This is a genomic window from Streptomyces sp. NPDC003379, assembly GCF_053589195.1.
On the sequence record NZ_JBSFRK010000017.1, the window covers coordinates 55236 to 110541 of the forward strand.

At 70.4% G+C, this 55306-nt stretch carries 52 protein-coding genes and 9 pseudogenes (2 of these 61 only partly in view); 30 read left to right on the plus strand and 31 right to left on the minus strand.

The genetic code is table 11. The features are described from left to right. Both ACWDVB_RS18700 and ACWDVB_RS18705 read left to right on the plus strand, forming a co-directional pair. On the plus strand, window positions 1–54 hold the 3' end of the coding sequence (locus ACWDVB_RS18700) for a helix-turn-helix transcriptional regulator (protein ID WP_451513786.1). The gene continues 909 nt to the left of window position 1, outside the view; 54 of the gene's 963 nt are visible here — the last part of the coding sequence; the start codon falls outside the window, past its left edge; the stop codon is at window positions 52–54. Between the two features lie 98 nt (window positions 55–152). After that, a complete protein-coding gene (locus tag ACWDVB_RS18705; RefSeq protein WP_451513785.1) occupies window positions 153–641 on the plus strand; it encodes a hypothetical protein in 489 nt (162 codons plus the stop codon). A 52-nt stretch (window positions 642–693) separates the two neighbouring features. Here the strand turns inward: ACWDVB_RS18705 and ACWDVB_RS18710 are convergent, their stop codons facing one another. Together ACWDVB_RS18710 and ACWDVB_RS18715 are read right to left on the minus strand one after the other, a co-directional pair. Beyond that, on the minus strand, window positions 694–1170 hold the full coding sequence (locus tag ACWDVB_RS18710) for a hypothetical protein (protein ID WP_451513784.1): 477 nt from the start codon (window positions 1168–1170) through the stop codon (window positions 694–696). Between the two features lie 141 nt (window positions 1171–1311). Next, on the minus strand, window positions 1312–1905 hold the full coding sequence (locus tag ACWDVB_RS18715; protein ID WP_451513783.1) for a TetR/AcrR family transcriptional regulator: 594 nt from the start codon (window positions 1903–1905) through the stop codon (window positions 1312–1314). A 146-nt stretch (window positions 1906–2051) separates the two neighbouring features. On the opposite strand from ACWDVB_RS18715, the gene ACWDVB_RS18720 reads away from it, so the two are divergent. Both ACWDVB_RS18720 and ACWDVB_RS18725 read left to right on the plus strand, forming a co-directional pair. After that, on the plus strand, window positions 2052–3296 hold the full coding sequence (locus tag ACWDVB_RS18720; RefSeq protein WP_451513782.1) for an FAD-dependent monooxygenase: 1245 nt from the start codon (window positions 2052–2054) through the stop codon (window positions 3294–3296). Between the two features lie 31 nt (window positions 3297–3327). Beyond that, window positions 3328–4233 carry a Gfo/Idh/MocA family protein gene (locus ACWDVB_RS18725; protein WP_451513781.1) on the plus strand — a complete coding sequence of 302 codons (906 nt, stop codon included), beginning with the start codon at window positions 3328–3330 and terminating at the stop codon, window positions 4231–4233. Here the strand turns inward: ACWDVB_RS18725 and lnt are convergent. The 4 genes from lnt to ACWDVB_RS18745 form a co-directional block, all read right to left on the minus strand. Further along, window positions 4215–6200 (minus strand): apolipoprotein N-acyltransferase, encoded by a 1986-nt coding sequence (gene lnt, locus ACWDVB_RS18730; RefSeq protein WP_451513780.1) that lies wholly within the window; start codon window positions 6198–6200, stop codon window positions 4215–4217. The genes ACWDVB_RS18725 and lnt overlap by 19 nt on opposite strands. 170 nt (window positions 6201–6370) lie before the next feature. Further along, a complete protein-coding gene (locus ACWDVB_RS18735) occupies window positions 6371–6868 on the minus strand; it encodes a nuclear transport factor 2 family protein (protein ID WP_451513779.1) in 498 nt (165 codons plus the stop codon). An 80-nt stretch (window positions 6869–6948) separates the two neighbouring features. After that, window positions 6949–7455 carry an NUDIX hydrolase gene (locus ACWDVB_RS18740; RefSeq protein ID WP_451513778.1) on the minus strand — a complete coding sequence of 169 codons (507 nt, stop codon included), beginning with the start codon at window positions 7453–7455 and terminating at the stop codon, window positions 6949–6951. A gap of 1 nt (window position 7456) precedes the next feature. Continuing rightward, complete coding sequence (locus ACWDVB_RS18745; protein WP_451513777.1) at window positions 7457–7606, minus strand: hypothetical protein; 150 nt, start codon at window positions 7604–7606, stop codon at window positions 7457–7459. A gap of 523 nt (window positions 7607–8129) precedes the next feature. On the opposite strand from ACWDVB_RS18745, the gene ACWDVB_RS18750 reads away from it, so the two are divergent. After that, window positions 8130–8777, plus strand: a complete 648-nt coding sequence (locus ACWDVB_RS18750) for a hypothetical protein (RefSeq protein ID WP_451513776.1) — start codon at window positions 8130–8132, stop codon at window positions 8775–8777. Between the two features lie 45 nt (window positions 8778–8822). Here the strand turns inward: ACWDVB_RS18750 and ACWDVB_RS18755 are convergent. Then, a pseudogene (locus ACWDVB_RS18755) lies at window positions 8823–8945 on the minus strand (undecaprenyl-diphosphatase); the annotation flags it as partial. Window positions 8946–9100: 155 nt separating this feature from the next. On the opposite strand from ACWDVB_RS18755, the pseudogene ACWDVB_RS18760 reads away from it, so the two are divergent. From ACWDVB_RS18760 to ACWDVB_RS18770, 3 genes and pseudogenes are all read left to right on the plus strand, one after another. Next, a pseudogene (locus ACWDVB_RS18760) lies at window positions 9101–9208 on the plus strand (transposase); the annotation flags it as partial. Between the two features lie 203 nt (window positions 9209–9411). Further along, window positions 9412–9876, plus strand: a complete 465-nt coding sequence (locus ACWDVB_RS18765; protein ID WP_451513775.1) for a prevent-host-death protein — start codon at window positions 9412–9414, stop codon at window positions 9874–9876. Window positions 9877–9878: 2 nt separating this feature from the next. Further along, window positions 9879–10229: a hypothetical protein gene (locus ACWDVB_RS18770; RefSeq protein WP_451513774.1), complete on the plus strand. Its 351-nt coding sequence runs from the start codon at window positions 9879–9881 to the stop codon at window positions 10227–10229. 99 nt (window positions 10230–10328) lie between these two features. Here ACWDVB_RS18770 and ACWDVB_RS18775 read toward each other — a convergent pair. Then, a pseudogene (locus ACWDVB_RS18775) lies at window positions 10329–10604 on the minus strand (transposase family protein); the annotation flags it as partial. An 83-nt stretch (window positions 10605–10687) separates the two neighbouring features. On the opposite strand from ACWDVB_RS18775, the pseudogene ACWDVB_RS18780 reads away from it, so the two are divergent. The 3 pseudogenes from ACWDVB_RS18780 to ACWDVB_RS18790 all read left to right on the plus strand — a co-directional run. Beyond that, window positions 10688–12092, plus strand: a pseudogene (locus tag ACWDVB_RS18780) (IS701 family transposase). 115 nt (window positions 12093–12207) lie between these two features. Continuing rightward, a pseudogene (locus tag ACWDVB_RS18785) lies at window positions 12208–12941 on the plus strand (IS110 family transposase). Window positions 12942–13190: 249 nt separating this feature from the next. Further along, a pseudogene (locus ACWDVB_RS18790) lies at window positions 13191–14039 on the plus strand (IS110 family transposase); the annotation flags it as partial. Between the two features lie 775 nt (window positions 14040–14814). Here the strand turns inward: ACWDVB_RS18790 and ACWDVB_RS18795 are convergent. Continuing rightward, window positions 14815–15291 (minus strand): MarR family winged helix-turn-helix transcriptional regulator, encoded by a 477-nt coding sequence (locus ACWDVB_RS18795; protein WP_451513836.1) that lies wholly within the window; start codon window positions 15289–15291, stop codon window positions 14815–14817. A gap of 159 nt (window positions 15292–15450) precedes the next feature. Here ACWDVB_RS18795 and ACWDVB_RS18800 point away from each other — a divergent pair, with 159 nt between their 5' ends. Next, window positions 15451–16953, plus strand: a complete 1503-nt coding sequence (locus ACWDVB_RS18800; RefSeq protein ID WP_451513773.1) for an MFS transporter — start codon at window positions 15451–15453, stop codon at window positions 16951–16953. A gap of 110 nt (window positions 16954–17063) precedes the next feature. Continuing rightward, the gene (locus ACWDVB_RS18805) at window positions 17064–18254 is read left to right on the plus strand and encodes an FAD-dependent monooxygenase (protein WP_451513772.1); all 1191 of its coding nucleotides are present in this window, start codon (window positions 17064–17066) and stop codon (window positions 18252–18254) included. Window positions 18255–18551: 297 nt separating this feature from the next. Here the strand turns inward: ACWDVB_RS18805 and ACWDVB_RS18810 are convergent. The 4 genes and pseudogenes from ACWDVB_RS18810 to ACWDVB_RS18825 form a co-directional block, all read right to left on the minus strand. Further along, window positions 18552–18770 (minus strand): annotated as a pseudogene (locus ACWDVB_RS18810) (hypothetical protein); the annotation flags it as partial. A 229-nt stretch (window positions 18771–18999) separates the two neighbouring features. Further along, window positions 19000–19464 carry a hypothetical protein gene (locus ACWDVB_RS18815; RefSeq protein ID WP_451513771.1) on the minus strand — a complete coding sequence of 155 codons (465 nt, stop codon included), beginning with the start codon at window positions 19462–19464 and terminating at the stop codon, window positions 19000–19002. Window positions 19465–19514: 50 nt separating this feature from the next. Beyond that, the gene (locus ACWDVB_RS18820) at window positions 19515–21227 is read right to left on the minus strand and encodes a hypothetical protein (protein WP_451513770.1); all 1713 of its coding nucleotides are present in this window, start codon (window positions 21225–21227) and stop codon (window positions 19515–19517) included. Between the two features lie 133 nt (window positions 21228–21360). Further along, entirely contained in the window at window positions 21361–22674 is a 1314-nt protein-coding gene (locus ACWDVB_RS18825) for a hypothetical protein (RefSeq protein ID WP_451513769.1), read from the minus strand. A 791-nt stretch (window positions 22675–23465) separates the two neighbouring features. Here ACWDVB_RS18825 and ACWDVB_RS18830 point away from each other — a divergent pair. The 3 genes and pseudogenes from ACWDVB_RS18830 to ACWDVB_RS18840 form a co-directional block, all read left to right on the plus strand. Then, a pseudogene (locus ACWDVB_RS18830) lies at window positions 23466–23708 on the plus strand (site-specific integrase); the annotation flags it as partial. A 157-nt stretch (window positions 23709–23865) separates the two neighbouring features. Beyond that, complete coding sequence (locus tag ACWDVB_RS18835; protein ID WP_451513840.1) at window positions 23866–24336, plus strand: hypothetical protein; 471 nt, start codon at window positions 23866–23868, stop codon at window positions 24334–24336. 133 nt (window positions 24337–24469) lie between these two features. Then, a complete protein-coding gene (locus tag ACWDVB_RS18840) occupies window positions 24470–25267 on the plus strand; it encodes a protein kinase domain-containing protein (protein ID WP_451513768.1) in 798 nt (265 codons plus the stop codon). Between the two features lie 191 nt (window positions 25268–25458). On the opposite strand, the pseudogene ACWDVB_RS18845 reads toward ACWDVB_RS18840, so the two are convergent. From ACWDVB_RS18845 to ACWDVB_RS18855, 3 genes and pseudogenes are all read right to left on the minus strand, one after another. Next, a pseudogene (locus tag ACWDVB_RS18845) lies at window positions 25459–25828 on the minus strand (FAD-dependent oxidoreductase); the annotation flags it as partial. A 75-nt stretch (window positions 25829–25903) separates the two neighbouring features. After that, a complete protein-coding gene (locus ACWDVB_RS18850; protein WP_451513767.1) occupies window positions 25904–26914 on the minus strand; it encodes a TauD/TfdA family dioxygenase in 1011 nt (336 codons plus the stop codon). A gap of 41 nt (window positions 26915–26955) precedes the next feature. Then, window positions 26956–27954 carry a hypothetical protein gene (locus ACWDVB_RS18855; protein ID WP_451513766.1) on the minus strand — a complete coding sequence of 333 codons (999 nt, stop codon included), beginning with the start codon at window positions 27952–27954 and terminating at the stop codon, window positions 26956–26958. A 288-nt stretch (window positions 27955–28242) separates the two neighbouring features. Between ACWDVB_RS18855 and ACWDVB_RS18860 the strand changes: the two genes are divergently transcribed. Next, window positions 28243–28923 carry a linear amide C-N hydrolase gene (locus ACWDVB_RS18860; RefSeq protein ID WP_451513765.1) on the plus strand — a complete coding sequence of 227 codons (681 nt, stop codon included), beginning with the start codon at window positions 28243–28245 and terminating at the stop codon, window positions 28921–28923. Here ACWDVB_RS18860 and ACWDVB_RS18865 read toward each other — a convergent pair. From ACWDVB_RS18865 to ACWDVB_RS18875, 3 genes are all read right to left on the minus strand, one after another. Next, entirely contained in the window at window positions 28836–29384 is a 549-nt protein-coding gene (locus ACWDVB_RS18865; protein WP_451513835.1) for a Uma2 family endonuclease, read from the minus strand. The genes ACWDVB_RS18860 and ACWDVB_RS18865 overlap by 88 nt on opposite strands. A gap of 817 nt (window positions 29385–30201) precedes the next feature. Then, window positions 30202–31077, minus strand: a complete 876-nt coding sequence (locus ACWDVB_RS18870; protein WP_451513764.1) for an undecaprenyl-diphosphate phosphatase — start codon at window positions 31075–31077, stop codon at window positions 30202–30204. A gap of 321 nt (window positions 31078–31398) precedes the next feature. Next, on the minus strand, window positions 31399–31860 hold the full coding sequence (locus tag ACWDVB_RS18875; protein ID WP_451513763.1) for a winged helix-turn-helix transcriptional regulator: 462 nt from the start codon (window positions 31858–31860) through the stop codon (window positions 31399–31401). A gap of 118 nt (window positions 31861–31978) precedes the next feature. Between ACWDVB_RS18875 and ACWDVB_RS18880 the strand changes: the two genes are divergently transcribed. Next, the gene (locus tag ACWDVB_RS18880; protein ID WP_451513762.1) at window positions 31979–33148 is read left to right on the plus strand and encodes a thiolase family protein; all 1170 of its coding nucleotides are present in this window, start codon (window positions 31979–31981) and stop codon (window positions 33146–33148) included. A 38-nt stretch (window positions 33149–33186) separates the two neighbouring features. Here ACWDVB_RS18880 and ACWDVB_RS18885 read toward each other — a convergent pair whose 3' ends face one another. Continuing rightward, window positions 33187–33897, minus strand: a complete 711-nt coding sequence (locus tag ACWDVB_RS18885) for a TVP38/TMEM64 family protein (RefSeq protein ID WP_451513761.1) — start codon at window positions 33895–33897, stop codon at window positions 33187–33189. Window positions 33898–33946: 49 nt separating this feature from the next. Between ACWDVB_RS18885 and ACWDVB_RS18890 the strand changes: the two genes are divergently transcribed. Beyond that, entirely contained in the window at window positions 33947–34654 is a 708-nt protein-coding gene (locus ACWDVB_RS18890; protein WP_451513760.1) for a DNA alkylation repair protein, read from the plus strand. 268 nt (window positions 34655–34922) lie between these two features. Further along, window positions 34923–36092 (plus strand): elongation factor Tu, encoded by a 1170-nt coding sequence (gene tuf, locus ACWDVB_RS18895; RefSeq protein ID WP_451513759.1) that lies wholly within the window; start codon window positions 34923–34925, stop codon window positions 36090–36092. 121 nt (window positions 36093–36213) lie between these two features. On the opposite strand, the gene ACWDVB_RS18900 is transcribed toward tuf, so the two are convergent. Next, a complete protein-coding gene (locus ACWDVB_RS18900; protein ID WP_451513758.1) occupies window positions 36214–37242 on the minus strand; it encodes a hypothetical protein in 1029 nt (342 codons plus the stop codon). 234 nt (window positions 37243–37476) lie between these two features. Continuing rightward, complete coding sequence (locus ACWDVB_RS18905; RefSeq protein ID WP_451513757.1) at window positions 37477–38004, minus strand: hypothetical protein; 528 nt, start codon at window positions 38002–38004, stop codon at window positions 37477–37479. Window positions 38005–38073: 69 nt separating this feature from the next. Here ACWDVB_RS18905 and ACWDVB_RS18910 point away from each other — a divergent pair, with 69 nt between their 5' ends. Continuing rightward, window positions 38074–38865: a spermidine synthase gene (locus ACWDVB_RS18910; RefSeq protein ID WP_451513756.1), complete on the plus strand. Its 792-nt coding sequence runs from the start codon at window positions 38074–38076 to the stop codon at window positions 38863–38865. Window positions 38866–39056: 191 nt separating this feature from the next. Here ACWDVB_RS18910 and ACWDVB_RS18915 read toward each other — a convergent pair whose 3' ends face one another. From ACWDVB_RS18915 to ACWDVB_RS18930, 4 genes are all read right to left on the minus strand, one after another. Continuing rightward, window positions 39057–40370: an MFS transporter gene (locus ACWDVB_RS18915; RefSeq protein WP_451513755.1), complete on the minus strand. Its 1314-nt coding sequence runs from the start codon at window positions 40368–40370 to the stop codon at window positions 39057–39059. Window positions 40371–40442: 72 nt separating this feature from the next. Then, complete coding sequence (locus tag ACWDVB_RS18920) at window positions 40443–41561, minus strand: hypothetical protein (protein ID WP_451513754.1); 1119 nt, start codon at window positions 41559–41561, stop codon at window positions 40443–40445. 85 nt (window positions 41562–41646) lie between these two features. After that, window positions 41647–42705: a hypothetical protein gene (locus tag ACWDVB_RS18925; RefSeq protein WP_451513753.1), complete on the minus strand. Its 1059-nt coding sequence runs from the start codon at window positions 42703–42705 to the stop codon at window positions 41647–41649. Window positions 42706–42736: 31 nt separating this feature from the next. Continuing rightward, entirely contained in the window at window positions 42737–43711 is a 975-nt protein-coding gene (locus tag ACWDVB_RS18930; protein ID WP_451513752.1) for a hypothetical protein, read from the minus strand. A 96-nt stretch (window positions 43712–43807) separates the two neighbouring features. Between ACWDVB_RS18930 and ACWDVB_RS18935 the strand changes: the two genes are divergently transcribed. Next, window positions 43808–44251, plus strand: a complete 444-nt coding sequence (locus tag ACWDVB_RS18935; RefSeq protein WP_451513834.1) for a DUF4442 domain-containing protein — start codon at window positions 43808–43810, stop codon at window positions 44249–44251. Between the two features lie 268 nt (window positions 44252–44519). Then, window positions 44520–45197 carry a DedA family protein gene (locus tag ACWDVB_RS18940; RefSeq protein ID WP_451513751.1) on the plus strand — a complete coding sequence of 226 codons (678 nt, stop codon included), beginning with the start codon at window positions 44520–44522 and terminating at the stop codon, window positions 45195–45197. 1 nt (window position 45198) lies between these two features. On the opposite strand, the gene ACWDVB_RS18945 is transcribed toward ACWDVB_RS18940, so the two are convergent. Then, window positions 45199–45732, minus strand: coding sequence for a gamma carbonic anhydrase family protein (locus ACWDVB_RS18945; protein WP_451513750.1), 534 nt, complete (start codon window positions 45730–45732; stop codon window positions 45199–45201). A gap of 142 nt (window positions 45733–45874) precedes the next feature. Between ACWDVB_RS18945 and ACWDVB_RS18950 the strand changes: the two genes are divergently transcribed. Continuing rightward, a complete protein-coding gene (locus tag ACWDVB_RS18950) occupies window positions 45875–46612 on the plus strand; it encodes an acyltransferase (RefSeq protein WP_451513749.1) in 738 nt (245 codons plus the stop codon). A 46-nt stretch (window positions 46613–46658) separates the two neighbouring features. Here the strand turns inward: ACWDVB_RS18950 and ACWDVB_RS18955 are convergent, their stop codons facing one another. Next, a complete protein-coding gene (locus ACWDVB_RS18955) occupies window positions 46659–47522 on the minus strand; it encodes an EamA family transporter (RefSeq protein ID WP_451513748.1) in 864 nt (287 codons plus the stop codon). 105 nt (window positions 47523–47627) lie between these two features. Here ACWDVB_RS18955 and ACWDVB_RS18960 point away from each other — a divergent pair, with 105 nt between their 5' ends. After that, a complete protein-coding gene (locus ACWDVB_RS18960; protein ID WP_451513747.1) occupies window positions 47628–48212 on the plus strand; it encodes a helix-turn-helix domain-containing protein in 585 nt (194 codons plus the stop codon). Between the two features lie 27 nt (window positions 48213–48239). Next, window positions 48240–48797: a YbaK/EbsC family protein gene (locus tag ACWDVB_RS18965; RefSeq protein ID WP_451513746.1), complete on the plus strand. Its 558-nt coding sequence runs from the start codon at window positions 48240–48242 to the stop codon at window positions 48795–48797. 23 nt (window positions 48798–48820) lie between these two features. Here the strand turns inward: ACWDVB_RS18965 and ACWDVB_RS18970 are convergent, their stop codons facing one another. The 3 genes from ACWDVB_RS18970 to ACWDVB_RS18980 all read right to left on the minus strand — a co-directional run bounded on the left by ACWDVB_RS18970 (window position 48821) and on the right by ACWDVB_RS18980 (window position 51960). Beyond that, entirely contained in the window at window positions 48821–49990 is a 1170-nt protein-coding gene (locus ACWDVB_RS18970) for an acyl-CoA dehydrogenase family protein (RefSeq protein WP_451513745.1), read from the minus strand. Beyond that, entirely contained in the window at window positions 49987–51183 is a 1197-nt protein-coding gene (locus ACWDVB_RS18975) for a CaiB/BaiF CoA transferase family protein (RefSeq protein ID WP_451513744.1), read from the minus strand. Before ACWDVB_RS18975 ends, ACWDVB_RS18970 begins: the two co-directional genes overlap by 4 nt. Before the next feature lie 372 nt (window positions 51184–51555). Further along, window positions 51556–51960 carry a RidA family protein gene (locus ACWDVB_RS18980; RefSeq protein WP_451513743.1) on the minus strand — a complete coding sequence of 135 codons (405 nt, stop codon included), beginning with the start codon at window positions 51958–51960 and terminating at the stop codon, window positions 51556–51558. A gap of 224 nt (window positions 51961–52184) precedes the next feature. Here ACWDVB_RS18980 and ACWDVB_RS18985 point away from each other — a divergent pair, with 224 nt between their 5' ends. The 4 genes in view from ACWDVB_RS18985 to ACWDVB_RS19000 are tightly spaced (each overlapping or abutting the next) and all read left to right on the plus strand, a layout consistent with a single transcriptional unit that may run on beyond the window. After that, window positions 52185–52955 (plus strand): GNAT family N-acetyltransferase, encoded by a 771-nt coding sequence (locus ACWDVB_RS18985; protein ID WP_451513742.1) that lies wholly within the window; start codon window positions 52185–52187, stop codon window positions 52953–52955. Continuing rightward, on the plus strand, window positions 52952–53884 hold the full coding sequence (locus ACWDVB_RS18990) for a lysophospholipid acyltransferase family protein (protein ID WP_451513741.1): 933 nt from the start codon (window positions 52952–52954) through the stop codon (window positions 53882–53884). Before ACWDVB_RS18985 ends, ACWDVB_RS18990 begins: the two co-directional genes overlap by 4 nt. Next, a complete protein-coding gene (locus ACWDVB_RS18995) occupies window positions 53871–54416 on the plus strand; it encodes a helix-turn-helix domain-containing protein (RefSeq protein WP_451513833.1) in 546 nt (181 codons plus the stop codon). The genes ACWDVB_RS18990 and ACWDVB_RS18995 overlap by 14 nt, the downstream gene beginning before the upstream one ends. After that, a protein-coding gene (locus tag ACWDVB_RS19000) for an MFS transporter (RefSeq protein ID WP_451513740.1) crosses the window boundary here: on the plus strand, window positions 54413–55306 show its 5' portion. Its footprint extends 402 nt past the window's final position; the window shows 894 of its 1296 coding nt (coding positions 1–894); its start codon is at window positions 54413–54415; the stop codon falls past the right edge of the window. Before ACWDVB_RS18995 ends, ACWDVB_RS19000 begins: the two co-directional genes overlap by 4 nt.

The window sequence follows — 55306 nt, forward strand, 5'->3', positions numbered from 1 at the left end:
CTGCGCGCCGCGGTGATCAGGAGCGTCACCGGGCTGGCCCAGCGGTACGCGTGAGCGCCGCCGCCTGTGAACGTGCCTGACCGCGATTGTCAGTGGTGGCGGCTAGCGTCGTGAGGGATGGGGGCGATGGCCGTACGACCATGGAGGACTCGGTGACGGAGCAGCAGGAGCAGACGGCGGAGGACGCGATGATGACGCGGATCGGGCAGGCGGTCATGCTCCATCACGGCGGAGACCGCGAGGAGGCGCAGGACCGCTTCCTCGGCCTGTGGGGGGAGATCGGCGAGGACGGTGACGCGCTGCACCGGTGCACGCTCGCGCACTACATGGCGGATACACAGGAGGACCCCTCGGCCGAACTGGCGTGGGACCTGCGGGCGTTGTCGGCGGCGGACGAGCTCACGGACGAGCGCCTGAACGCGCACCACCAGTCGCTCGCGGTGCGCGGCTTCTACCCCTCCCTGCATCTGAACCTCGCCGCTGACTACGTGAAGCTGGACCGCCCCGAAGCGGCCCGGAGCCATCTGCGCCGGGCCCGCGGCGCGGTGGACGCGCTGGAGGACGACGGATACGGCAACGGCATCAAGGAGGCCATCGCGAGGCTGGAGCGGGAGGTGGGGGAGGGGAGCGAGGAGGAGTGAGGAGGAGTGAGGAGGGGCGAGGGGTAGTGCTAGGTGACGGGGCGGGGGTCTTTCAACGGCCGTATGTCTCCCGGCAGATGGTCGACTGGGGGCTTCCCGGCTCCCAGCCTCCATACGCCTCGCCGAGCGCGCACACGTCGACGGTGGGGAGCTGCGAGGGCGGGGCGGGGCGGGTGGCCCCCGCGTCGGGTCGGGCCGCGGCGGGTCTGCGCACCGGCGGCGGCTTCGGTGGCTCGGAGCGGGGCCGAGGGACGGTGGGGCGGGCGTCGGCGACAGGGGTCCGCGGCGCGGGGCGACGGGGCGGGTCCATGCGCTGTAGCGCCTCCCGCCCGGGGGGCTGCTCGACCCGCGGCCGGCTTCTCCCCTCGGTGCGGGGCGCGGTCGGCGACGCGGTGGCCGAGGCGGGGGCGGGCCTGGCCGACCGCTCGACGCTCACGCACCCGGAGGCGGCGGCCGTGACGGCCAGGGAGGCGAGGAGCGCGGCGGCGGCAGTGGCGGTGGCGGTGGTGGTGGCGGGCGGTCGATGCATCCCCCCAACCCTCCAGGGCCCGGGGGCTTTTGGGGCTGAGATGTGGGGGAGGTTGCCCCGCATGGGTGACGGGGAGGCGGGTGGGCGGGGGTGGGCAGAGCGCGGCAGACGCACTGGTGACGTCATGGGGTCATGGCGACGTCACTCGGGAAGCATTCCGCGCAGCAGCTCCCTCGCGCTTGCCCGGAGGGCTTCCTCCGTCGGCGCCGTGGCGTGGTAGGAGCCCGCCACGCAGGAGAACATCATGCCGTCGCACCAGGCCACCAGGGAGAGCGTGTGGCGTTCCGGGGTGGGGGAGCCCGCTGACCTCAGCAGGGCCTCAAGAGGCTCCCTGAACTGGGCGCCGGCCGCGTCGTAGTAGGCGCGCAGCTCCGGTCGGCGCGTGGCTTCGAGGGCCAACTCATAGCGGGAAAGGAGGAGTTGACGGTGGTCGCCGGTCAGGTAGCGGTGCAGGGCCAGGGCGAGCCCGGCGGCGAGGTGGTCGCGGCCGGCCGCCGGGTCCGGCAGTTCGGCGGGGTCGAGCACCTCCGCCTCCCGCTCCGCCTGCCGCCGCACCGCCGCCTCCAGGAGGGCGAGGCGCGTGCGCGCGTGGTTGGACGTCGAGCCTTGCGGCAGCCCCGCCGCCTCGTCGACGGCCCGGTGTGTGAGGCCGCGCATGCCGCGTTCGGCGAGCAGGGTCAGGGCGGTGTCGGCGATCAGTTCGGTGCGGGGCGACCCCGTGCTGCGTACGGACATGACGGAAACCTTACCCGGCCGCACTACGGCTGTAGTACGGTCTACTCACCGCGTCACTACAGCTGTAGTGACGGGAGGGCGACGCGTACGCGGCCGCCGTGTGCGGTACAGCAGCCGCCGTGTGCGGTTACAGCAGAGGAGGAGCCATGAAGCAGCAGCCCCACGCAGTGGTCATCGGCGGTGGCATCGGCGGGCTCACCGCGGCCATCGGCCTGCACGAGTCCGGCTGGAGCGTCACCGTCCTGGAGCGCGCCGCCTCCCTTGAACCCGTCGGCTCCGGCATCGGGCTCGCCCCCAACTCCCAGCGCGCCCTGGACGTCCTCGGCCTCGGCGACCGCGTACGCGCCCTGTCCTCCTGGCAGGGCCAGATCGGCATGCGGACCCGGAACGGCCGCTGGCTGGTGCGTACGAGCGCGGCCGAGGCCGACAGGACGTACGGCGGAACGCTCGTGATGCTGCACCGCGCGACCCTCGTCGACCTGCTGGTCTCCGCGCTGCCCGACGACGCCCTGCGCACCGGCGTGCGCGCCCGCCTCTCCGACCCCGGCACCGCCGACCGCCGGGCCGTCGTCGCCACCGACGACGGGGACATCGAGGCGGACCTCGTCGTGGGCGCAGACGGCATCAACTCCGCCGTGCGTACGGCCCTTTTCCCGGCCCACCCCGGACCCGTGTACGCCGGTTTCACCGCATGGCGGTTCGTCATACCCGCGCCTGAGACGCCCTTCGCGCCGCACGAGACGTGGGGCCGCGGCGGCGTATGGGGCACGCAGCCGCTCAAGGACGGCCGGGTGTACGCGTACGGCACGGCCCGGCTGCCCGAAGGCGGCAAGGCGCCCGACGGTGAGAAGGCGGAGCTGCGGCGGCGCTTCGCCGACTGGCACGACCCGATCCCCGAGCTGATCGACGCCGTCAGGACCGAGGACATCCTGCGCAACGACGTCCGCCACCTTCCGGCACCGCTCGCCGCCTTCCACCGGGGCCGCGTCGCCCTCGTCGGGGACGCCGCGCACGCCATGACGCCGAGCCTCGGACAGGGCGGCAACCAGGCCATCGAGGACGGCGTCGTGCTGGCCCATCACGCGGCGCCCGGCGGCGACCTCGGGGCGGGCCTCGCCGCCTACAGCGCGGCGCGGGTCCCCCGTACCACGGAGATCGTCCGGCGGGCCGCGCGCGCCTCCCGCGTCACACACCTGACCAGCGCCCCGCTCGTCGCCGTACGCGACGCCCTGATCTCCACGGCGTCGCGGTTCGGCCCGAACCTCATCCTGCGCGGCTTCGCCTCCATCGCCGACTGGCGACCACCGCAGGCCCCGTATGCTGCGGGAACGGCGACCGAAGCGTCCGCGCGCACCGCGCGGGCGCCGGGGCGCGAGCCAGCACAGCGGTAGCAGTAGTGGTAGCGCTATTAGGGAGACAGTGGTGAAGGTCGGCTGCATCGGACTCGGTGACATCGCACAGAAGGCGTATCTGCCTGTCCTCACCACCCGGCCCGGCGTCGAGCTGCATCTGCAGACGCGCACGCCCGCGACGCTCGCCCGGGTCGCGGGCGTCCACCACATCCCGGACGCCCACTGCCACACCGACCTGGACGCGCTGCTCGCCCAGGGCCTCGACGCGGCCTTCGTGCACGCGCCGACCGCCGTGCACCCGGAGATCGTCACCCGGCTCGTCGAGGCGGGCGTGCCGACGTACGTCGACAAGCCGATCGCGTACGAACTCGCCGACTCCCAGCGCCTGGTGGAGCTCGCCGAGGAGCGCGGGGTCAGCCTCGCCGTCGGCTTCAACCGCCGCTACGCGCCCGGTTACGCCCAGTGCGTCGAACACCCGCGCGAGCTGATCCTGATGCAGAAGAACCGCGTCGGGCTGCCCGAGGACCCGCGCACGCTCGTTCTGGACGACTTCATCCATGTCGTGGACACGTTGCGTTTCCTGGCGCCGGGGCCGATCGATCACGTCGGCGTACGCGCGCGGGTCGTCGACGGGCTCATGGAGCATGTCGTGCTGCAGCTGGCCGGCGACGGCTTCACCGCGCTCGGCGTCATGAACCGGCTGAGCGGGTCCACCGAGGAGATCCTCGAAGTCTCCGGGCAGGACACCAAGCGGCAGGTGCTCAACCTCGCCGACGTCATCGACCACAAGGGCCAGCCGAGTGTGCGGCGGCGCGGCGACTGGGTGTCGGTGGCCCGGCAGCGCGGCATCGAACAGGTCGTCGTCGCCTTCCTCGACGCCGTGCGCGCGGGCAAGGTGCTCAGCGCCCGGGATGCGCTGGCGACTCATGAACTGTGCGAGCGCGTGGTCCTCGCGGCTCAGGGAGAGGGCGCCTGAGGCGTCCGAGGCTCCTGAGGCGTCCGAGCCGTCCGAGCCGTCCGAGCCGTCCGAGGCGTCCGACGCTCCTGAGGTGCCCGGGGGTTTCCGAGGCGCCCGGGGAGCCCGACGCGCTTAAGGCGTCCGGGGCGGCCGAGGTGCCCGAGGTGTCCGTCGCGCCCGAGGCGCTTGGTGGCCCGCGCGCCCTCGGCCGCGCAGAGCACCGCGAGCACCACGAGTGCGCCGTGCAGGGGCCAGTCACCCCACCTGACGTACGCCGTCACCCCCTCTCCGAGCGGAACGTCGTACACCGCGACGGCGCTCGCCGAGGTGCCGAGCGGGGTGCCGACGCGTGAGCCGTCCGGGGCGTAGACCGCGGAGACGCCGGTCAGGGTGGCGTGCACCATCGGGCGGCCCGTCTCCGCGGCGCGCACCGCCGCGAGCGAGGCGTGCTGCTCGGGGGCCCAGCTGGCCTGGAACGACGACGTGGCGGACTGGGCGAGTAGCAGCTCGGCGCCGTCCCGGGTGAGGTGACGGCTCATGTCGGGGAACGCCGACTCGAAGCAGACCAGGGGCCCGACCCGCAGGCCGTGCCCGGCGTCCATCACCACCTGGCGGTCGCCGCGCCTGCGGTCCTCGCCGGCGGCCTTGCCGACGGAGGTGGCCCAGCCGAGCAGGGAACGCGCCGGTATGTACTCCCCGAAGGGTACGAGCCGCATTTTGTCGTAGCGGTCGCCGGTCGGCCCGTCCGGGCCCACGAGCACGGAACTCTTGAAGATGCCGGGCCGGTCGGAGCGGCGCGCGTCCACGTTCACCAGGATGTCCGCGCCGACCTCGCGGGAGAGCGTCGCGACGCGGCGGGCCATGTCGGGCCGGTCGGCCAGGTCGAAGCCGACGCTGCTCTCACCCCACACGACCAGGTCCAGGTCCGGCTCCCGCCCAGCGAGCGAGCGGGTCAACTCCTCCTCGCGGGCGAACCGCTTCTCGGGTCCCGCGATGCCGTCGATGACACCGGGCTGCACGACGGCCACGCGGACTCGCCCGGCGGCGTCGGGCCGGGGTGCCCAGACCCACGCCGCGGCGGCGGCGACGGCGACGACTGCGAGGGCGAGGAGGCCGGTCAGGGCGGCGGGGCCGCTGGGGGCGGGGCCGCGGTGGGAGGGGCCTGTAGGGGGTTTGGGGGCGGTAGGAGGTGTGTGCCACGTGGCTTTGGGCACTGCCGCCGCGGGCCGCGCGGCTTTGAGCGGGGCCGCCCCGACAGCGCCGGGCGCCTCCCGCCTTTCGGGCACAGGCGCCTCCCACTCCCTGCCAGACCCGACCGCCTCGCCGCCCCGGGAGGCACGGCACGCCGTCGCCCTGCGCATCGTCCTTGCGGCGGGCGCCCGGCCCTGGGTCCACGCCACGACGAGCAGGGCGAGACCCGTGTTGACGGTCACCAGCAGCGCGCTGACCAGCCACACCCCGCCCACTGAGGCGAGCCGCAGAGCCGGAGGCAGTTGCCATTGGCTGGAGCCGAGCAGGCCCCATGGGCCGCCCAAGCCCTCCCAGGACCTGACCAGTTCCACCATCAGCCAGCCCGAGGGCAGGACCAGCAGCGCGGCCGCGGCGCGCCCGAGTGTCGGCACGCCGCCGAGGAGCCGCCGCACCAGCCAGCCCCACGGTGCCCACAACAGGCCGAGCAGCGCGGCGATGACGACCGTGAAGACATGCAGGCTCGGCAGCAGCCAGTGATGCACGGCGACCATGAAGCCGAGCCCGCCGAGCCAGCCGTCGGCCATGGCCCGCCGCCCGGTCGGGGCCGTACGGGCCAGGAGTATCCACGGCACCAGTGCGACGTACGCGAACCACCACAGCGACGGCGCGGGGAACGCGAGGGCGGGCAGCGCCCCGGCCAGGACGGCGAGGGCGCCTCGCCACCGGCGTGACGCGAGCAGCCGCTCGGCGCGCGGCCCGAGCCGCCCCCACCGGCCGTCGCCGAACAGATCCATGCAGCGCCTCCCTCGGTCCCCGACGCCCGATCGTGTACCCAGTGTGCGCGCCCCCGACGATCTAGAACAGTGGGCGTTTGTTCGGGTTCGGACCGCGTGAGCCGAGCGACGGCGAGGGACAGAGAGCGGCAGGCAGCGGCAGAGACTCATGGGGAGGGGCCTTGGTGGCGTCAGCCGCCGGCAGGCGTGGCGCGCGGCTGCTCGCTGACGCGGCGCCACTTCTCCCGCACGGTCACCTCGCGCAACCGCCAGCCGCCGTGCGTACGCAGCAGCGCGAAGGCGTAGCGCCCGCCGCAGACGAAGTCGGGCGCGGTGGAGGTCGCGGCGCCGTCGGCGGGGTCCGCGAACCGCATGGGGTTCACGTAGTCGGCCTGTACGCGCGCGGTGTCGCCGATGTCCTGGTCCAGCGTGCCGAACTCCAGCCTGCGGTTGACGATCAAATGCTGGCGCATCGGGAACATCCGCATCGTCTCGGCCAGCCACGCGGCCACCTCGGCGGACCCTCCCTCGATGCCGCCCGCCGAGCGGTAGTCGGCGCGTCCTTCTGGGGCGAACAGCTGTTGGTAGGCGTCCCAGTCACCGTCGTCGACGGTCACCGCGTACTCGGTGATGAGGGCATCGATGGCCAACCGGTCGATCACGGCGGCCAGTTCCACGCGCTGCGTCATCGGCTCAGTGTTGGGTACGACGGGGGCCGAGCCAAGGGGCGTGCAGCGATGAAGATTGCGTGGGGGACGGCGCGGCCGCGTCAAGAACGCGGGTGACCGTGGTGTTGATCGACGTCGGCGAGCGCGCGGCTGATCAGGTCATGGATCAGGAACTCCCCGGGTGCACGGTTCTCCTTGAGCCGGTGAAGGTCTCCAGGGCCGAACCAGCCGTACGCGCTGTGCTTGGACCACTCGAGAGCGGGGCGGCTCAGGTCTCCCTCGACATCGACGACGTAATCGGCCTCACGCCGCACACCACCGCCGTCGTCCCCCGTCCAGCCGGCCACGCCGAGAAACCGACGCACATGCCGCAATCGCCAGCCGGTCTCTTCCTCGATCTCGCGTGCGAGAGCGTCCAGCAGCGTCTCCCCGGGCTCGACATGCCCGCCGACGATGTCCCAGCTGTCGGGGAAGAGGCGGCGGTCGGGCCCCCGCTTCTGGGCGAAGGCCTCGCCCCGTTCATTGAGGACGACGGCGCCGACGGTCCAGGTCTCGCCGGCCGGGGGGACGGGCACGTGCACGTCCGGGCCGACGCCGTACGACGGCACGTCAAGCGGCCTTCACGATCTCTGAGCGGACCGCGGCCGCCCACTCCGTCACCAGTTGCTCGTACTCTCTGCGCTGTTCGGCGGTGAGGCGGCCGCCCGCGCGCAGCCACAGGCCGCGGATCCGCTCGTTCAGTTCGACGGAAGACCGCACGGAACCATGGGGTGGTGGGGTTAAGGGCATGGCGTCAAGCCTAGGGGATGGCTACGACATTCGGAACTGTCAGCTACCACACACCTCCGTGGGGTGATCGATCCCCGCTGTCTCCCCTCAGGTCGCCGCCCTCATACCGGTGTGGAACGGTAGAAAAACGACTCGGCATCACGTGCCGGACGTTCCTATCGAGCGATCGAGAAAGGTGGCGGCATGTCCTCGAAGCGACGCCGCAAGAAGAAGGCCCGCCGCAATCACGCGGCCAACCACGGCCGGCGCCCTCAGTCCTGAGCAGGCCGGGCCGACGCCCGCGCCGCCCCAGGAGACCCGCTCAACCAGTCGCCCCGAGGGGGTGGCGCGGCAACGCGGCGACGGCTCCACTTAGGCACCGTGTCAGGCCCGCCCGGTGCGGGCCTGACACCTATCCGGCCACCGCCGTGTCACAACGGCGTCACCGTGCCTTCACGGCCTCCCCACATGCCCGATGATGCCCTCTCAGCACATGCGCATCCCAAGGGGGATCATGCACACCCGCACCGCCATCGCCGCACTCATCACCAGCGCCGGCCTGCTCGCGCTCACCAGCTGCGGCCCCGACAACGGCACGAGCACCGGCACGAGCACCGGCACGAGCACCGGCACCGCCAAGGACAAGCCCGCCGCCGCTCACGACGCCGTCGGTAAGGCCGAGACAGCCGCCCTTGCCGACATGACCGGCAAGGGCCTCCAGTCCGCACAGGACCAGGCGCAGGAAGCGGGCTTCTACGGCCTCAGCTCACACGACGCGCTCGGCCGCGACCGGATCCAGGCCTTCGACCGGAACTGGAAAGTCTGCTCGCAGACCCCCAAGGCCGGCGAACACTCGACCGACACGAAGGTCGACTTCGCGACGGTCAAGCTAGAAGAGACCTGCCCGGCCAAGGGCGTCGGCGGCGACGAGCCGGAGTCCGCGGGGGCGAAGATGCCGGACTTCAAGGGCAAGGCCGTCAAGGTCGCGCGTGGCGCGCTCGACACCGGGACGAGCGTTACCGTCAACGACGCCTCCGGGCAGGACCGCTTCATCCTCATGGAATCGAACTGGCAGGTGTGCTCGCAGGAGCCGGCTGCGGGCGCGAAGCTCGACGGGCGGCCGGTGACGTTCTCCGCAGTGAAGTTCGACGAGTCCTGCTGACCAGCCGCATGACCGGTTCGGCCACTCCCCGGCGCACCGCGTCCAACCCGCCGATTCCCCCGCATGCGGACTCAGTACACCCATGCTGACCAGCACAATCAGCCCGAGTCCGAGCAGGAGCCGGTAGTAGACGAACGGCATGAAGCTATTGGTCGTGATGAACTTCATGACGGGTTCATAGGTCGAGGTCCTGAGTGCCTTGACCTGCTGTTTCCGCCACTCTTCAAGATTGAGTGGGAGAGAGGGGGCACCGTCCAGCGTTCTCCTCGCTCGCCACGAAGCGCAGCCACCTGGTTTGCAGCGAATCGGCAATCTCCTGCTCCATGCGTCACCTGTGCGAACGCGGTCTGACCGGGGTCCGGCTCGTCATCGGCGACCACCACCTGGGCCTGGTCAAGGCCATCCGCAAGGTCACTGGAGGCCTGTGTCACCCAGGAGGCGGTCGGGTGCGCCGTCGCGCCCGGGATGCGGATGCGCCGGCCGGCGTGCGCGATCACCGCGAACACGTACAGCCGCGCCCCGGACAGAAGGAAGGCTGAGATCTGACATCGGACCGCATCCGGAGGCCGAGTCTGGCGCACGAACTCCGCGGCCGCCACTCGACTTCCGAATACGTTCCGAATACTATGGGTGCATGGCCATCGCAGCAGACCTTCCCGTGGCGACTCGGCGCTCCTCGGACCTGAGCAAGCACTCCGCCGAGGTCTTCGCCGAGGCCGAGGATCACCCCGTAACGGTGACCCGGCGCGACGGCGAGGCTCTGGTCCTGATGTCGCAGCGCGAGGCCGAGGGTCGTGCCCGCTTGCTGAACTTTGCCGCGCAGCTCATCACCGTCACGCTCGATGACCGTGGCTCGCTCGCCGAGCGGATGTCCAAGGCCTTTCCTTGGATGCTCGCGCTGTCGCCGGCCGACCGGGAGTCCTGCGCGCAGGACCTCGTCGATGCGGCGCGCGCGTCGTTCTCCACCGACCAGCCGCACCTTGCGATCGCAGAGCTGACCTCCTGGAAGGAGACGGCCACCGCCGTCGCGGCCGGGCTCAGCAGCGGCAGCGACGGTCTGGAGTGGCTCGACGACGATGAGACCGTGGAGCGTCCCTGACCGTGGCGGCCGCCAGGAAGGGCGAGCTGGTTCCTCGCCCTCCGAAGAAGATCGAATATGAGATCCGCTTCGCCACAGCCGACGCGCAGAAGGGATGGCGCGACCTCGTCGCGACGATCCGCAACTCCATGACGGAGACCTGGGACATCCTCACGCGGACGCCACTGTCCACGACGCCGACGAACTATCGGCTCAAAGGTGAGCTCGGCGTCATCGAGCGTGGTGGCGCGACCCATGAGAGGTGGCAGCACAAACCGACTGCGAAGGGCACCGCGCGCATCTGGTTCTACGTCCACGAGCGCCCGGTCTTCCTGGAGCAGGTGCACACGAGACACCCGAACGAGACGAAGTAGGCCAGCTTCGTAGCGTCGCACATCGTCGGTGAGCGCGCATCTGAGTGGGATGGTCGCTGTGTGACTGTCGCGGCTGGGGACTTTGAGCCTTTTCCAACCTCACGCTGATGCGTGGTGAAGGACGAGGACGGCCTTCACCACGTCGGTGATTCGGTTGGTGCTGCAGCGGAGTTTCCGCAGGAGGCGCCAGCCCTTGAGGGTGGCCATGGCCCGCTCGCCGAGGCAGCGGATCTTGGCGTGGGTGGTGTTGTGGCGACGCTTCCATCGCTTGAGTCGGCGGCCCCGGAAGGGGACTCGGATGTGCCGTCCGGCGCCTTGGTACGCCTTGTCCGCCCAGCACTTCAGTCCCGCGGCGGCGAGTGCGTCGACGATCCCGCGCTAGCGGTGGTTTGTTGACGGCGGGTTGTGGTGGCGGTAGGCCGGAGTGAGAGCCTCAACGTCCCGCTGTGGAGCTTGAGATGACCAAGCGATTACCGTGTCCGCCTGCGCCGGGACCGCTGGAAGCCTACGCCGCGAGTTTCGACGATCTCTTCGAGACGTTGGCCCAGCGGCGGGGCTTTCGGGAGTATCTGGCCGGGCTGCTGCTGCCGCGGGACCGGAACAAGACGCTGACCTGCCTGGCCGGTACGGAGCCCGTGGTTGGAGCCCAGCACGCGGCTGTGCAGCGACTGCAGTTCTTCCTGTCCGAATCGACCTGGGAGCAGGAAGCGGTCAACGCCCGACGGCTTCAGCTGCTGCTGGCCGACCCGGCGAGCGCCCCGCACCCGGGCGGGGTGCTGGTGACCGACCATTCGGGGGACCGCAAGGACGGGAAGGCAACCGCGCACGTCGGCAAGCAGTATCTCGGCTCGGTCGGGAAGATCGACCGCGGCGTGGTCACGGTGACCACGTGCTGGGCCGACGAGCGCCTCTACTACCCGCTTCACGCCGTGCCCTACACCCCCGCCAACCACTTGCCTGGTGGCAAGAACGATCCGACCTTCCGCACCAAGCTGCAGACCGGAGCTGCCCTGGCCCGCGCCGCGAAGGCAGCGGGCGTGGTGTTCCGGGCGGTCGTCGCCGACTGCGCCTACGGCGACCACACCAGCTTCTGCTCCGAACTGTCCGATGCTATGCTCGCCTGCCGTTCGTGATGGCCCTCAAGCGCGGTCACGGCACCTGGCAGTACAGGGACGCCTTCCGGCCCGTGGACGCCGCCCGCGAACTGGCCTGGCACGGCCCCGAACAGCCCCGGCGACTGGCAGCCGTTCACGCGCGCCTTCCGCGACGGACACACCTCCACCTGGTGGGCCGCCGACGCCCAACTGGGCTGGTGGGGACCCAACGGCGTGGTCCGGCTGGTGGTGACGACCACCGACCCGGCCACCCTGCCCGAGACCTTCACCTGGTACTTGGCCACCAACCTGCCCAGACCCGGCTCATCCCGCGGGGCCCACAGCCGGCACCCGGCCGCCGACCTGGCCGAAGTGGTGCGGATCTACGGGCTGCGGCACTGGGTCGAGCAGAGCTACAAGCAGGTCAAGGACGAACGGCTGGGCCGACTTCCAGGTCCGCTCCGACACCGCCATCCGCCGCCACCAGACTCTGGTCAACTGCGCGTTCAGCTTCTGCTGGAACACCTGGTTCACCCCAGACCCACCCGCCGGCGAACCGGAGCCGGCTCCCGCTCCCGCTCCCGAGAGGGGGCACTCAGCCGCCCCACCAACCTCAGACGGCCTGTTGGCCCCAGGCCATCCACGCCGTCCGTGGCTGGCTGACGCCCTGGGCCATGCTGCAACGCTACCGGTGAGCCTGGACGACCAGGCCCCCGCCCGCCGGACTCCAGGCCCTGCTCGACAACGTCAGCACCGGCAGACCTCTTGATCTCTATCGCCCGGTCTAACAAACCACCGGTAGGGACTTGTCGGCGGGGTGTTCTACGGACCACGGAAGTGCTGGTCATGGAGGAACGGAGCAACGTTGAGCACGCCTCACGCGTATTTGGGTCGGTATCGATGCCGGCAAGGGGCACCACTGGTCGGTCGCCGTCGACGCCGACGGCCAGACGCTGTTCTCGACGAAGGTGATCAACGACGAAGCGCAGATCCTGACGCTCATCGACACGGCCCGCGAGCGGGCTGGTGAAGTGCGGTGGGCGGTGGACATCTCCGGCCGCGCCTCCACGCTGCTGCTTGCCCTGCTGATCGCCCACGGGCAGCAGGTGGTCTACGTGCCCGGCCGGACGGTCAACCGGATGACCGGCGCCTACAGGGGCGAGGGCAAGACCGACGCCAAGGACGCCCGCGTCATCGCCGACCAGGCCTGCATGCGCCGGGACTTCGCCCCGCTGCACACACCGCCGGAGCTGGGCAGCGCGCTCCAGGTCCTGACTCACTACCGAGCCGACCTGATCGCCGACCGGGTCCTCATCAACCGGCTCCGTGACCCTGCTGGTCCGTATCTGTCCCGCCCTGGAGCGGGCCTTTGACTACTCCGCAGACGGCTGACGACCGTGCGGCGGCCGGAGTCCGGGCGACCGGCTACATGGCCGCGCAGACCGCGATGATGCGGCCCGGACCATCCCGTGACTACCACCTCAAGAAGCGGGCCGAGGGGCTGCTGCACACTCAAGCCCTGCTCTCGCTTGCCCGCCGCCGGGGCGACGTGCTCTGGGCGATGCTGCGCGACAAGAGGCTGTTCACCTCCGTCCCGCCGGTCACACAGGCGGCTTGACACGGTCATTGAGTAATCTGATCTCCTGACGGCGACTCCCCGAAGGGGAGAAGATCGGGCTACGGCCGTCCGGCTGACGTCGCGGAGTCTTGGTGCCACCGGAACCCGACATTGAGTAGGACGCTGGGGACCCGTCGTCAGGCACCCGGAAGTGTTGCTTCGAGCATGTGAATCTGATTCTTTTGCCTGCTTGGTCCCCGCCGGACGGCTGCTTCACAACCGCACACCGCACGAGGGGAGGACCGGGGCATGGACGTGGTCCACGAACGATGCGCCGGAATCGACATCGGCAAGGCGGACGTGAAGGTCTGCGTCCGCGTCCCGGGATCGGGCAAACGCCGCCGCAAGGAAATCCGTACGTTCTCCACCATGACCCGTGACTTGCTGGCGATGCGGGACTGGCTGCTCGCCGAACAGGTCACCGTGGTCGGCATGGGAGCCACCGGCTCGTACTGGAAGCCGGTGTTCTATCTGCTGGAGAACGACATCGAGTGCTGGCTGCTGAACGCCCGGCACATGAAGAACGTGCCCGGCCGCAAGACCGACGTCGCCGACTCCGAGTGGATCTGCAAGATGGTCGAACACGGCCTGGTGCTCCCCTCGTTCGTTCCGCCGCCGGCCATCCGGCAACTGCGGAACCTGACCCGCTACCGCACCAAGGTGGTCCGCGAACGGACCCGCGAGGCCCAGCGGCTGGAGAAGCTCCTGGAGGACTCGGGGATCAAGCTGTCCGCGGTCGTCTCGGACCGCGCGATGCTGGAGGCCCTGATCGCCGGGGAGCGCAACCCGGAGATCCTCGCCGAGATGGCCCTCGCCAGCATGCGCACCAAGCGTCAGGTCCTCGCCCAGGCGCTGACCGGCCAGTTCACCGACCACCATGCCTTCCACGCACGCACCATGCCCGAACGGATCGACGCGGTCAGGGCGACCGAGGCCCGCCTCAGCGAGGAGATCGCCCGCCAACTCGCTCCGTTTCGGCGCCAGATCGAGCTGCTGGTCACCGTCCCCGGCGTCAGCACCCGCTCGGCGGAGATGATCCTGGCCGAGATCGGCGCGGATATGGCCCGCTTCCCGTCGGCCGCCCACCTGGCCTCGTGGCCGCAGCACAGAGCAGAACAGGAAACAGCGCACAGCGAGGCATACGGCAAGCTCCTGCAGTTCCTCTACTCCGCTTCGGATGCCACCATGCCGGACGGATCAGATATTCGGGACCCGTGAGCTTGGGGTATTCGGACACTCGCAATACCCGACTCCACCATTATCACGCAGCCGCGACGGCATCCACGAACTCCTCGACATCGAGACCGCCCGCGCCACCGCCGACACCCTCACCACTCTGAACGAGGACCTGGGCGGCGGAGCGGGCATCTCCGGTCCGGCCGCATGGCGTGCGGTTCAGGCCGCTGCCCAGAGCCCTGCCTTCGCCGGATCCATCCGCACCCCCCGCCAGGCCCGCGACATCCTCGACAACCCCGCCCTGACCGTCTGCAGCAACCCCCGGTCCCTCCTGATGTGCGTGTACCAACGCGACCGGGCGCTCTGCCACCGCACGGATCCCGCGGACAGCCCCAACCTGGACCGCTGCCAGCCGACATGCGCGAACATAGCTGGCTCTGTGGGGAGCCCTGCGGCTCCGCACCACCTTCAGGAAGATGGTCCGCTCGAGCGCTGATCGGCAAGGTTGCCCTGCACCCCTATCGGGACCGGGCATCTGCTGTCTGGGCACTTCGCCGTGATGGCGGAGACAATCGGTGGGCCGGCTGAAGTGATGCTCGGGCCGCGTCGCCACCACGCTGCGAGCCCGGTGCCTGCGTCCGTGTCGTGTCCGGGGCAGCGGCGGTGCTGCCCGCTGCCGTAGTCAACACTGTGCCGGTCAGGGAGTTCGTCCATCAGGGGTGCGAAGGGAGCGCGGTGTCACCGCGTCCTGTTCCATGAGGTGGCTGTCCATGGTGGTGTTCAGGTCGGCCATGAACGCTTCGACCTGTTCCAGGAACCGGGGCGGGTAGTGCGACATCGCGGCGTCGAGGCGGTGAGCGAGTGGGCCGAAGAACTCGTCCGCCCGTTCCTGGATGTGCCCGCCGCTGCGTAGCGTGACGATGCGCCGGTCGGAGTGCTCGCGGGCCCGCGTGATGTGCCCGGCCGCTTCGAGACGGTTCAGCAGCGCGGTGGTGGCGCCCGTGGACAGGGAGATCCGCTCGCTCAGCCGCGCCGGTGACAGGGGGGTGCCGCGCTCCTCGGCGGCGGCGATCTCCAGGACCGCGGTCGCATCCGTGGAGTGCAGGCCCAGCCAGGCGGCGAAGCGCCGGCTGAGCTCGGTGTAGTGGCCGCCGTGGACCCTCAGCGACTCCATCAGCCGTTCACGCTGCTCCGCGACACCGCCGCGCACTGCTTCCTCCACGCCTCAGCCCTTCTCTCCTGCCGCACGGTCCTCACGGTCACTCCGCTTTGACAACCTACCGCTACCATTTTACCTTTACGGTGGAATTACTTCACCATGGAGGTACCTGACGTGCGTGACCCGTCCCCCACCCCTGACGAGACGACCGAGCCCTATCGGTGGCGATGGTTGATCCTCGTGGTGATGATCGTCGCGGAGATCATGGATCTCCTGGACGCCTCGATCGTCAACGTCGCCGGACCGGACCTGGAGAAGTCCCTCGGTGCCGGTTCCGTCGGACTTCAGTGGGTGATCGGCGGCTACGCCCTCACCCTGGGCGCCGGTCTGGTGCTCGGCGGCCGACTCGGCGACCGCTACGGCCGGCGCAGAATGTTCCTGATCGGCCTGGCGGCCTTCACCGCGACCTCCCTGCTGTGCGCGATCGCGCCGAACATCGAGTCGCTGATCGCCTTCCGCCTGCTGCAGGGCACCGCAGGAGCGATGCTCCTGCCCCAGGGCCTGGGCCTGCTGCGGGAGAACTTCTCCGGCCCCGAGCTCACGAAGGTCTTCGCGATCTTCGGACCCGTTCTCGGCCTGGGTGGCATCATCGGCCCGGTCCTGGGCGGCTTCCTCATCGAGGGCGACTTCTTCGGCCTGGGCTGGCGGTCGGTATTCCTGATCAACCTGCCCATCGGAATCGTGGCACTGATCGTCGCCGCGAAGTTCGTGCCCAAGAAGGCGGGCGACCGCACGGTACGGGTCGACATGACCGGCGCCGCCCTGATCGTGGCGTCCTGCGCCCTGCTGGTGCTGCCGCTCAACCAAGGGCAGGAGGAGGGCTGGCCGCTGTGGACGTGGCTGTCCATGGCCGCCTCGGTGATCGGTTTCGCTCTCTTCGCCCTTCAGCAGCGCCGTATGGCCGCCGCGGGCCGCGAGCCGCTGGTGACCCCGGGCCTGCTGCGCAAGCCGGCCTTCACCGTCGGCCTCGGCGGCATCGCCCTGTTCTTCGGCGGACTGATCGGCACCCAGCTCGTGCTGACCCTGTTCCTCCAGATCGGCCAGCACTTCACCGCCGGTGACGCGGGACTGGGCAACCTGCCCCTCGCAGTGGGAACCGCGATCGGCGGCGCCATCAGCGGCGCATTCCTCGCCGACAAGATCGGCCGCAAGGTGCTCCAGATCGGACCGCTCGTCCAGCTGGCCGGCGCGGCCGTGCTGTGGTTCGAGCTCGACGGCCTCGACGCCGCCTCGTTCTCGATCTGGGACATCACGCCCGGCGTGGCGGTGGCGGGCATCGGCGCCGGCATGGTGATCGCCGCCCTGTTCAGCTTCATCCTGGCCGCGGTCGACGACGACGAGATCGGATCCGCCTCCGGCGTCCTGTCGGCGGTCCAGGCGATCGGCGGCTCCATCGGCGTTGCGGTCTTCGGCTCGGTGTTCTTCGCCCAGGCCGAGACAGGTGACTTCACCGGCGGCTTCCACCGCGCGCTGATCGTGCAGGCATGCCTGCTGGTGGTCTTCCTCGCGATCACCTTCCTGCTGCCCAAGAAGGGCCGCCCCGAAGAAGAACAGCACGGCATCACCCCCGAGGCGACGGCCGACGACTCCGGCACCAAGCAGCACCTCACCGTGTGAGCCCGGGCCGGGGACCGCGCGCGGCAAGCGGTCCCCGGCCGGCCCGGACGAGTCCCGCGCCGGTCTGTCGCCCGGTACGAGAGAGGACGAGGAAGCCGAAAGGGAGCGCCATGACACACCGGAACGTGCTGATCGCGGGAGCCGGCATCGCCGGTCCAGCCCTGGCCCACTGGCTCGAACGGCGCGGAATGCTGGCCACGGTCGTCGAGCGGGCCCCCGCCCCGCGGGAAGGCGGACAGACCGTGGACCTGCGGGGTGCCGGGCGGGACGTCGCCCGCAAGATGGGCCTGGAGCACACTCTGTGGGCGCACGCCACCCGCGAAGAAGGGATCCGCTTCGTCGACGCGGCGAACCGCACCAAAGCCGCCTTTGCCAGCGGCGCCTTCGGCGGCCAGGGTCCGATCGCCGACCTGGAGATCCTGCGCGCCGACCTGTCCCGCATCCTGTACGAGGAGACCCACCCGCACACCGAGTACCTGTTCGGGGACGAGATCACGCGGCTGTCCGACACGGGGGAGAGGGTGAAAGTCACCTTCCGCAACGGGCCGGACCGTGCGTTCGACCTCGTCGTCGCCGCCGACGGAGCCCGCTCCCGCACCCGCGACCTGATCTTCGGTGACACCACCGACATCCGGCCCGTGGGCCTGACAACCGCGTACTTCACCATCCCCCGCCAGCCCTCGGACGGCAGCTGGGCCCGCTGGCACAACACCACCAGAGGACGCACAGCAACCCTGCGCCCCGACAACCAGGGCACCACCCGCGCCTCCCTGTCCTACCTCTCCCCGCCCCGTGGAGACGAACGCCTGGCACCGGACGCCCAAAAGAAGCTCCTGCGCCGCCTGTTCACCGGCGCCGGCTGGGAGGTCCCGCGCATCCTCACCGCCATGGACACCGCCGACGACTTCTTCCTCGACTCCGTCACTCAGGTCCGCATGCCCTCGTGGTCCCGGGGGCGCATCGCCGTCGTCGGCGACGCCGCGTACTGCGCCTCACCCCTCAGCGGCATGGGCACCAGCCTTGCCCTCACCGGCGCGTACGTCCTGGCCGGCGAACTCGCCCACCACGCGCATCACAGGAACGCGTTCGCCCGCTACGAGCACATCCTCCGCCCCTACGTCACACGTGCCCAGTACCTGCCGCCCGGCGTGCCCCACATCGCCTCACCCCGCACCCGGACCGGCATCCACGCCCTCAACACCATCCTGCGCGTCGCCTCCCAGCCCCGTATCGTCAAAGCACTCAGCCGCTTCCTCGTACCGCCTGCCGACACCTTCACGCTGCCCCCGTACGGCGCATAGCAGTAATACCTGTCATGTACCTCGCCCGGCCTCACTCGGGATGGCTCCCCCGCCACAGTTCGATCCAGAGCCTTGCTGCGGTGCCCCGGCTTGACGCCCCAGCGTGCAAGGGCAGACTCAGTGGCCGGCCGCCGGTCATCACCGGCGGCATGCTCTACGCCGTGCTGCGGCGCCGCTCGGACGCGAGTCCGTCGAGCAGGTCCAGCCCGCCCTGTTACATCCGCAGCGGCAAACGAGAGGGCCGGGACGTTCGTGTCCCTACCCTCCTGGCTTCAACAAGCTGGACTTGACAGGGAAGCCTTCGGTGACCAGCGCGGTGCAGGCGGCGGTGACCAGCTGGTGGCGGGAGCGTTCGCCCCAGTCCAGGGCCTTCTCTGGGCCTTCGAGCGGCGGCATTTCGAACTGGGCGGCCCGGTCGGCGGCGGCCTGCTGTTCGGCGGCGCGCTTGGCGGCGAGTCACTCCTCCTTGCTGGCGCTGTCGTTGTCGTTGTCGCGGGCGGCCTTCCAGCAGTCGGTGCTTCTCTGCACTTCACTCAAATGGGCGCGCAGCGGTACGAGGCGCAGTGGGCCGGGAAACAGGAGGCCCCTCGCGCCATGCCGCCCGCCAGCGACATCAGCTTCGAGGCAGGCAGCCGGAGGTGCTCCCGGCCAGCGCGGGCAGACGCGCCGAAACGCGGGATTGGCAAGTCGGACGAGCAGAGTTGGCTTTAGTCGGATCATGTTCGAGCCCGGTCTGGGCAGTACTTCAGCCCACTTCGTCGTCTATCACCACCCTGACGCCCCTGAGGCGGTGGACCTGAGCCTCGTGCTGCATCAGAATCTGTTTGAGGGGGTCGCCCCGGTCCAGCACCGTTTCCAAGGCATCGGTGAGCTTGGCAACCTTCTCTTCCATGGCTTCAATGTCTTTCGCCGCCGCGGAGACGGAGCGTCTGCGTAGAAACTGATCACGTCGCTGCACAAGTTCTTTCAGGACACGGACGCGCTCGAGAGCCTGTTTGACGGCAGTCAAGAACTGTTGGATGGCGTCTTGAGCCGCGTCATCCTGCACGGTCGCTTTGCGGGCCCCCTTCTGATACATGGCGAGCGCATTGAGGACGACTTCGAGCGTTTCCACTTTGATGTCCTGAGTGGATTGTTCGAGCAGCAGGGACCAGCACGTGTCGCACGCTTTGACGGTGTCGGTGACAAGGGTTAGAAGTGCGCTCGGCACCGCACCCCGCCCGTCCGCCCCGCTTCGGCATCGTCCACCATCCGGTCCGCCTACCCGAGACAGTGCACCGCCGCACACAAGTCGGCCGCGAGCTGCCGTAGCCGCTCCGCCGTCAAGCGCACGCCCGGGACGTCCGCGGACTCGCCACCCGGCGTTCCGAGCGCGAACACTTGCTTTCGTGTTCCGTCGACCTGCTTTCTCAGGTCTTCCAGCGCTTCGATGTATGCAATCTGCTCGCGATAGTCGGTGAGGTCCTGATCAAGCCGAAGAGCGACGAGGTCGTGCGCCACCTTGACCACCGTGGCAACCAGGTATCGGGCCGTGGTTGCCCGGATGTGCAGGTCCTTACCGGAAGACAGAAGGGGAAGACCCGCCACCTCGGCGCTTAGGCGGCCCGCATCAACGGTCAGGCGCTCTATCAACCGCATCGCCTCGGCGCCGGAATGGCTTGGTGGCGCCGCCTGCCGGGCTTCAGGACGCCGCTCGAAGTCCGGGTACACGACGTTGTCGTTGCGGTCGGGCCTGGCGTCCGATTCCTCCGAGCCGAGCGTCCGTGCCACTCCCGTTGGCCGACCGTCTCTCCAATCCTCCACATTTGCCTCCTCCTCGACATGGTGCGTGGCCGCGTGTGCGGCAAGCCGCAGGAACCACATACGGTCCTCGTCCGACACGCCCTTGCGCCCGCAGAACATCAGAGCGCATGCCACGAGGGATAGACTCTGGTTCTCGGCCCACTCGTCCGGCAACGAGCCCTCCTGCACCCAAACTGGGATGATTTTCCGATAGGAACTGATCACGTCCCACAGTTCGGGGAGGACCATGTCGCCAGCTGAGCTCTCCGGATGGGCGAGGACGCGCAGGAGGGCCGCCCTCTCGCCAGCATCACATTGTGGGTCCGCCAGCCGACTCGCGATGATGCAGAGCAGGAACTGGACTGGGTCGCGTGCCAGCGGTGCCTCGGCGCTGTAGCGAGCGAGATCGATCAACACGAAGTCATTGAGGGCATCGCTTGTCGGTACGAGCACATTGCCCAGGTTCAAGTCGCCGTGTGCCTTGCCCGTGAACACACATCTCAGTTTCCGGTCACCCAGCGATCCCGGCATGGTGAGCAGGAACGGGTTCACCATAGGCAATGCCTCGTCAGGTAGAACCAGCTCCACGGCAGGCTCCTCGACCAGGCTGCTGTTGTGCGCCGCCCACTCCCGCAACGGCTCTCCCGAGTCCAGTCGCCTGTGCAACAGCCCTTTGACGAACGCCCGGACGCTGACTTCGTGGAACACCGTATGAGCTTGGCCCCAGTCGTCAAGCAGCGCGCGTGCCACCAAGGGGTATGCCAGGGCCCGTCGCTTCCAGGGCAGTTGGGAGAACTGGGTGATTTTTGTGGAACTGCCGCCGGCGAGGCTCTGGAACATGAGCCAAGAGCTGTCGCCTGGAGTGCCGTCGGTCGGTACTTCGATGGGCTCCCAGAGCGGTTTGGCCAAGTGGGACCGGAAATCCGGTGGAGCTCCGTTCCACGCCTCCTTTGAGTTCAGGAATTCCCCTTCGGTGTTCTCGCCCGGCGGGCACAGTTTCAGCACCGCCTTGCGAACGGGCACGCCGGCTCCCGGCTCGTTGACATAGATGAGCGCGACTGCCGCCCCGCTCCCACCTGCGAGCCACTTGTCGAGCAGGAGGCGCCTACCGCTCTTGTCCAGCCAGCGATCGAGAACTCCAATCGCATGCGTTCCTAACGGCCGGAAGACTTCGGCGGGTTCCAGCCCCATCAGCAAACCCACCCTTCACTGTCTGCGACGGACCGACTGTCCCTGCCCGCAGGAGACACGACTGTAGGACTCTGACGGCACAACGGCGACCCTCCGGCACTATGGGTCCCTTTTCCGGCTGGTCTGACACGAATCAGTTACGGCTGATCGCTCTGTGAGCGCCCGCGACCACCGCCGTGGCGAGCAGCCACCCGGCCAGGATCAGCAGAACCGCGATCACCTTGTCTATGCCGGTTGGTTCCCACGCCGAGCGCTGCCCCAAGTTCGCGATGGGAATGATCAGGTCGAGGGCGTACAGAACGGGATCCCATACGCGGCGGGTACCGCCCGACGTCGGGCCCGGAGGGTGAGCGAAGAACCAGGCCGATCCGCCACTTACCAGTAACAGCAACCACAGCAGCGCACGGCCCGGCGCGTATCCGTAGCCGAAGATGATGTCCTGCACCTGGCCCCATATGCGTCCCGGCAGGCGCTCCTCGCGTCGCAGGCGGCGTTCGCGGGCATGGCGGACCGTCCGGGCGAATTGCTCCTGACCGGCGCGTTGGTATGAGGAGGCCAACTGTTCGAAGGAGCCAGCTCCCGCTGCCGCGTCTCGCGAAAGCCATTCCAGTCGCTCCTTGACTCCCACCGGCTCGGTGGAACCGAGCCGCTCGTACACGAGGCCCTCTACATCGAGGCTACCCGGCGTCGGCCAACTGACCGGCGAGTCGACATACGATCCGATCCGGCCGTCGCGCACGATCAGCTGACCGGCCGGTGAAGTGCGGAAGTCCACGCGCAGCCGCGGGGTTCGCAGCCGGGTGAGCACCGCGGCACCGGCGGGCGCGGCAAGCGTCGCGTCGTGAAAGGTGACGACCCGCCCGACATCGGCACCACGCAACCGCACCGGGCCATGGCACGTGAAACCCCAGTCGGCGTAGAAGCCGACTGTGCAGCTCACCCCGGTGGCGTCGACCGCTCCGACAGTGGCGCGGTCGAACAGCATCGACTGTCCGACACGTGCCTCTCGCAGATAGAGGCCACCGGAGGTCGTCAGGCCACTCGCCTGCAACGAGTCGCCGATCGTGATCCGGGGAGCGAACAGCGCCCAGGGGCCCGCACCGCCAAGGGTGGTGCCTTCGAGAGACACCTGGCCGTCGATGCGCGCGCCCACCAAGCGCAGGGGCGCAATTATCCCCTCATCGGGCACGCGACGGGTGACGAACGCTCGATCGCCGTCGGAGCCGGGATCGGTGAGGGGCTGGGCCGGTCCGGTCGTGTCACCGATCCGCATCGCGTTCAACAGCATGTCCCCGCGGACTTGAATCCGGTCGGCGCGTAAGCTTGCGGCGCTGCTCCCGGTGAGATCCACTGACTCGATGCTTGCCCCGGCGAGCAGGATCTCACCGTCGAAGACGCAGTTCACCAACGCCAGGTGAAAGTCGAGCCGGGCCTGATGCAGATCCAACACCCCGGTGAACCGCGCGCCTTCGATACGAACACGTCGACGGCCTCTGGCGGCCTCACCTAGAACGTATGCCGCGAGTCTGGTGCCGTCGACGTCCCGACCCCGGTCCAGATCTCTCCGAACACCTCGCGCACCCCCGCCCCCGGATGCCATTCGACCCCAAACTGCGTGTCACGACGGTGAAGTGTCATCGCGCAACCGATGATGGCAGGTGCGCGCGTTCCCGGGAAGAGACCCTCGGGATGGGGAATGCGAATTCGCTCAAGGTCTTCCATGAGAAGAGGCCAAGGGCAGACTCCTCGTGCAGGATGATGCCTAAACCGGAGACTCGCCCAGGCCGACATGACCTGGTGGCTGGAGTCATTGATCCACTTCGACCCGTTGGAGTTGTCGATGGCGGTCGTCGATGCCGGACCGCCTCACGTGTGGGCGCATCGGCGTAGTCACGAGGCTCCTCCGGTTCGTAGGGTGGGGATCCCGAGGTCGACGGTGGGGCGTGGGTTCGGCGTTGGGTATCGTCGCGCTTGGCGCGGAGGAGCTGGAGGGTGAGGTCGAGCCCTTCGAGCTATCCGGCCCAGCCTTCGGTTCTGGCGCGGGCTTTGCGGGCGATGAGGTCGGCTTCGAGATCGTCGAGTCGGTTTATCATCTTCGGGCTAATCTGGAGCATGGGACACCGGATGCCCCGTTGACTGAACGAAGAGTGCGATTTGGGCAGTTCAGGGGGCGGATGCTGACTGCGGTCGCTACGGACTCCGCTCGTGATGAACGATGCGCCCGAGCGGAACCTGAGGATGTTGGTGGTTCCTCGGTGGGGACGGCTGGTGGAGACCGGCGATCGGTACGAGCCTTATCGGCCCCTCGATCGCAACGGTGTGACGGTGGAAGCGGTCGCCGTCTACTTCCAGGAGTTGCTGGCGGCCGGGAAAGCCCCGTCGACGGTCCGCTCCTACGGAATGGATGTGCTCAGGTGGTGGCGGTTCCTGCAGGTGGCGGGCATTCCCTGGGACCGAGCGACCCGGGTGGAGGCCAGGGACTTCAGTCGCTGGCCTCCAGCTGACGGTCAAACCGAGCCGAGGCAAGGCTTCGGGCCGACGATCGGTACAGGCCACCGGCGGCCCGAACCCCGTGACGGGGAAGCCGCCGACCGGGGCCAAGATTGGCGCTCTCCCGGCCCGCGCTCTGGTCGGCGATATGAGGCGGATCGACCTGGACCAGCGCTTCGCGCTGATCTTCGTGGTGGCCTCGACCCTGTTCACCCTCACCACCCAGGAGGACCAGGTGGCGTGCTTCAGGGCCGTCGCTCGCCATCTGGCACCCGGCGGGGTGTTCGTCGTCGAGGCGCGTGTCTCGGACTGGCAGCCGGGCCAGGTGCAGGGCACGAGCGTGCGCGAGGTTGGTGACGAGCATGTGCGGTGGTCGGCGATGCAGCACGAGCCGGTGACCCAGACCGTGCGGTCCCAGGAGGTTCTCACCACCCCCCAGGGGGTGACGATGCTCCCCTTGGTCACCCGCTACGCGTGGCCGTCCGAGCTGGATCTGATGGCCCGCCTCGCCGGGATGCGCTGCCAGGCCCGGTACGGCACCTGGCAGGGTAGTCCCTTCAAAGGCGACTCGACCCGGCACCTGACGCTCTACACTCTCCACCCTTCGGACGATCGCTGACGCACCAGCCGAACAGGATCTTGAGTGACCGCCTCCTCCGACACCACCGCCCATCGCCTGATCGCTTCCGTGTGGGGGGAGGTGGCCCAGCCCAGTCCTTGTCGCCGAGCGGCTTGGAACCTGCCTGTGGCGGGTGGAGAACGTACGCGGCCCGTACGCGCTGAAGATCACCGTTCCCTGCGCGGACCCTCAAGGACATGTGGACTCTGAGCGGCTCGCCCTCGTCGAGGCCGAGATCCTGCTCGCCCTGGCCGCTGACGGCACCCTCACCGGCCTCTATGAGGCCCACGGCACCCTCGACGGCGGCGAGGGCTCCTGGCTGGCCCTGAAGTGGATGGGCGGCGATGACGCCGAAACGGCCTTCGCCAAGCTCCGCCAGGCCCCTGATGCCGCCCTGGCCGCCACGCGCGCGGCAGCTATGTGCAAAGCCGTCGCCGACCTGCACGCGGGCGGCTGGCGCCACGGCGACCTCCAAGAGGTCCACTTCATTCTCAGCGATCACGGCGCCACACTGCTGGACTTCGCCATGGCCCACGCCCCCGACCGCCGGCCCGGCACCGGGCCAGTCGTCTACCGGGGCGCCTACGACTGGTTCATGTCCCCCGAGCTCGCGCACGCCCGCCTCACCACCACACCGGCTGACGACCTGCCCCTCACAACTGCTTCCGAGGTGTGGTCCCTGTGCGCGGTGATCTACGCCTGCTGGACCGGCACCTACCCGATCAGCACTCGCGACACCACACAGTCCACCCCCGAACTGCGCAAGGAGCTCGCCCTGGGCCAGGTCAAGCCCTGGGCGGACACGCGTCCCTGGCCGTTCGCCGCGTTCGACGACATCCTCACCTCGGGCCTGCAGACTGATCCCGGCCGCCGTCCCTCCGCCCGCATCCTCCAGCATGCCTTCGAGGCCCTGATCTCAGCGGATGGGTGAAGTGCGCCGTTGATCCATCCCGGCCCCGGCTCAGTTCGAGGCTCGGACGCTGAGAAGGATCAGCACGTGGCTTCGTTCAGCCATCGCAGGTCACCAGTCTCTTTGGCGGGCTTCCGCCAGGGCGCCGACGCCCTCCCTCTCCTCTCCAGGAGGAAGACCTGGGAAGAGCCCACGCGTCGTTGCGCTGACCAAGCAGGGATCGCGGCGGTCTCCCGCTCGGCCCGCGCAGTGTTGCCGGAGGCGAGATAGCGCTCGGCGTCCAAGGCGGCCGCTGCTCTAGTGCCTGCAGCGGTGACAGCCTGGCGGTAGGTGTGGTCGACGACGTCGCCGGCGGCGAACACGCCGGGCAAGCTGGTGCGCGTCGTCGGGGTGGCGACGGTGATGTAGCCCTCGGCGTCGAGGTCGAGCTGGCTGATGAACTGTTCGGTCCGCGGATCGTGCCCGCTCGCGATGAACCAGCCCTGTCACGTCCAGGTCGCGGGTGGCGCCAGTGAGGACGTCGCGCAGGACAACACTGCCGAGCATGCCGTTCGTCTCCTTGATCTCGGCGATTTCGCTGTCGCGCCGCACGGCCGTGGAACGCGGGGAAGACGTTCACCGCGTACGTGAACGCCTGCCTGTGGGACTGGACGCTGGTCAGCGAGCGAGTACGTGGCCGTCGTGAGGGCGGTGGTCGCGGGAGCGGCGCAGGTCGGTGGTGACGTAGGTGCGTTGCAGCCAGCGGTCTGCTCCGTCGTAACGAGGGTGGAACGCGGTGCGGCCGTGGACGGTGACGCAGTTGTCGATGATGACTAGGTCGCCCGGATTCAGGTGCAGGGTGCGGGCGGTCGCCTCGCAGGCGCGGCCGAATTCGGCCAGCGCTGCGGTGGCCCGTGGGGTGAGCGGGGCGGTGACGAGTTGGGCCATACGTATGTCAGGATCCTCGACCGCTCCCGACAGCACCGATCGGGGCTCGGCATGGGGCTCACTCGCGGCAGCGTCGGGGCTGAAGGAAGGTGGTGGTGTGGTGATGAACTCCGGTGCGAAAAGGGCCTGGCGGCTGGCTGGGGTGAGGAGCGACAGCACTTGGCGGATGCCGGCGACGCGCATGCCGGCGCGTCGGTCGTGGTCGGCGCGCAGGCATAAGAAGATCACGTAGTCGGGTGGGTGGGGGTGGAAGCCGTTCTCGGTGTGGAAGGACAGCGGTGCCGATCCGGCGTTGCCGTGGAAGCTCTCCTGCCCGGGCACGGGCACGACGTCCTGCACGAGGGCGCCGGATTTCTCAGCCCGGTAGGCGAGAGGCTCGCCGAGCCCGCAGGCCACCATGGTGAGCACCGCTGCCGGGATGGCGACCTGGCGCTGGACCGAGCCGGATACGGTCGGTGTCGCGGGCAGGGCCGACTGATCGACGGGCAGGCCGCCGATCACCAATGTGCCGTGCGGGCCGGAGTGCCTTCGGAACCGGCGCACCTCACGGCGCAGCAGTAGCGGAAGCTCCTCCCAGGCGTCCCGGGCCTGGGCCACCCACTGGGGGGTGTCTACCTGGTCGTGCTTTCCGGTGCACAGGGTGCGGGCCAGCCGCTCGCACGCGCCGGTATCGGCCGGGTCAAGTGCCCAGTCGGCGGCGACGGCAGAGCTTTGGGTGGTGCCGGGCGTCGTCTTGGGCATCAGGGTCTCCTGCCGGAGGGGTGGGCGGGGGACACGCGGACTCATGAGTGGCGCAGGCCGGCCACGGCGTCGGCGATGTAGTGGTCCCCGAATCGGACCAGGGAGGCGTACTGGGCGGCACGGCGATGGCGCATGTGCCGTAGTTCGGCGACGGCGTTGTCAGGGCCTTCTGGTTTCTGAGCGATGGAACGATGCAGATGCACCATCGAGTACGCGAGGGTGACGTGCCGTTCACTGTCCACGATGTCGGCTTCCAGAAGCGCGCCCCGTGCAGCGGCCAACTCCGGGTCGCGGGCGGCCAGGTGCTCGTAGGAGTGGGGAACCACGGACAGCAGGTCCTTCATCGCCGCCCGGAACAGCTTGTATCCGCGATGCTGGCGCCCGCTCAACGGGACGTCCACCGACGGAGGCGCCATGGTGTGGCGTATCGCCGCCATGTAGTTATCGGCTGGGACCGTACTGGCGTGGGTCATGGCCGCCGGAAAGCCCCGCACGTACACCGTCGCATCTGCCAGCCTCAGCAGCGCGGCATCATTGTCGCCGTGCCGCAGATGGCTGGTGGCGTCGGCCACGGCGACCGCGGCGCAGATGTTGAACAGGACATGGACCTGGTGCCCGATGAGCCACCGGGCACTCCACACACTCTCCGACGTCGCCCCCGCAGGGTGCTCGGGGACGGCCAACGGCGGGGCGGAGTCAGGGGCGGCGCCCGGCGCTGCGCCGGTGAGGTCGAGCACGGACTGTCGCATCCCGGCCGTCTCCAAAGCCAGGTCGGCACCCGACAACGGAGCCTCACACAGATCTTCCAGACCGCGGTGGATGACCAGGACACCGTGCAGGGCGGCCTGCTGATCCGACAGCTCCGCCTCACGGACCCGGAAGAACGACTGACTGACCGACTCCGCTTGCAGTTCCTCACCGGCCACGGCCGGGGCCAGAGCCGACAGCGCGGCCACCAACTCACCGGCAGCCGCAGCGGCCTGCCGCAGCTCGACGGTCCGCTCGACAGGTCTGGCATGGGTCGCCAACTCGGCCAGCACACGCGCGGTGCGCTGCGCCTCAGCATCGACCTGCGTGCCCAGCCCCAGGACGGACCGCCCGCCTCGGGGCTCACGGAAGACGGCGACAGCAGGATGACCGGGAACCGGCGATAAGCCCATGGTGGAAGTACTTCGCCAAGAACACTCCACACGAAACCCGATCCGCAAGGCCAGTCCTGTGCGGTGCACCGGAATTGGCCGACGAGGTCCGCAGCGGCGGGCCCAGCATGCCCCGCGGACTCCGGGCCGAGGTCCGTACTGGTGAGCTCGCGTATCCCACTGCCGCCCATGCCCACTACACAAGGGTGCCTAGGTTCCCCGAGGCCGTTCAACGCCCGGAAACATACGGACCGGAGCCGACATGGCCGGAGAAGCGGCCGACGGCCGGAACGTCACCGGCGCGCTCGGGGCCCCACCAACCTGTGGGTGCTACCCGCCCGTTACGGCAGGGTGGTGGCCATCGCGTACGACTCCGCCACCACGGACGGGATCAACGAGGCGGGTCTTGGCGCGCATCTGCTGTGGCTGGCCGAATCGGACTATGGGGAGCGCGACCCGCGCCTGTCGGCCGTGAGCGCCGCAATGTGGACGCAGTACCTCCTGGACCGCTTCCCCACCGTCGCCGAGGCGGTCGACGCACTGGAGGCCGAACTTTTCCAGAGGCGCCCACAGGGGGACGCCCACGCGGACACGTGGAGCACGGTACACCTGGCGCTTGACCACGCCACGGAGACTCGGCGGTCGTCGAGTGCCGGCAACCTGCTCGCGACGTCACCGGCCGGTACGAGCCCCGTGAACCGTTCACCTTCGCCCTCGCGGGGGCGTGAGGCGGCTTACGCTTCCAGCTCGCGAAGCCGTGGCCTGGCGTCTGGGAGGGGCGGTCAGGGCACGAGGCTGTCGAGGTCGATGTCGAGGGGGACGGGGACGGAGACCTTCAACCGGTTGCGGTGGATGCCGGTGGCCACGTAGGTGCTGGTCATGGTGTCGAGTTCGTAGGTGTGGACGGTGGGGGCGCCGATCTCGTCCTCGACGCGCCAGAAGTGGGGGATCCTGGCCTGTGCGTACTTGAAGGGCTTCAGGGACCGGTCGCGGTCCGCAGACTCCTCCGAGACGACCTCGATGACCAGGGCGACGTCCTCGGGCGCGTACCAGGTCCGGTCGGGGTCGTAGGAGGCGGTGGTGAGCAGGATGTCGGGCTCGGGGCGGCTCTTCTTGTCGAGCCGGACGGTCATCTCACGCTCGGCGTCGAACCCGTCGGGGGCGGCCTGGCGCAGGGCGAAGGTCAGGTTCTCCACCAGCCGGGCGTGCCAGGACCGCTGCGGCGACATCATGAAGATCAAGGCTCCGTCGATGAGTTCGGTGTGCCGCGGCGCCTGGGCGAGGCGGTCGAGGTCATCGGCTTCCCAGCCGCTGATCCTGGGCGGGATCATCCAGTCGGGGAGTTCGGCGGTCACGGCTTCCTCCAGGCGCCTCGAAGAGGTCAGGGGCCCTCATCCCGGATCGCGGACGCGGGCCCAACGCTGGTGTCAGCCTAGTCGAGCGACCGGACCTCTCACTCGGCCCGTGTGGGTCTGACGCGCCGGACGCCGGTGATCATCTCGGCGTGGATCCGGACGACGTGGTCCATGGACGAGCTGCTTCGGAGGCGTGGTGCACGTCAGCTTGAGCGCCGGGTCGAGGTCGGCCGACATCAGGCTTGCGATGTCGTCGAGGTCGCAGTGGAAGCCCCCCGTCCTTGTCCTCACGGGTCAGGGGGCCCCGCAACTGGTGCCCTGGCGTACGGCGGTGCCGCGGCTAATTCCCGGGTCCCGCCGAGCCGTGCGGAGCATCAACTGGTGCTGGACGCGGCCTGCCACGTGCGGGCCGCCCGCGCCCACGACCGGCTCGCTCGGGACCTGGTCGACAGCTCGGAGTTCACCCGGACCGCCCTGGACGCGGACGCCTGGCCCTACAGCCGGCGGACCTCACCGACGATGCCTGGGACACGGTGGATGAGCGGCTGCATTTCCTCGTGGAGAGGGTTGCGGCCTGGGCCGGACATGAACCCCAGCTGACCCGCGCCACCCTCTGCACGGAAGGGCCCGCACTTCTGTACGGGCCCTTATGCGTCATCCCCTACTTTGCGGACGCACACGTCCTAGTGGGGCGTATCCGCCTCCCCAGTGGGAGATGAGTGGGGTGATCATGGCGTGGTGCTGCAATTAGGCGCTAGTAAATGCTCGACAGCGCTACCTGTGCGGCCCTGGTTCAGCCGCCGGATTCCCCTGCATGCGGACTCAGTACACCCATGCTGACCAGCACAATCAGCACCAGTCCAAGCAGGAGCCGGTAGTAGACGAACGGCATGAAGCTCTTGGTCGTGATGAACTTCATGAACCACGCGATGACCGCGTAGCCGACCACGAACGCGACGAGCGTCGCGAAGATCGTGGGGCCCCAGGAGACATGGCCGCCCTCGCCCGCGTCCTTCAGTTCGAAGACGCCGGAGGCGAGGACGGCGGGGATGGCCAGGAGGAAGGAGTAGCGGGCCGCGGCCTCGCGGGTGTAGCCCATGAGGAGGCCGCCGCTGATCGTGGCGCCGGAGCGGGAGACGCCCGGGATCAGGGCCATCGCCTGGCAGAAGCCGAAGATCAGGCCGTCCTTGACGCCGAGTTCCTTGAGGCCCTTGCGGTGGCGTACGGCGCGGTGCTTGCCGCCCGTCTCGTCGCGGGCCGCGAGGCGGTCGGCGATGCCGAGGACGATGCCCATGACGATCAGCGTGGTGGCGATCAGGCGCAGGTCGCGGAAGGGGCCCTCGATCTGGTCCTTGAACGTGACCCCGAGGACGCCGATCGGTATGGAGCCGACGATGACCAGCCAGCCCATCTGGGCGTCGTGGTCCGACCGCGGCACCTTCCCGAAGAGCGAGCCGGACCACGCCGACAGGATCCGCGCGATGTCCTTGCGGAAGTAGATCAGCACGGCGGCCTCGGTGCCGATCTGTGTGATCGCCGTGAACGCGGCGCCGGGGTCGTGCCAGCCCGCGAACGCCGCCGTCAGGCGCAGATGCGCGCTGGAGGAGATCGGGAGGAACTCGGTCAGTCCCTGGACGAGCCCGAGGATGAAGGATTCAAGCCAAGACATGAAAACTGCGCCGTCCAAGTACTGATCATCAGGCCGCGGGTGGGTGCGGTGATAGCGGTCAACGAGAGGCGGGGCTGCGGCGGAACGCCGGGGCGCGAGGGGTGATCACGCCCCTCGTCGGGGGCAGCGTAACCGCCTTGGGTGAACGGACCGCCCTGAGGGCCGCCTGAGGGCCGCCTGAGGGCCGATTGGGGGCGGCTGCTCGGGGGCGCTTGGGGGCGCGGCTTGAGGTCCGACCGGGGGGTGCCCGAAGTCCGCCGCGCGGCCCGTCTGAGGGCTGCGCTGCCTGAGATCCCCGCGCTGCCCGCGACCGGGCGCCGTTCAGGCCGCCGTCGGCCCCGCCGTCGACCACCCCGGCGTCTGCGGGTGCGCGGTCAGGTCTTCGTGGCGGACCGCGTCGCCGCAGGCGGAACACGTCACGACCGGGACCAGTTCGTGGCCGCAGGAGTGCTCCAGGACCATCGGGCGGCCGTCGTCGCCGCGCAGGTGGTGGTCGCCCCACGCCATCAGGGTCATCAGGACCGGCTCCAGTTCGAGGCCCGCCCGCGTGGGCCGGTACCGGAAGCGCTGCGGGCGCTCGCTGTAGGCGACCTTCTCCAGGATGCCCGCCTCCACGAGTCGGCGAAGGCGCGTCGCGAGGATGTCGCGGGGTGCCCCGATGTTGCGTACGAGCTGGTCGAAGCGTTCGTTGCCGAGGCACACCTCGCGCAGCACGAGCAGGGAGTACTTCTCGCCGACAAGGGCGAGGGCGTCGGCGATGGAGCAGGGGCGCGAATCCTTCATGGGGGGCAGTCTAGGGGTCGGCGAGGGGAGGGTTTGAATTTCCAACTTACGGAGTTATGGTGAGTCCAGATTTCCTACTCACTGGTAGCTCCATCGGTAGCCGAAAGAGGCCCGCACCATGCGTGACGCCGTCATCGTCGAAGCCGTACGCACCCCGGTCGGCAAGGGCAAGCCCAACGGCGCCCTCGCCGGCGTCCACCCCGTCGAACTCCTCGCCCACACCCTGCGCACCCTCGTCGAGCGCAGCGGAATCGACCCCGCCACGGTCGACGACGTGATCGGCGGCACCGTCGACCAGGTCGCCGAGCAGGCCATGAACACCACCCGCTACGCCGTCCTGTCCGCGGGCTTCCCCGAGTCCGTGCCCGCGACCACCGTCGACCGGCAGTGCGGCTCCTCCCAGCAGGCCGTGCACTTCGCGGCGCAGGGCGTCATGTCCGGGGCGTACGACATGGTCGTGGCCTGCGGCGTGGAGTCGATGAGCCGCGTACCGATGTGGTCGAACGTGCCCGCCGGGGCCGACCCGTTCGGGCCCGGCATCGCCGAGCGCTACCCGGAGGGCCTGGTCCCGCAGGGCATCAGCGCCGAGCTGATCGCCGCCAAGTGGTCCATCGGGCGCGAGCGGATGGACACCTTCGCCACGACCTCGCACCAGCGGGCCGCGCGCGCCTGGGACGCGGGCCTCTTCGACGCCGAGACCGCGCCGATCGCGGGCCTGACGCGCGACGAGTCGGTGCGCCCCGCCACCACGCCCGAGGTCCTCGCGGGCCTCAAGCCCGCCTACTACGACCCGGGCTTCGGCGAGCGCTTCCCGCAGATCGACTGGTCCGTGACGGCGGGCAACTCCAGCCCCATCAACGACGGCGCGTCCGCCGTCCTCATCACCACCAGCGAGCACGCCGCCCGGCTCGGTCTGCGCCCGCTGGTTCGGCTGCACAGCTTCGCCGTCACCGGCTCCGACCCGCTCCTCATGCTCACCGGCGTCCTGCCCGCCACGGAGAAGGTGCTGCGCAAGGCGTCGCTGACCCTCGACGACATCGACCTGTTCGAGGTCAACGAGGCCTTCGCCACCGTCGTCCTGGCCTGGCTGCAGGAGACCGGCGCCGACCACGAGAAGGTCAACGTGCACGGCGGCGCCATCGCGCTCGGCCACCCGCTCGGCGCCAGCGGCACCCGCCTGATGACCACGCTCGTCCACGCGATGCGCGCCCGCGGCGCCCGGTACGCCCTGCAGACGATGTGCGAGGCGGGCGGACTCGCCAACGCGACGATCCTCGAAGCGCTCTGAGAATCCGGGGACGGCGGGGAGCCCAGCGCGCAAACGGCTCAGCGGCCGCGGAAGTGGTCGCGCTTGAACCAGGCGACCGCCGCCCCGCCCAGACCCGTCACCGCGATGAAGCCCATCGCGATCAGGAAGGCGGGCGACGTCGGCGTCGAGGCGCGGGCGCCCGCGACGACGTACGCCGCCGTGTTCGGGATCGACCCGAGGCCCGTGGCGAGCAGGAACGGCAGCCAGCCCATGCGGGAGACCGCCGCGCAGTAGTTGGCCGCGGCGAACGGCACACCGGGGAAGAGCCGCACGGCCAGCATCGACCGGAAGCCGTGCCGGCTGAGCTGGCCGTCCGCGGCCTTCAGCCAGCGGCCCCGCAGCAGCGGCCGCAGCGCGTCCTGGCCCAGCATCCGGCCGAGCCCGAAGGCGATCCCGGCGCCGAACACCGTGCCGGCGATCGCCCCGACGAGACCCGCCTGCGAGCCGAAGAGCGCGCCCGCCGCCAGATTGAGCAGCGGCCGCGGCACGAACGCGGCGGTGCAGACCCCGTACGCCACCGCGAACAGGGCCACCGCCGTGGCGCCACCCAACTGCGCGGGCCAACCGTCCGAGAGGAGCCGCTGCGGCTCGAACAGCAGCACGCACGTGCCCGCGGCGGCGAGCAGGACCACGAGCAGCGACAGCCGTGACCACGGCGAGAGCAGCGCCCTGGTGCAGCGCACGGCGAAGCCCTGGGGCCGGGGTCGGGCGGTTGCGGTCTCGAACATCCGGGAAGACTAACCGGCTGATGTGTCTGATCGCCGTATGGTGCGTCTCATGAGCGTCACAGTCCCGAGAAGTGACCTGGCGGACACCGTGCTCGCCCGGCTCCTCCCGAGCTGCACGGCGGCGGCCGACCCCCGGCGCGCCGCTCAGATGCGCGCGTACATGAAGGACATCGCCCCCTTCCTCGGACTGACCTCTCCGGTGCGCCGCGAGCTGTCCCGTGCCGTCCTCGCCGGGACGCCGCGCCCGGACGAGGCGGACTGCGCGGCGATCGCGCTGCGCTGCTGGGGGCTGCCCGAGCGGGAGTACGCCTACTTCGCCGTGGACTACCTGCGCCGCCATGTGCGGCGCTGCTCGTCCGGCTTCCTGCCCGTCGTACGCCACCTCGTGACGACACGTCCCTGGTGGGACACCGTCGACCTGCTCGCCGCGCACGTCGTCGGCGGCCTGGTCGCCGCCGACCCGCGCCTGCGCACCGTCATGGACGAGTGGATCGAGGACGAGGACCTGTGGGTGGCCCGCACGGCCCTCCTGCACCAGCTGCGCTTCAAGTCGGCGACGGACGCCGAGCGCCTCTTCGCCTACTGCGTACGACAGTCAGGGCACCCCGACTTCTTCGTCCGCAAGGCGATCGGCTGGTGCCTTCGCGAGTACGCCAGGACCGACCCGGAGGCGGTACGCGCCTTCGTCGGACGCGAGCGGGACCGGCTCGCGCCGCTCTCGGTGCGCGAAGCGCTGAAGAACCTCCGAGTGCTCTGAAAATCATTCGACGTGGGCGTCCCCTTCGGTGAGGATCAGACCCATGTTCCGGTACGCCTTCCTCGCAGCCACGCCCGCAGTCGCGGGCGCTGCGAAGGCTGCCGTCGTCGCACCCGACGCCTTTGACGGCGCCCGAAGCTGACCCTCCCCGGAGACTCCGGCGGACCCCGCAAGGGGAGGGTCGGTTCGGCCCCCGGGGTCCCCGTCCCGACCGTGCGCACACCGCCGGTCCGGGGCAGCAGCTTCGAGTTCCGGAGAAGGAACCACCATGCCCAAGACGGCTTACGTCCGCACGAAACCGCACCTGAACATCGGCACCATGGGCCACGTCGACCACGGCAAGACGACCCTGACCGCCGCCATCACCAAGGTCCTCAGCGAGCGCGGCACCGGCACGTTCGTGCCGTTCGACCGCATCGACCGGGCGCCGGAGGAGGCGCAGCGCGGCATCACCATCAACATCGCGCACGTCGAGTACGAGACGGACACCCGGCACTACGCGCACGTGGACATGCCGGGCCACGCCGACTACGTCAAGAACATGGTCACCGGCGCCGCCCAGCTCGACGGGGCGATCCTCGTCGTCTCGGCGCTCGACGGGGTCATGCCGCAGACCGCCGAGCACGTGCTGCTCGCCCGCCAGGTCGGTGTCGACCACATCGTCGTCGCCCTCAACAAGGCGGACGCGGGTGACGAGGAGCTCACCGACCTCGTCGAGCTGGAGGTCCGCGACCTGCTGTCCGCGCACGGATACGGAGGCGACTCCGTGCCCGTCGTACGGGTGTCCGGGCTCAAGGCGCTGGAGGGCGACCCGCGGTGGACCGCCGCGGTCGAGGCGCTGCTGGACGCCGTGGACACGTACGTACCGATGCCCGAGCGCTATCTCGACGCGCCGTTCCTGCTGCCCGTCGAGAACGTGCTCACCATCACCGGGCGCGGCACCGTCGTCACCGGCGCCGTCGAGCGCGGCACCGTCCGTCTCGGCGACCGCGTGGAGGTCCTCGGCGCGGACACGGAGACGGTGGTCACCGGCCTGGAGACCTTCGGCAAGCCCATGGCGGAGGCGCAGGCGGGCGACAACGTCGCGCTGCTGCTGCGCGGCCTGCCACGCGACGCGGTGCGCCGGGGCCATGTGGTCGCGGCGCCCGGCAGCGTCGGTCCGCGGCGGCGCTTCACCGCGCAGGTGTACGTCCTGTCGGCGCGCGAGGGCGGCCGTACGACGCCGATCGCCACGGGGTACCGGCCGCAGTTCTACATCCGCACCGCGGACGTGGTCGGCGACGTGGACCTCGGGGAGGCGGCCGTGGCCCGACCCGGCGACACGGTCACGATGACGGTCGAACTGGGCCGCGACGTGCCGCTGGAGACAGGCCTCGGCTTCGCGATCCGCGAGGGCGGCCGCACCGTCGGAGCGGGCACCGTGACGGAGGTCGGCTGACGGGCCGCGCCCCGTCGCGCCTGTCGGGGCGAGCCCGTTGTGGACTCGCCCCGACGTGTGACCCCGGCGTGTGACCTCGGTGTGTGACCTCGGCGTGTGAGCCGGAAGTCCAGTGCTGCTGTCAGGCGCGTTCTTGGAAGGCGTGCCACAGGGCGCCTTCGCCGCCCCGGTAGAAGACGAAGATCCGGCCGTCGCGGCTGAGCGCGGGTACGGGGTTGTTGTTCACCCCCGAGGTGATGTCCGCGAACGGTACGTACTCCAGACTGCCGCGTTCCTTCTGGGCGGCGGTCAGCAGCTGATCGCCGCTGCCGCGGGCGAAGACGTGCTGGCGGCCGTCGGCGGCCAGGATGGAGCGGGGGATTCCGGTGAGGTTGCCCTTGAGGCTGTAGGTCGTTTTGGAGAAGCTGCTGTAGCCGGTGACGTGGCCGAACCACCACGACTCGTTGTTCGAGCCCCAGTAGTGCACGTCCAGGTGCCCGTTGCAGTCGGGCAGGACGTGCAGCCCGCCCTTCACGCCGGTGGTGATCTGGGCGTAGCCCTCCCACTCGGTGGCGTCGGCGGCTTTCTGGGTGTTGGTGTACGCCTCGTCGCCCTGGCCGATGTGCACGACGGAGACCCGGCCGTCCGCGGCGAGCCCGGCTGCGAGACGCTCGCCCTTGGCCGTGCCGCCGAGGTTGACCGGAGTGTTCCAGTCCGCGGAGTCCAGGGCCTTCTGCCGGGTCTCCCAGATCGCGCGTTCGCCGCCGATGTAGAAGATCGAGATCCGCCCGTTGGCGTTGCGTACCGGCGTCGGGTTGCTGTTCACTCCGCCGGTGATCGCGGTCGGGGTGCCGAAGCCTCCGTTGATCTCGTTCTGCCGGACGCGCATGAGCTGGTTGTCCCGGCTGCGCCAGAACACGTAGATCAGCCCGTCCCGGCCGCGCAGCGCGGCGGGCGTGCCGACGATCCGGGCGTTGGGCACCAGTTCCTTGTCCTTGGTCCAGTTCAGGTCGTGGTTCTGCCAACTCGCGTACAGAGTGTTGCCGCCGCCCTGGTAGATCACCAGAAGCCGGCCGTCGGCGTTGGGCGCCACCGCCACATCTTCCGTGAACGAGCCACCGAGGTTGATCGGGGTTCCCCAGCGCATTCCCGTGGTCGTCGGAGGTGCCATTGTGTGCCCCCTCTGTTGGAGGGTGCCCACAGTGACACGCTGCGGCTGACGGTCCACATGCCGAAGCGCGCCGATCGGGGGTTGGCCAGAACCTCCTCACCGGCCGTGGGGCACTCGCGCCCCAGGGCGCAGGTCGACCGATGCCGGTGATGACTTCTGCCCACATCCGCACCTACAACGATCACTTCTCAACCCTGTTCCGCCACATCCCGCCAGCTCCACGTGGTTCATCCGCTACCGGCTCGTCCGAAACCCAGCGGCTCTGGCACCGGGCGGCAAGGCGAGCCCCCTTCCCGACTCACCCGAGAGCGTCGAACCTCCGGGACGGGCGGGCACAATGGGCGCGTGGACGAGCGTGAGTTCGAGGGCGTGGACGGGGACGTGGGCGAGGGCGGGGCGGAATCTGCGGCCCCGGCATCGGCTGCGGCTGGTGGTGTGGGTGGTGGGGCTGAGGTGCGGGGCGGGGATGGGGAGGAGGCGGCGCGGGTCGACTCCCGTGGCGCAGAGGTGGCAAGGGCTGCGGCTGGCGGTGGGAGTGGTGCGGAGGGCCTCGGTGGCGCGGCGGGGGCAGGGGCGGCGGCTGGTGGTGCGGGTGGCGGGGCTGAGGCGCGGGGCGGGGATGGGGAGGAGGCGGCGCGGGTCGATCCCGGTGCCGTGGCTGGGGCTGGGGCTGGGGCTGCGGTCGGGGGTGGGAGTGGTGCGGAGGATCTCGGTGGCGCGGAGGTGGCAGGGGCTGCGGTCGGGGGTGGGAGTGGTGCGCAAGACCTCCGTGGCGCGGAGGGCGACGCCGTGCCGGTGGTTCGGGAGGTTGAGTACGGCACCGCCAAGTTGATGCCTGACATCGACCGGGCGCGGGCCTGGCTGCTCACCGTTGACGGGGCGCCCCAGTCGTACGTGGACCTGGACGCGCCCACCCACCTGGAGTTCGAGTACGCGCGGCGGCTCGCCCACGTCCTGGACACCGCGGCCGAGCCGGGCCGCCCGCTCGACGTCGTCCACCTCGGCGGGGGCGCCCTCACGCTGCCCCGCTATGTCGCCGCCACCCGCCCCGGCTCCCGGCAGGACGTCGTCGAGGCCGACCGCGGGCTGCTCCGACTCGTCGCCGAACGGCTGCCGTTGGCCGAAGGCTCAGGGATCACCGTGCACGGCGCGGACGCCAGGCAGTGGCTCGACGAGGCGCCCGACGACAGCGCCGATCTCCTCGTCGCCGATGTCTTCGGCGGCTCCCGGGTGCCGGCGCACCTCACCACGGTCGCCTACGCGAGGACCGCCGACCGCGTGCTGCGCCCCGGCGGCCACTACGCGGCGAACCTCGCCGACGGTGCGCCCTTCGCCTTCCTCCGCTCCCAACTCGCCACGTTCGCCGAGGCCTTCGAGGAGCTCGCGCTGATCGCCGAGCCGTCCGTACTGCGCGGCCGCCGCTTCGGGAACGCGGTACTCATCGCCGCGCACGCCCCCATCGACATCGCGGCGCTCGCCCGACGCGCGGCGTCCGACGCCTTCCCCGCCCGCGTCGAACACGGCGAGCCGCTGCGGCGCCTCATCGGGGATGCGCAGGCGGTACGTGACTTGGTCGCGGTGCCTTCGCCCGAGCCGCCGGGTGGGGCTTTCAGTATCGGGTGAGTCGGGGGTGTCGGCTGGGCTGGGCGTGGGGTGACCGAGTGCGGTGAGTTGCTGCGGTGTTTCGCCGGGGATGCGCAGGCGGTACGCGACGAGGACGCGGTGCCTTCGCCCGAGCCGCCGGGTGGGGCTTTCAGTATCGGGTGAGTCGGGGGTGTCGGCTGGGCTGGGCGTGGGGGCGGTACGTGGTGTCCTTACCCGAGTCGCCCGGTGGGGGTTTCCGCGTCGGATGAGGTCACCGGGTCGGCCATGCGGGGCGCGGGTACGGCCGTCGCTTTCTTTGTGCGCCGTGTCAGGTTGCGTACGTCCGGGACGAACAGGACGGCCGCCGTCACGAGGACCACGAGCACCGCGCACCCCCACAGCGACGGGGCGCGCCCGAACGCGGACTCCGCGGGGCCGGCGAGGGCCGTCGCCAGCGGCACCATCGCGATCGAGCCGAACCAGTCGTACGCGGCGACGCGCGACAGCTTCTCCTCCGGGATCTCCTGGTGCATCGCGGTCATCCAGGAGACGCCGAACACCTCGATCGCCACCCCGCTGACGAACATCACCGCGGCGAGCCCGGCCACCGGCAGCGGCACGGCGAGCGCCGCCGACGGGGCGGCCAGCGGGAAGACGCACAGGGTGCCCGCGAGCAGCAGTCGCCGCGGTTTCCACCGCGTCATCAGGAACGCGCCGCCGACCGTGCCCGCGCCGAACGCGCCGAGCGCCAGGCCCCACGGCCCCGCGCCGCCCAGCTCGTCGCGGGCGACCAGCGGCCCGAACACCGACTCGGCGGCGCCGACCACCGCCACCACGACCGAGAACTGCGCCACGATCGACCAGAGCCAGGGGCGCCCGGTGAACTCCCGCCAGCCGTCCCGAAGGTCGGACAGCAGCCCGCCGCCGGGCGCACGCTCGGGGATGTGGCTGACGTCGAGGAACGAACGCAGGGCCCCGGCGACCGCGAACGCCGCCGCGTCCACGGCGAGCACCCAGCCGGGGCCGATCGCCGCGACCATCAGGCCGCCGAGCGCGGCGCCGCCGAGGCCCGCGCCCTGCATCGCCATCCGGTACATCGCGAACGCCCGGCTGACCTGCTCGCCGCTGACCGACGACATCAGCATGCCCTCGGCCGCGGGGCCGAAGAAGGCCTGGCCGACGCCGCCGAGACCGGTGAGCAGCATCATCTGCCACAGCTGCGGTTCGCCCGCGATGACGAGCACGGCGAACGCCGCCTGCGACACGCAGTTGAGGGCGTTGGCGGCGACCATCACATGGTGCCGCGGCAGCCGGTCGGCGACCGCCCCGCCTATGAGCAGGAACAATACGAGCGGCAGCGTCCGCGCGGCCGCCACGAGCCCGACGTCCCCGCCGTCGCCCCCGGCGTCGAGAACCGCGAACGCCGCCGCGATCAACGCCCCGTGGCTTCCGAGGTTCGTCACGATCGCGGCGGCGGTCAGCAGCGTGTAGTTGCGCCCCGCCCAGGAGGGGCGGCGGCGCGGCGCGGGGGCGGGAGTCGTCACCCCGGGACTATCCCCGGCGACGGGCCGACTTGCCAAACCGTTTCTCTCTGTGGCTCGGCATGTCCCCGCGGCTCAGGACTCCTCGGACCCCGCCGCGCTCCACCGCACGGTGTCGAGGATCTTCTTCACCATGGCGTCGGAGACCTCGTCCTTGACGCCCTTGGCGCCGTAGAGGGTCCAGGCCACGTACTCACCGGCCTCGTTCTTGAAGGCGAACGTGGTGGCCTTGCCCTCCGAGTCGCACTTGGCGGAGGTGGCGGCGCCGGACGTCGTCGACGTGGTGATGCTGCCCTTGACGCCCGACTTGGTGGTGTACTCCTCCGCCTTGCCGATCTTGATCTTCTTCTTGTCGGCCTTGGTCTGCTCGGTGTAGCCGCCGAAGACCCACCAGGCCGAGTCGTTGCGCGCGACGTCCTTGGTGTTCTTGGCGCCGTTCTGGCCCTTGGTGCCGACCGCGGCGAGCGAGGTGTCGTCGGGCTCGCCGTCCTTGTCGTCGTCGGACGTGCACCACTTCTCTTTGAGGATCGCGGGCGCGGACATGCCGATGATCGACTTCGTGCCCTCGTCCTTGCGGTCGTCGAAGCCGATGAACGTGTCCGGGGTCTCGACCTTCCAGTCGGCCGGGACGTCGAAGGCGGTGCCCCACTTGGGGTTCACCACGACCTGCCAGCCGGGGACCGTCGGCTTGTCCTCGCCGCCCTCACCGCGCTCGTTCCCGCCGTCGGTGGCCGTCGGGCTCGGCTTCTTGGTCACGGACTTCGAGGGCTTCGCCGGGCCCGCCTTGTCGTCCTTCTCGTCCTTGTCGCCGCCGAGGACGAGGAAGCCGGTGACGCCGGCCGCCACCACCACGGCCAGCGAGGCGACGATGGCGGTCATCTTCGTCTTGTTGCCGCCGCCACCGCCCTGGCCGCCACCGCCCTGGCCACCGGTGCTCTGCTGAGGCAGGCCGGGCGGCGGCGTCGGAGCGGACCACTGCGGCTGCTCGGGCTGCGAGAACGCGCCCGAGTGCGGCTGCTGCGGCTGCTGGTAGCCACCCGCCGGCGGCTGCTGCGGGTAACCACCCGCGGGCTGCTGCTGGTATCCCGGCTGCTGATAGGGGTTCGGCGCCTGGTACCCCGGCTGCTGGTACGGGTTCGGATTCTGGTCCTGCGGGTTCTGCTCGCCCCCGGGCGGCTGCTGTTCTGGCCACATGGCCAGTAACCATAGAGGTGCCGGGGGTCCGGGTGCCACGGGCCCCCGCTCCGCGAGGACTCCGCGAGGACTCCGTCAGTACTCGTCAGGACTCCGTCGGGTCGCCGTGGGTGCGCACCGTGCTGAGGATCTTCATGACCGTCGCCTCCGGGATCTCGTCTTTGACGCCCTTGGCGCCGTAGAGGCTCCACGCGACGTACGCGCCCTCGGAGTTCTGGAAGCCGAAGGTGATGGCCTTGCCGTCCGTCGCGCACTTGCCCTTCTGCGGCGTGTTCGTCGACTCGGCGCGGGCGATGCTGCCCTTGATGCCGGACTTGGTGGTGTACGGCTGGGCCTTCTCGTCGGAGGTGAAGCTCTTCTTGTCCGGCTGGGTGTAACCGGCGTAGACCCACCAGGCGACCTGGTTGACCGCGACCTGGTCGGTGCTCTTCGCGCCGTTGGCGCCCTTGGTGCCGACGGCGGCGAGCTCGTGGTCCTCGGTCCTGCCGTCCTTGTCGTCGTCGGTCGTGCACCACTTCGACTTGAGGTACGCGGGTGCCGACATGGTCATGAGCGGCTTGCCGGTCTTGTTGTCCTCGAAGGCGATCGCGGAGCCGGGGTTCTGCACCTCCCACTCGGGCGGTACGTCGAAGGCCGTGCCCCACCTGGGGTTCACCACGACGTGCCAGCCCTTGATGGTCGGCTTCGGACCGTCGTCCGTGCCGCGCTCGCTGTCGTCGCCGCCGTCCGCCGTGGGGCTCGGCTTCTTGGAGACGGCCTGCGAGGGGGAGTCGGCCTTGTCCGCCTTGTCGCCCTTCTCGTCCTTGTCGCCGCCGAGCAGCAGGAATCCGGTGACGCCGGCGGCCACGACCACGGCGGCCGCCGTCACGATGGAGACGACCTTGATCCTGTTACCGCCTCCGCCTCCGCCTCTGTCCCCGCCTCCGCCGCCTGCTGGTGCCTGCGGCACCCCCGGCCCGGCCGGTACCGTCGGCGCGCTCCACTGACCCTGCGGTCCGGCAGCCGGCTGCTGATAGGGGTTCGGCGCCTGATATCCCGGCTGCTGATAGGGATTGGGCTGCTGGTACCCCGGCTGCTGGTACGGGTTCGGGTTCTGGTCCTGCTGGTTCTGCTCGCCCCCGGGCGGCTGCTGTCCTGGCCACATGGCCGGAAACGATACGGGGGCCTCGGTTCGCTCAGTCCTCGGGTATCTCGTACTCGCGCACGGTGGAGAGGATCTTCCGCACGGTCGCGTCCGGAAGCTCCCCCGTCACGCCCTTCGCCCCGTGGAAGGACCAGGAGGCGAACTCGCCGTCGGAGTCCTTGAAGGCGAACACCGTGGCCTTGCCGTCGGAGTCGCACTTGCCCTGCTTCTCGGCGCCGGACGAAGTGGCGCTCACCAGGCTGCCGCTGAGGCCCGACTTCGTGGTGTACGGCTCCACGGCGCCGGTCGTGACCTTCTTCTTGTCGGGCTGCGTGTAGGCGCCGTAGACCCACATCGTCGCGTCGTTCCGCGCGATCTGCTCGGTGCTCTTGGCGCCCTTGTTGCCGCGGGTGCCGGCCGCGGCGAGCGGCGTGTGGTCCTTGGTGCCGTCCCTGTCGTCGTCGCTCGCGCACCACTTCTCCTTGAAGTAGGCGGGAGCGGCGTACGCGACGAGGAACTGGGCCGCTTCGTCCTCGGCGTCCTTGTCCTCCACGACTCCGCCGGCCCAGTCCCGCGAATCCAGGGACCACTCGGCCGGTACGTCGAACGCGATGCCGCGGCGCGGGTTCACGACGACCTTCCAGCCGGGCACGGTCGGCTCGGGCCGGCCGCCTTCGGCGCGGGGATTGTCGGCGGAGCCGGACGTACTCGGCGAGGCACCGGCCTTCGTCGGCTCGGGCTTCGGCTTCGCGGTGTCGTCCTTGTCGCCGCCGAGGAGCAGGAATCCGGTGACGCCCGCGGCGACGACCACGGCGGCTGCCGTGGAAAGGGCGATCACCTTGGTCCGCTTGCCGCTGTTGCTGTTGCCGTTGCCGTCTTGCCGGGGCCCGCCGGGCATGGTCGGGGCGTTCCAGGGGGCTTGCTGCTGATAGGGGTTGGGCTGCTGGTACCCCGGCTGCTGGTACGGGTTCTGGCCCTGACCCTGCTGGTTCTGATCGCCCTCGGGCGGCTGCTGTCCATGCCACATGGGCGTTCACGATAGGCGACGGTGATCCACCGGCAGGAGGGCCCTGGCCAACCGGAACTACTCATGGGTAACATCGCGGCCATGAGCGCAGACCAGATGTCGATCGGCGAGATGCTCGCCGCCACGGTGCCGATGGCCAGGACGCTGAACCTGGAGTTCCGTGAGACCACGCCGGACAAGGCCGTGGTGGCCCTGCCCGACCAGAGCGACTACCACAACCACGTCGGCGGCCCGCACGCCGGCGCCATGTTCACGCTGGGCGAGTCCGCGAGCGGGGCCATCGTCCTCGCCGCGTTCGGCGCGCAGCTCTCCCGCGCCGTGCCGCTCGCTGTCAGCGCGGAGATCTCGTACAAGAAGCTGGCCATGGGCCCTGTCACGGCCACGGCCACCCTGGGCCGCCCGGCCGCCGAAGTGATCGCCGAACTCGACGCCGGGAAGCGCCCCGAGTTCCCCGTCACCATCGAGATCCAGCGCACGGACGGCGCGGTGACCGGCGAGATGACGGTCCTGTGGACCCTGAGGCCGAACGACCCCAGCTGACGGGCAGGTCGTGCACATGTCCCCGACGTGGTGCGTCTCGGTGAAGGGAGTGGCCGTGGACGACCGCGGCCGCGTCCTTCTCCTGAAGAACGAGCTCGAGGAGTGGGAGGCAGGACTACAGGCGGTCCATCGATGCCTGGCTCGCGCGGTGAGCGGGGGCGGTGCTGTTCCGTCCCCATGGTCTCGGACCGGTAGGCTGCGCGGCGTGCGCGGCCGTGGGGTGCGTGTGCCGGGGGGCAAGTACTGGGACTAGCGGGAGGAACCGGCGTTGCACGTCCAGGAGTGGCTGGAGCAGGTGCCAGCCGTCAGCATCTACGCGCTGGTGGGAATCGTCATCGGCCTGGAGAGCCTGGGCATTCCGCTGCCCGGAGAGATCGTCCTGGTCTCCGCGGCCCTTCTCTCCTCCCAGCACGGGGACCTCAACCCGGTGATCCTGGGCGTGTGCGCCACCGCTGGCGCCATCATCGGTGACTCCATCGGGTACGCCATCGGGCGCAAGGGCGGTCGGCCGCTGCTCGCACGGCTGGAGCGGAAGTTCCCCAAGCACTTCAGCGCGGCCAACGTCGCGAGCGCCGAGCGGTCCTTCCAGAAGTGGGGCATGTGGGCCGTCTTCTTCGGCCGCTTCGTCGCCCTGCTCCGCATCTTCGCGGGGCCGCTCGCGGGCGTCCTGCGCATGCCGTACTGGAAGTTCCTCATCGCCAACGTCCTGGGCGGCATCGTCTGGGCGGGCGGCACCACCGCGGTCATCTACTACATCGGCGTGGTCGCCGAGGACTGGCTGAAGCGGTTCTCCTACCTGGGGCTCGCCATCGCCGTGCTGATCGGCGTCGGCTCCATGCTGTTCGTCAAGCGCCGGGCGAAGAAGGCCGCGGCCGAGGTGGAGGCCGAGGCCCAGGCCGCGGGCGTCACGGTGGACGAGCGGCAGCCCGTCCCCGTCGCCGACTGAGTCACCCGGTGGCGTGCGCGTCGCGGTGGGCCTTGGCCAGCTCGACGTACATCGTGCCGTTGTAGGAGATGCCCTCGCGCTCCTCGTCCGTGAGCGGCCTGCGCACCTTGGCGGGCACGCCCGCGACGAGCGAGCCCGGGGGCACCCGCATGCCCTGCGGCACGAGAGCCTGCGCGGCGACCAGTGAACCGGCGCCGATCACCGCGCCGTTGAGGACGGTGGCGCCCATCCCGATCAGACAGTCGTCCTCGACGGTGCAGCCGTGCAGGACGGCGTTGTGCCCCACCGAGACACGCTCGCCGATGGTGATGGGGAAGCCCAGGTCGACGTGGAGGCTGCAGTTGTCCTGGATGTTGCTGTCGGCGCCCACGACGATGGGCCCGCAGTCGGCGCGCAGCACCGCGCCGTACCAGGCGCTCGCCCCGGCGTGCAGCGTCACCTCGCCCAGCACGACCGACGTCGGCGCGGTGAAGGCGTCCTGATCGATCTTCGGGTCCTTGCCGCCGATGCCGGTGATGAGTGCCTCGTGGCTCATCGACTCGCTCCCTTTTCCGTACGTCTTCGTCTCGTCGCGCCTGACGGCACCGTACGGGACGGGGCGGTTGACACGGCCGTGTGGGGTGAAGATCACAGGCCGTGGGCCTGCGGGGCCTCATGGCACTGAGTAACGTGAGCGCGTGCCGAAGAACAGGAACACGTTCTCATCCCTTGCCGCCGCGCCGCGCCGCCTCGCGCAGCGCGCGGTCCACTCGGGCTGGGCGTGGGTGCAGCGGACGGGCGCGGTGACCGCCGCGCACCCGGGACGGCTGCGGTTCGGCGCGATCGGCGAGGGCACGAAGCTGGCCTTTCCGCAGGGCACGGTCTTCGGTGAGCCGTGGATCAGGATCGGCGACCACTGCATCGTGGGCGAGCACGTCACGCTCACCGCCGGGATGATGCCCGACCTCGACCTCGGCCCCGATCCGATACTCCGTATCGGCAACGGCGTCGTGCTCGGCCGCGGCAGCCACGTCATCGCGGACACCACGGTCACGATCGGCGACGACTGCTACTTCGGCCCCTATGTCTACGTGACGTCCACCAACCACTCGTACGACGATCCGCACACGCCCATCGGCAAGCAGTGGCCGCGCATGGACCCGGTGGACATCGGCCCGGGCTGCTGGATCGGGACGGGCGCGGTGATCCTGCCGGGGGCCCGGATCGGCCGCAATGTCGTGGTCGCCGCGGGCGCGGTCGTGCGGGGGGAGGTTCCCGACCACGCGGTGGTGGCGGGGGCGCCGGCCCGTGTCGTACGTACATGGGATGCCGACCGGGGGTGGCAGCCTCCTCTGCGTACGCCTGCGCCCGTGCCTATTCCTGACGGGGTCACGCCGGAACAGTTGATCGCCCTGGGGGAGTTGGGGGAGGGTTAGCCGGGCCGTGGCTGGGCGCGCAGTCCCCCGCCCCCTACGGGGCTGTTCAGCTGGCCAGGAGGACCGTGCCCACCAGGGCCAGGCCCGCTCCCGCCGCCTGTATCCCCCGCAGTCGCTCCTTGAGTACGATGCCCGCGGCGAGCGCGGTGATCACCGGGTAGACGGAGGAGAGTACGGCGGCGACGGTGACCGGGCCGTTCTGGGCCGCGATGGAGTACGTGCCGTTGGCCGCGACGTCCGCCAGGCCGACAAAGGCGAGGGCGGGGAGCGACGCCCGGATGACGCCCATGCCGGAGCCCTCGGGCAGCACCGTGCCGCCGCGCTTCACGGAGACGTACAGCGCCGTGCCGCCCGCCACCACGTTCGTCACGCGCTGCACGAAGAGGGCCAGGAACAGTCCGGTGAGGCTGCTCGAAGCCTCGGCGATCAGGGCCATGACGCCGCCGAAGCCGAAGGCCGCGAGCAGCGTGAGCAGGACCGCCTGCCGCTGCACGGGGGCGCCGCGCAGCTCGGGGCCGCCCGCGAGCAGGATGCCCGCCACGGCCACGGTGATGCCCGCGAACTGCGCGAGCCCCGGTCGTTCGCCGAGCAGGAGCCCGACGCCGACCGGCACGGCGACGCCGAGCGAGCCGAGCGGCGAGACGACGCCCATCGGTCCGAGGGCGAGAGCCTTGTAGAACGCGAGCATGGCGACGGGGCCGACCAGACCCGCTCCGACCGCGAACCACAGCTGAGGCCCCCACTCCGTCCATCCACCGGTCGCGACCACGACGACGCCGAGCACGACCACGGCGATCGTCTGCGAGGCGACGACCACCGTGAGGGCGGGGACGCGGCGGGTCAGCAGTCCGCCGCCGAAGTCGGCGAGGCCCCAGAGGAGGCTGGTGGCCAGGGCGAACAGTACGGTCATGGAGAAAGCCTCGCAGTACAGTGTGTTGAACCATCGGGAACTATCAGGTGCACCACACCGTAGTTCAGTATAGTGAACTCTGTCATCCAAAATATTGGACGGAATGTGTCGGACCTCGACCAGCTGACCCAGTCGCTCGCGCGCAACCTCAAGCGCTGGCGCAACGAAAGGGGCTTCACCCTCGACGCCCTGGCGGCCCGCGCGGGCGTGAGCCGCGGCATGATCATCCAGATCGAGCAGGCCAGGACCAACCCCAGCGTGGGCATCACGGTGAAGCTCGCGGACGCGCTGGGTGTCAGCATCACCACGCTCCTGGACTACGAACAGGGCCCCCATGTCCGGCTGGTCCCGCCGGAGCAGGCGGTGCGCATGTGGTCCACGGACGCGGGCAGCAGCACCACGCTCCTGGTCGGGGCGGAGGCGCGCGGCCCCTTCGAGCTGTGGTCCTGGCACCTGGTGCCGGGCGAGGGCAGCGAGTCCGACGCGCATCCGCCGGGCACCGTCGAGCTGCTGCACGTATCGCGGGGTGAGCTGACGCTCGTCGTGGACGGTGTCGAGCACGTCGTCGCGGCGGGATCGGCCGCCACCTTCGAGGCCAATGTGCCGCACAGTTACCGCAACAGCGGCGCCGAACCGGTCGAGATGACGATGTCGGTCTCGGTGCCACCCGCCCACGCGGCCGCGTACTGACGGTCCGACGGCTGTTACCGTGCCGCCATGCGTGCTCCCCTCGGTGATTTCGACGTCGTCCGCCCCGCTCCTGAGGCCCTCGACCTGCTGGTCGCGCCCGTCGCGGAAGCCGTACGCGGCTGGAGGGGGCCCGTCCCGGCCGACGAGCTGATCCATGTCGACACCGATCCGCGGTGGGCCGACACCGCCACCTTCCTGGAGCACTACGGTCCCGAACTGCTCGCTCAGTCCGCGAACTGCGTGGTCGTCGCGGGCAAGCGCGGCGGCGGGGCGACGCTCGCCGCGTGCGTCGTGCTGTCCGGGACGCGGGTCGACGTGAACGGCGTCGTGCGCCGCCGACTCGGCGCCCGCAAGGCGTCGTTCGCGCCGATGGACACGGCCACGGGCGGGACCGGCATGGAGTACGGCGGCATCACGCCGATCGGCCTGCCCGCCGCGTGGCCGCTGCTCGTCGACGCCGCCGTCGCCGATCTGCCGCACGTACTCGTCGGCAGCGGCAGCCGCCGCGGCAAGCTGATCGTGCCGGGCAAGGTCTTCGCCGGGCTGCCGAACGCGGTGGTCATCGAGGGGCTCGGCGTCGCCTGAACACGGCTGCGGGCAAGGGGCGTTCAGGCGTCCAGGCCGCCGCGCGCGATGAGTTGACGGGCGATCACATTGCGCTGGATCTCATTGGTGCCCTCACCCACGATCATCAACGGCGCGTCACGGAAGTACCGTTCGACATCGAACTCCGTGGAGTAGCCGTTCCCACCGTGGATGCGGACCGCGTCCAGCGTGATGCGCATGGCCGCCTCCGACGCGAACAGTTTGGCCATGCCCGCCTCCATGTCGACGCGCCGGCCCGCGTCGGCCTCCCGGGCCGCGTGCAGGGTGAGCTGGCGGGCCGCGGAGAGCGACGTCGCCATGTCCGCCAGGTAGTTGCCGATGGACTGGTGCTGCCAGATCGGCACGCCGAACGACTCGCGCTCCTGGGCGTAGCGCAGCGCGTCCTCGAACGCGGCCCGTCCCACGCCGAGCGCGCGGGCCGCGACCTGTAGCCGTCCCGTCTCAAGTCCCTTCATCATCTGTCCGAACCCCTCGCCCTCGACGCCGCCGAGCAGCGCGTCGGCCGGGGCGCGGTAGCCGAAGAAGGACAGCTCGCAGCTCTCCACGCCCTTGTAGCCGAGCTTCGGCAGATCGCGCGAGACGGTCAGGCCGGGGCCGTGCTCGACGAGCAGGACGGAGATGCCGCGGTGCCGGGGTTCGGCGTCCGGGTCGGTCTTGCAGAGCAGCGCGATCAGCCCGGAGCGGCGGGAGTTGGTGATCCAGGCCTTCGCACCGTCGACGACATAGCCGCCGTCCTCGGCACGGCGCGCGACCGTACGCAGCGCCTGGAGGTCGGAGCCGCCGCCCGGCTCGGTCAGCGCCATCGTCGCGCGCACCTCACCGGTGGCCATGCGCGGCAGCCAGCGGCGCTTCTGCGCGTCGGTGCCGAAGTGCAGGAGCAGCTTCGCGACGACCGTGTGCCCGCCCATCGCGCCCGCCAGGCTCATCCAGCCGCGCGCCAGCTCCTCGGTGACCAGGACGTAGCACGGGGTGGAGACCGGGGCGCCGCCGAACTCCTCAGGCACGGCGAGGCCGAAGACGCCCAGCTCCTTCATCTCCTCGATGAGCGCCTCGGGATACGTGTCGGCGTGCTCCAACTCCCGTACGACCGGCCGGACCTCCCGGTCGACGAAGTCCCGCACGGTCGTGACGACCAGCTGTTCGTCCGGGGAGAGGCTGTCGAGGGCGCTCACCGGCAGACCCCCTCCGCGAGCAGTCGCGCGATGGCGTCGGGGTCACGCCCCAGCTCGGCGAGGATGGCCTCGGTGTGCTCGCCCGCCGCCGGCACCGGGCCCATGCGCGGCGCCACCCCGGAGAGGGTGGCGGGCGGCAGCAGCGCCTGCACGGACGAGGGCGCGCCCGGCACCTTCACGTCCTGCCAGCGCCCGCGCTCGGTCAGCACGGGGTGGTCGAGGAACTCGTGGACCGAATTGACGCCCGCGTTGGCGATATTGGCCCGGTCGAGCAGCTTCATCGCCTCCTCACCGCCGAGTTCACGGAAGCGTACGGAGATGATCGCGTCGAGGGCCTCCCGGTGCGCCACGCGGTCGGACCCGGTGGCGAACCGCGGATCGTCCACCAGCTCGGGGCGGCCGATGAACTCCCGGCACAGCGCGGCCCATTCGCGTTCGTTCTGCACGGACAGCAGCACGTCCTTGCCGTCGGACGCGGTGAACGGGCCGTACGGGGCGACCGTCGCGTGCCGGGCGCCGACGCGGGGCGGCTGCGTGCCGCCGTACCGCGTGTAGTAGGCGGGCTGGCTCATCCACTCGGCTAGCGCGTCGAAGAGGGAGACCTCCACGGCCGGGGCGCGGCCGGTCGTCGCCCGCGTGAACAGGGCCGACAGGATGCCGCTGTACGCGTACATCCCGCCCGCGATGTCGGCCACCGAGATGCCGACGCGCACCGCCTCGTCCGGGGTGCCGGTGAGCTGGAGCAGCCCTGTCTGGCACTGCACGAGCAGGTCGTACGCCTTGCGGTCCGCCCACGGGCCGTCCGTGCCGTACCCGCTGACGGTGCAGGGAATGAGGGAGGGGTGGCGGGCCTGGAGCTCCTCCGCGCCCAGGCCCATGCGGGCGGCGGCGCCCGGGGCGAGGTTCTGCACGAACACGTCCGCCCCCGCGAGCAGCTCCTCCAGGATCTCCCTGCCGCGCTCCGACTTGAGGTCGAGGGTGAGCGACTCCTTGGAGCGGTTGAGCCAGACGAAATAGCTGGCCTGGCCGTGCACGGTGGTGTCGTACCGCCGCGCGAAGTCACCGCCGCCCGGCCGCTCGACCTTGATGACGCGAGCGCCCAGATCGGCGAGCTGCCGGGTGGCGAAGGGGGCGGCGACGGCCTGCTCAAGGCTGACGACGGTGATACCGGCGAGGGGGAGGGGAGGTGGCATGGGGCGTTTGTACGGCGTTGGCCGGGGGTGGGTCAATGGGGCCCCTCGCGAGAAGCCCGGGGACGGGACGGTCACGACGAGGGCCGCCACGGCTATGGCGGCGTACGGCCGCGGGTACTGCGTACGGCCACTTATGCGGTCGTGCCACGCCCTTTAGGGTCGTACCGCTGCTCCTGCGGTCGTGTCACGCTCTTTACGGTCGTACCGCTGCTCCTGCGGTCGTGTCACGCTCTTTACGGTCGTACCGCTGCCTCTACGGTCGTGTCACGCTCTTTACGGTCGTACCGCTGCCTCTACGGTCGTGTCACGCCCTTTACGGTCGTACCGCCACCCCTACGGACGTGCCACGCCCTCTACGGCGTACCGCCCCCCTTACGGTCGTACCGCCACCGCGTCCACCTCGAACAGCATCCCCGGCAGTGCGAGAGAGGCCACGCCGCTCAGGGTCTGGGCGGGCAGGCGGTCGCCGAAGTGGGTGTGCAGCGCCTTGCCGAGGGCCGTCAGCTTGTCCATGTCGTGGTCCACGATGAAGGTGCCGAGCCGGACCACGTGCTCGTAGCCGAGGCCGACCGCCTCCAGCGCCGAGCGCAGCCGCTCCAGGGCCAGATCGACCTGGGCGGCGAAGTCCCCCGGCACGGGCGCGCCGGTGGCGTCGGAGGCGTACTGGCCGGCGATGAAGACGAGTTCGCCCGGGGCCGAGACGGCATGGCTGTACCCGAACGGTGTCGGGTCGTGGAGGGTGGCCGGGTTGGTGATCATGCGCTGATCAGTGGTCATGATTTCTCGAACGCCCAGTGGGCGCCGCCCATTCCGCGGGGCAGAGGTGAGCGATGCGGCGTGGGAGGGCCGCGTGGCGTGCCGCGTTCCCGACGTGCGCCGGACGTGCGGCCGACGCGCGTAGTTCAGGTGGTGCCGCCACCGTGCTGAACGTGCCCCCGGGCGGGCCCACCTCTCGTCCCCCTCGCGTACTCGTCCCCACCGCACCGAGAAACGGAAGTGTCATGCCCTCGACACCCTCACCCTCCGCGGCATCGCTGGTTCCGACGGCCACCGGCTCGTACGTCACCTCCATCGCGGACACCACCGAACAGATCAGGGCCGCCCAGCGGCTGCGCCACCGCGTCTTCGGCGAAGAGATGGGCGCGACGCTCGACACACCCCTGGCCGGCCACGACATCGACGCCTACGACGATCTCGCCGACCACCTCATCGTCAGCGACACCTCGACCGGCGACGTCGTCGGCACATACCGGCTGCTGCCCCCCGGGCGGACCGCACGGTCCTACTCCGACGGGGAGTTCGACCTGCGCGCCCTCGGCGCCCTGCGGTCCTCCACCGTCGAGGCGGGCCGCTCCTGCGTCCACCCCGACCACCGTTCCGGGGCCGTCATCAACCTCATGTGGTCCGCGCTCGCCCGCTACGTCCTGCTCTCCGGCCACCGCCACCTGGCGGGCTGCGCCTCCGTGCCGCTGGCCGACGGCGGCCGGGCCGCGTCCAGCGCCTGGCTGCTCGGCACCGCCAAACACGCCGCGCCGCCCGAGCTGCGTGTGCACCCCCGGCGTCCCTGGACCCCCACGGGCCCGGCCCCGGAACGCCCCGCCTACGCCGATCTGCCACCCCTGCTCCGCGGCTACCTCCGCCTCGGCGCCTGGATGTGCGGAGCCCCCGCGCACGATCCGGAGTTCGACGTCGCGGACTTCTTCGTACTCCTCGACACGGAGCGGCTCAGCGCGCGGCACCGCCGCTACTTCCTGGGCGAGGACGCGCGGTGAGCCCCTGGACGCTCGACCCCGGCTGCCCCGCGAGCTGCGCCGCCGACCCCGTGGCGCGCGTGCCGCTCGGCGAACTCGCGCGCAGGTACGCCGCGTTGACGTACACGCTGACCCGGGCCGCCGCGCGAGGCGACCGGCTCGCCGACCCCCGCGCCCTGCGCACCGAGGCGCGTGCGGTGCTCGGCGCGCTCGGAGTGCGGTGGGAGGCGGGGCGCGAGGGGCGGCTGAGCGTGGCGGACGGCGCGGGCACGGGGACCCTCGTCGTGGCCAACCACATCTCCTGGCTCGACGTCGTCGCCCTGCTCGCCGTCGAGCCGGTGCGTGTCCTCGCCAAGCGGGAGGTCGGCGGGTGGCCGGTCATCGGCACGCTGGCCCGGCGCGCGGGGACGCGGTTCATCGACAGAGGCGGCAGCCCGCGACAACTACCGCGTGTGGTGGCCGAGTTGGCGAGCGACCTGCGTGGCGGCACTTCGGTGCTCGTCTTTCCCCAGGCGACGACCTGGTGCTCCCCGGCGGCCGGGCGCTTTCGGCGGGCCGCCTTCCAGGCCGCGGCCGACGCGGGCGCGCCCGTGCGCCCCGTGACGATCACCTACCGGCAGGGCGGCGCCCCCAGCACGACGGCCGCCTTCCTCGGCGACGACGACTTCACCGCCTCGCTGCGCCGCGTGGCCGCCGCCCGGAACCTGACCGCGCGGATCACGGCACACGGCCCGCTGCGGGGCACGGACCGGCGCGTACTGGCGGCCGCGGCTCAGCATGCCGTGAGCCGCTTGAGTTGTCCCCGAATGTCGGGCTCGACGCCGTCACTCGCGGAGACTGCCCCGGTGGCGATCGCATCCAGCATGGTGTGCGAATCCCGGAAGGCCGTACGGAACCCCCTTGCGCAATGGTCAAGAAACGTTGACCATTGCGCACATGCCTGCCGATGATCTTCATCTTCCCGAGACCTTTCACGTCACCACTGACGACCAGCTGCGCGCCGTCTCCAATCTCACCCGTCACCGGATCATGGCCGTGCTCCGCTTCGAGCCGGCGACGATTACGCAGGTCGCCGAGCAGATGGGCATCGCGAAGGGGAGTTCCAGCTACCACATGCGGCTGCTCGAGCGGGCCGGCCTGGTGAAGGTGGTGCGGACGCGGAAGGTGCGGGGGGTCACCGAGCGGTACTACGCGATGGCCGCGCGGGCGATCGTGCTGCCGGACGCGGGGGCGGGGCAGCCGGATGTGCTGATGCGGCATGCGGTGGCGGACCTGGAGGCGGCGCCGGCGGATGGTGAGCGGCACGTGCGGATGGCGCATCTGCGGCTCACAGAGGAGCAGTTCGCGGAGTTGGGGGCGCGGTTGCAGGCACTGGCGGACGAGTACCGGGATCTGTCCGATCCGTCGCTGCCGGACGTGTCGCTCGCCTTCGCGCTGTTCCGACCGGCGCCTCGCGAGCAGGCCGAGGGAGACGTCAAGTGACCCAGCCCGTAAGCAAGTTCCCGACCGGGTTCGGGCGGCTGTGGACCGCGCAGACGGTGTCCTCGCTCGGTGACGGGGTGACGCATGCCGCGCTGCCGCTGCTCGCGTTGACCTTGACGAGGGATCCGATGGCGCTCGCCGTCGTCACGGCCGCCGGGACACTGCCGTGGCTGCTCTTCGGTGTGCTCGGCGGTGCGCTGGTGGACCGCTGGGACCGTCGGCACACGATGTGGGTCGCGGACGCGGCGCGTGCGGTGCTGCTCGCGATACCGGCGGCGGCAGCCGCGCTCGACGTGCTGAGCATTCCGCTGCTCGCCGCCGTTGCGTTCCTGCTCGGCCTCGGCGGACTCTTCTTCGACACGGCCGCCACGGCCTATCTGCCGGATCTGCTCGGCCGCGACTCCGCACTCCTGGAGCGCGCCAACTCCCGCCTGCGCGGCGCGCAGACCGCCGCGTCCGGCTTCGCGGGGCCACCCGCGGGCAGCGCGCTGCTCGCACTCGGGCGGGCGGTTCCGCTGCTCGCCGACGCGGTGTCGTTCGCGCTCTCCGCACTGCTCGTACGGTCGCTGCCCGCCGTGCCCCGGCCCGTCCCGGAGGCCCGCCAGTCGCTGCTTCGACAGGCGCGGGCCGGAGCCTCGTACGTCTTCCGGGATCGGTTGCTGCTCGGACTCGCGCTCCGTCCAGCGGTCGGGAACGTCGCGTTCCTCGCCGTGGAGACGGTACTGGCCCTCTTCGCGCACGACCGTCTCGGCATCGACACCTTCGGCTACGGCCTGCTGCTCACGGCGGAGGCCACCGGCGGCCTGCTCGGCGCGGCCATCGCCTCCTTCCTCGGCCGACGACTCGGCACCGGCACCGCGCTGACCTGCACGGCCGCGGTCGAGGGGCTT

What these genes read in the sequence shown, in the direction of transcription:
- ACWDVB_RS18975 (WP_451513744.1), bottom strand. Translation starts at nt 51,183, where the DNA reads ATGCCACCTCCCCTCCCCCTCGCCGGTATCACCGTCGTCAGCCTTGAG.
- ACWDVB_RS18805 (WP_451513772.1), top strand. Translation starts at nt 17,064, where the DNA reads ATGACACACCGGAACGTGCTGATCGCGGGAGCCGGCATCGCCGGTCCA.
- ACWDVB_RS18870 (WP_451513764.1), bottom strand. Translation starts at nt 31,077, where the DNA reads ATGTCTTGGCTTGAATCCTTCATCCTCGGGCTCGTCCAGGGACTGACC.
- ACWDVB_RS18880 (WP_451513762.1), top strand. Translation starts at nt 31,979, where the DNA reads ATGCGTGACGCCGTCATCGTCGAAGCCGTACGCACCCCGGTCGGCAAG.
- ACWDVB_RS18945 (WP_451513750.1), bottom strand. Translation starts at nt 45,732, where the DNA reads ATGAGCCACGAGGCACTCATCACCGGCATCGGCGGCAAGGACCCGAAG.
- ACWDVB_RS18750 (WP_451513776.1), top strand. Translation starts at nt 8,130, where the DNA reads ATGCACACCCGCACCGCCATCGCCGCACTCATCACCAGCGCCGGCCTG.
- ACWDVB_RS18860 (WP_451513765.1), top strand. Translation starts at nt 28,243, where the DNA reads ATGCCCACTACACAAGGGTGCCTAGGTTCCCCGAGGCCGTTCAACGCC.
- ACWDVB_RS18735 (WP_451513779.1), bottom strand. Translation starts at nt 6,868, where the DNA reads ATGACGCAGCGCGTGGAACTGGCCGCCGTGATCGACCGGTTGGCCATC.
- ACWDVB_RS18910 (WP_451513756.1), top strand. Translation starts at nt 38,074, where the DNA reads ATGCCTGACATCGACCGGGCGCGGGCCTGGCTGCTCACCGTTGACGGG.
- ACWDVB_RS18885 (WP_451513761.1), bottom strand. Translation starts at nt 33,897, where the DNA reads ATGTTCGAGACCGCAACCGCCCGACCCCGGCCCCAGGGCTTCGCCGTG.
- ACWDVB_RS18720 (WP_451513782.1), top strand. Translation starts at nt 2,052, where the DNA reads ATGAAGCAGCAGCCCCACGCAGTGGTCATCGGCGGTGGCATCGGCGGG.
- tuf (WP_451513759.1), top strand. Translation starts at nt 34,923, where the DNA reads ATGCCCAAGACGGCTTACGTCCGCACGAAACCGCACCTGAACATCGGC.
- ACWDVB_RS18850 (WP_451513767.1), bottom strand. Translation starts at nt 26,914, where the DNA reads ATGCCCAAGACGACGCCCGGCACCACCCAAAGCTCTGCCGTCGCCGCC.
- ACWDVB_RS18920 (WP_451513754.1), bottom strand. Translation starts at nt 41,561, where the DNA reads ATGTGGCCAGAACAGCAGCCGCCCGGGGGCGAGCAGAACCCGCAGGAC.
- lnt (WP_451513780.1), bottom strand. Translation starts at nt 6,200, where the DNA reads ATGGATCTGTTCGGCGACGGCCGGTGGGGGCGGCTCGGGCCGCGCGCC.
- ACWDVB_RS18875 (WP_451513763.1), bottom strand. Translation starts at nt 31,860, where the DNA reads ATGAAGGATTCGCGCCCCTGCTCCATCGCCGACGCCCTCGCCCTTGTC.
- ACWDVB_RS18865 (WP_451513835.1), bottom strand. Translation starts at nt 29,384, where the DNA reads ATGATCCCGCCCAGGATCAGCGGCTGGGAAGCCGATGACCTCGACCGC.
- ACWDVB_RS18890 (WP_451513760.1), top strand. Translation starts at nt 33,947, where the DNA reads ATGAGCGTCACAGTCCCGAGAAGTGACCTGGCGGACACCGTGCTCGCC.
- ACWDVB_RS18715 (WP_451513783.1), bottom strand. Translation starts at nt 1,905, where the DNA reads ATGTCCGTACGCAGCACGGGGTCGCCCCGCACCGAACTGATCGCCGAC.
- ACWDVB_RS18930 (WP_451513752.1), bottom strand. Translation starts at nt 43,711, where the DNA reads ATGTGGCATGGACAGCAGCCGCCCGAGGGCGATCAGAACCAGCAGGGT.
- ACWDVB_RS18820 (WP_451513770.1), bottom strand. Translation starts at nt 21,227, where the DNA reads ATGGGGCTGGAACCCGCCGAAGTCTTCCGGCCGTTAGGAACGCATGCG.
- ACWDVB_RS18935 (WP_451513834.1), top strand. Translation starts at nt 43,808, where the DNA reads ATGTCGATCGGCGAGATGCTCGCCGCCACGGTGCCGATGGCCAGGACG.
- ACWDVB_RS18965 (WP_451513746.1), top strand. Translation starts at nt 48,240, where the DNA reads ATGCGTGCTCCCCTCGGTGATTTCGACGTCGTCCGCCCCGCTCCTGAG.
- ACWDVB_RS18995 (WP_451513833.1), top strand. Translation starts at nt 53,871, where the DNA reads ATGCCTGCCGATGATCTTCATCTTCCCGAGACCTTTCACGTCACCACT.
- ACWDVB_RS18710 (WP_451513784.1), bottom strand. Translation starts at nt 1,170, where the DNA reads ATGCATCGACCGCCCGCCACCACCACCGCCACCGCCACTGCCGCCGCC.
- ACWDVB_RS18985 (WP_451513742.1), top strand. Translation starts at nt 52,185, where the DNA reads ATGCCCTCGACACCCTCACCCTCCGCGGCATCGCTGGTTCCGACGGCC.
- ACWDVB_RS18980 (WP_451513743.1), bottom strand. Translation starts at nt 51,960, where the DNA reads ATGACCACTGATCAGCGCATGATCACCAACCCGGCCACCCTCCACGAC.
- ACWDVB_RS18925 (WP_451513753.1), bottom strand. Translation starts at nt 42,705, where the DNA reads ATGTGGCCAGGACAGCAGCCGCCCGGGGGCGAGCAGAACCAGCAGGAC.
- ACWDVB_RS18795 (WP_451513836.1), bottom strand. Translation starts at nt 15,291, where the DNA reads ATGGAGTCGCTGAGGGTCCACGGCGGCCACTACACCGAGCTCAGCCGG.
- ACWDVB_RS18835 (WP_451513840.1), top strand. Translation starts at nt 23,866, where the DNA reads ATGAGGCGGATCGACCTGGACCAGCGCTTCGCGCTGATCTTCGTGGTG.
- ACWDVB_RS18900 (WP_451513758.1), bottom strand. Translation starts at nt 37,242, where the DNA reads ATGGCACCTCCGACGACCACGGGAATGCGCTGGGGAACCCCGATCAAC.
- ACWDVB_RS18955 (WP_451513748.1), bottom strand. Translation starts at nt 47,522, where the DNA reads ATGACCGTACTGTTCGCCCTGGCCACCAGCCTCCTCTGGGGCCTCGCC.
- ACWDVB_RS18765 (WP_451513775.1), top strand. Translation starts at nt 9,412, where the DNA reads ATGGCCATCGCAGCAGACCTTCCCGTGGCGACTCGGCGCTCCTCGGAC.